The 55,364-nt window shown below is 60.7% G+C and carries 58 protein-coding genes, 1 tRNA gene and 2 pseudogenes (1 of these 61 running past the window's edge); 37 read left to right on the forward strand and 24 right to left on the reverse strand.

The annotated features are described in order from the left end of the window. Positions 1–38 precede the first annotated feature (38 nt). The 8 genes and pseudogenes from ASG68_RS27780 to ASG68_RS27815 all read left to right on the forward strand — a co-directional run bounded on the left by ASG68_RS27780 (position 39) and on the right by ASG68_RS27815 (position 7,753). Positions 39–911, forward strand: coding sequence for a carbohydrate ABC transporter permease (locus ASG68_RS27780; protein ID WP_062584969.1), 873 nt, complete (start codon positions 39–41; stop codon positions 909–911). A gap of 17 nt (positions 912–928) precedes the next feature. Continuing rightward, entirely contained in the window at positions 929–1,753 is an 825-nt protein-coding gene (locus tag ASG68_RS27785; protein WP_062584967.1) for a carbohydrate ABC transporter permease, read from the forward strand. Positions 1,754–1,856: 103 nt separating this feature from the next. Further along, positions 1,857–2,864: an ABC transporter ATP-binding protein gene (locus tag ASG68_RS27790; RefSeq protein WP_274534238.1), complete on the forward strand. Its 1,008-nt coding sequence runs from the start codon at positions 1,857–1,859 to the stop codon at positions 2,862–2,864. Continuing rightward, positions 2,761–3,126 (forward strand): annotated as a pseudogene (locus tag ASG68_RS27795) (TOBE domain-containing protein); the annotation flags it as partial. The gene ASG68_RS27790 and the pseudogene ASG68_RS27795, both read left to right, overlap by 104 nt. Continuing rightward, on the forward strand, positions 3,120–3,893 hold the full coding sequence (locus ASG68_RS27800) for an L-iditol 2-dehydrogenase (RefSeq protein WP_062576689.1): 774 nt from the start codon (positions 3,120–3,122) through the stop codon (positions 3,891–3,893). The pseudogene ASG68_RS27795 and the gene ASG68_RS27800, both read left to right, overlap by 7 nt. Before the next feature lie 24 nt (positions 3,894–3,917). Continuing rightward, entirely contained in the window at positions 3,918–5,402 is a 1,485-nt protein-coding gene (locus ASG68_RS27805) for a mannitol dehydrogenase family protein (protein ID WP_062577071.1), read from the forward strand. 81 nt (positions 5,403–5,483) lie between these two features. Then, positions 5,484–6,176 (forward strand): HAD family hydrolase, encoded by a 693-nt coding sequence (locus ASG68_RS27810; RefSeq protein WP_062577074.1) that lies wholly within the window; start codon positions 5,484–5,486, stop codon positions 6,174–6,176. Beyond that, the gene (locus ASG68_RS27815; protein WP_062576691.1) at positions 6,176–7,753 is read left to right on the forward strand and encodes an FGGY-family carbohydrate kinase; all 1,578 of its coding nucleotides are present in this window, start codon (positions 6,176–6,178) and stop codon (positions 7,751–7,753) included. The genes ASG68_RS27810 and ASG68_RS27815 overlap by 1 nt, the downstream gene beginning before the upstream one ends. 267 nt (positions 7,754–8,020) lie before the next feature. On the opposite strand, the gene ASG68_RS27820 is transcribed toward ASG68_RS27815, so the two are convergent. Continuing rightward, positions 8,021–9,040, reverse strand: coding sequence for a sensor histidine kinase (locus ASG68_RS27820; protein ID WP_244484353.1), 1,020 nt, complete (start codon positions 9,038–9,040; stop codon positions 8,021–8,023). A gap of 172 nt (positions 9,041–9,212) precedes the next feature. Beyond that, the gene (locus ASG68_RS27825; protein ID WP_062576693.1) at positions 9,213–10,007 is read right to left on the reverse strand and encodes a response regulator; all 795 of its coding nucleotides are present in this window, start codon (positions 10,005–10,007) and stop codon (positions 9,213–9,215) included. 141 nt (positions 10,008–10,148) lie between these two features. Between ASG68_RS27825 and ASG68_RS27830 the strand changes: the two genes are divergently transcribed. From ASG68_RS27830 to ASG68_RS27840, 3 genes are all read left to right on the forward strand, one after another. Beyond that, positions 10,149–10,352 carry a NepR family anti-sigma factor gene (locus tag ASG68_RS27830; RefSeq protein ID WP_062576694.1) on the forward strand — a complete coding sequence of 68 codons (204 nt, stop codon included), beginning with the start codon at positions 10,149–10,151 and terminating at the stop codon, positions 10,350–10,352. Beyond that, positions 10,349–10,915 (forward strand): RNA polymerase sigma factor, encoded by a 567-nt coding sequence (locus tag ASG68_RS27835; protein WP_062576696.1) that lies wholly within the window; start codon positions 10,349–10,351, stop codon positions 10,913–10,915. Before ASG68_RS27830 ends, ASG68_RS27835 begins: the two co-directional genes overlap by 4 nt. Before the next feature lie 148 nt (positions 10,916–11,063). Beyond that, complete coding sequence (locus ASG68_RS27840; RefSeq protein WP_062576698.1) at positions 11,064–12,563, forward strand: sensor histidine kinase; 1,500 nt, start codon at positions 11,064–11,066, stop codon at positions 12,561–12,563. Between the two features lie 13 nt (positions 12,564–12,576). On the opposite strand, the gene ASG68_RS27845 is transcribed toward ASG68_RS27840, so the two are convergent. From ASG68_RS27845 to hemP, 7 genes are all read right to left on the reverse strand, one after another. Further along, positions 12,577–13,008, reverse strand: coding sequence for a hypothetical protein (locus ASG68_RS27845; protein ID WP_062576700.1), 432 nt, complete (start codon positions 13,006–13,008; stop codon positions 12,577–12,579). Positions 13,009–13,102: 94 nt separating this feature from the next. Continuing rightward, entirely contained in the window at positions 13,103–13,489 is a 387-nt protein-coding gene (locus tag ASG68_RS27850; RefSeq protein ID WP_062576702.1) for a DUF883 family protein, read from the reverse strand. Between the two features lie 136 nt (positions 13,490–13,625). Continuing rightward, positions 13,626–14,414: a heme ABC transporter ATP-binding protein gene (locus ASG68_RS27855; protein ID WP_062576704.1), complete on the reverse strand. Its 789-nt coding sequence runs from the start codon at positions 14,412–14,414 to the stop codon at positions 13,626–13,628. A 2-nt stretch (positions 14,415–14,416) separates the two neighbouring features. After that, positions 14,417–15,541 (reverse strand): FecCD family ABC transporter permease, encoded by a 1,125-nt coding sequence (locus tag ASG68_RS27860; RefSeq protein WP_062576706.1) that lies wholly within the window; start codon positions 15,539–15,541, stop codon positions 14,417–14,419. Beyond that, positions 15,528–16,475 (reverse strand): heme/hemin ABC transporter substrate-binding protein, encoded by a 948-nt coding sequence (locus ASG68_RS27865; RefSeq protein WP_062576708.1) that lies wholly within the window; start codon positions 16,473–16,475, stop codon positions 15,528–15,530. The genes ASG68_RS27860 and ASG68_RS27865 overlap by 14 nt, the downstream gene beginning before the upstream one ends. 11 nt (positions 16,476–16,486) lie before the next feature. After that, positions 16,487–17,542 carry a hemin-degrading factor gene (locus ASG68_RS27870; RefSeq protein WP_062576710.1) on the reverse strand — a complete coding sequence of 352 codons (1,056 nt, stop codon included), beginning with the start codon at positions 17,540–17,542 and terminating at the stop codon, positions 16,487–16,489. An 8-nt stretch (positions 17,543–17,550) separates the two neighbouring features. Further along, positions 17,551–17,727 carry a hemin uptake protein HemP gene (gene hemP, locus ASG68_RS27875; protein ID WP_062576712.1) on the reverse strand — a complete coding sequence of 59 codons (177 nt, stop codon included), beginning with the start codon at positions 17,725–17,727 and terminating at the stop codon, positions 17,551–17,553. 215 nt (positions 17,728–17,942) lie between these two features. Between hemP and ASG68_RS27880 the strand changes: the two genes are divergently transcribed. From ASG68_RS27880 to ASG68_RS27900, 5 genes are all read left to right on the forward strand, one after another. Continuing rightward, a complete protein-coding gene (locus tag ASG68_RS27880; protein ID WP_062576713.1) occupies positions 17,943–18,374 on the forward strand; it encodes a hypothetical protein in 432 nt (143 codons plus the stop codon). A gap of 25 nt (positions 18,375–18,399) precedes the next feature. Continuing rightward, positions 18,400–19,347, forward strand: coding sequence for an energy transducer TonB (locus ASG68_RS27885; protein ID WP_062576715.1), 948 nt, complete (start codon positions 18,400–18,402; stop codon positions 19,345–19,347). A gap of 163 nt (positions 19,348–19,510) precedes the next feature. Next, the gene (locus tag ASG68_RS27890) at positions 19,511–19,927 is read left to right on the forward strand and encodes a DUF2325 domain-containing protein (protein WP_062576717.1); all 417 of its coding nucleotides are present in this window, start codon (positions 19,511–19,513) and stop codon (positions 19,925–19,927) included. 59 nt (positions 19,928–19,986) lie between these two features. Beyond that, positions 19,987–20,256 (forward strand): hypothetical protein, encoded by a 270-nt coding sequence (locus tag ASG68_RS27895; RefSeq protein ID WP_062577079.1) that lies wholly within the window; start codon positions 19,987–19,989, stop codon positions 20,254–20,256. Positions 20,257–20,266: 10 nt separating this feature from the next. Continuing rightward, a complete protein-coding gene (locus ASG68_RS27900; protein WP_062576719.1) occupies positions 20,267–20,581 on the forward strand; it encodes an antibiotic biosynthesis monooxygenase family protein in 315 nt (104 codons plus the stop codon). On the opposite strand, the gene ASG68_RS27905 is transcribed toward ASG68_RS27900, so the two are convergent. Next, positions 20,578–20,946 (reverse strand): DUF423 domain-containing protein, encoded by a 369-nt coding sequence (locus ASG68_RS27905; protein ID WP_062576721.1) that lies wholly within the window; start codon positions 20,944–20,946, stop codon positions 20,578–20,580. The two genes, ASG68_RS27900 and ASG68_RS27905, sit on opposite strands and share 4 nt — an antisense overlap. A 5-nt stretch (positions 20,947–20,951) precedes the next feature. Then, the gene (locus ASG68_RS27910; protein WP_062577082.1) at positions 20,952–21,347 is read right to left on the reverse strand and encodes a group II truncated hemoglobin; all 396 of its coding nucleotides are present in this window, start codon (positions 21,345–21,347) and stop codon (positions 20,952–20,954) included. Positions 21,348–21,500: 153 nt separating this feature from the next. On the opposite strand from ASG68_RS27910, the gene ASG68_RS27915 reads away from it, so the two are divergent. The 4 genes from ASG68_RS27915 to ASG68_RS27930 all read left to right on the forward strand — a co-directional run bounded on the left by ASG68_RS27915 (position 21,501) and on the right by ASG68_RS27930 (position 24,379). Next, the gene (locus tag ASG68_RS27915) at positions 21,501–22,061 is read left to right on the forward strand and encodes a TetR/AcrR family transcriptional regulator (RefSeq protein ID WP_062576723.1); all 561 of its coding nucleotides are present in this window, start codon (positions 21,501–21,503) and stop codon (positions 22,059–22,061) included. An 18-nt stretch (positions 22,062–22,079) separates the two neighbouring features. Further along, positions 22,080–22,421: a DMT family transporter gene (locus ASG68_RS27920; RefSeq protein WP_062576725.1), complete on the forward strand. Its 342-nt coding sequence runs from the start codon at positions 22,080–22,082 to the stop codon at positions 22,419–22,421. A gap of 120 nt (positions 22,422–22,541) precedes the next feature. Beyond that, a complete protein-coding gene (locus ASG68_RS27925; protein ID WP_062576727.1) occupies positions 22,542–23,327 on the forward strand; it encodes a ThuA domain-containing protein in 786 nt (261 codons plus the stop codon). Beyond that, on the forward strand, positions 23,327–24,379 hold the full coding sequence (locus ASG68_RS27930; RefSeq protein ID WP_062576728.1) for a Gfo/Idh/MocA family protein: 1,053 nt from the start codon (positions 23,327–23,329) through the stop codon (positions 24,377–24,379). The genes ASG68_RS27925 and ASG68_RS27930 overlap by 1 nt, the downstream gene beginning before the upstream one ends. Here the strand turns inward: ASG68_RS27930 and ASG68_RS27935 are convergent. Both ASG68_RS27935 and ASG68_RS27940 read right to left on the reverse strand, forming a co-directional pair. Continuing rightward, positions 24,376–25,395, reverse strand: coding sequence for a substrate-binding domain-containing protein (locus ASG68_RS27935; protein WP_062576730.1), 1,020 nt, complete (start codon positions 25,393–25,395; stop codon positions 24,376–24,378). The genes ASG68_RS27930 and ASG68_RS27935 overlap by 4 nt on opposite strands. A 40-nt stretch (positions 25,396–25,435) precedes the next feature. Continuing rightward, a complete protein-coding gene (locus tag ASG68_RS27940; RefSeq protein ID WP_062576732.1) occupies positions 25,436–26,479 on the reverse strand; it encodes a DUF4105 domain-containing protein in 1,044 nt (347 codons plus the stop codon). A 291-nt stretch (positions 26,480–26,770) separates the two neighbouring features. Between ASG68_RS27940 and ASG68_RS27945 the strand changes: the two genes are divergently transcribed. From ASG68_RS27945 to ASG68_RS27975, 7 genes are all read left to right on the forward strand, one after another. Continuing rightward, entirely contained in the window at positions 26,771–27,826 is a 1,056-nt protein-coding gene (locus ASG68_RS27945) for a dipeptidase (RefSeq protein WP_062576734.1), read from the forward strand. Positions 27,827–27,872: 46 nt separating this feature from the next. Then, positions 27,873–29,513 (forward strand): ABC transporter substrate-binding protein, encoded by a 1,641-nt coding sequence (locus tag ASG68_RS27950; RefSeq protein ID WP_062576736.1) that lies wholly within the window; start codon positions 27,873–27,875, stop codon positions 29,511–29,513. A gap of 20 nt (positions 29,514–29,533) precedes the next feature. Beyond that, entirely contained in the window at positions 29,534–30,601 is a 1,068-nt protein-coding gene (locus ASG68_RS27955) for an ABC transporter permease (protein WP_062576738.1), read from the forward strand. After that, positions 30,598–31,527, forward strand: coding sequence for an ABC transporter permease (locus tag ASG68_RS27960; protein ID WP_062576740.1), 930 nt, complete (start codon positions 30,598–30,600; stop codon positions 31,525–31,527). Before ASG68_RS27955 ends, ASG68_RS27960 begins: the two co-directional genes overlap by 4 nt. After that, positions 31,524–32,357, forward strand: a complete 834-nt coding sequence (locus tag ASG68_RS27965; RefSeq protein WP_062576742.1) for an ABC transporter ATP-binding protein — start codon at positions 31,524–31,526, stop codon at positions 32,355–32,357. The genes ASG68_RS27960 and ASG68_RS27965 overlap by 4 nt, the downstream gene beginning before the upstream one ends. After that, the gene (locus ASG68_RS27970) at positions 32,354–33,109 is read left to right on the forward strand and encodes an ABC transporter ATP-binding protein (RefSeq protein ID WP_062576744.1); all 756 of its coding nucleotides are present in this window, start codon (positions 32,354–32,356) and stop codon (positions 33,107–33,109) included. Before ASG68_RS27965 ends, ASG68_RS27970 begins: the two co-directional genes overlap by 4 nt. Before the next feature lie 174 nt (positions 33,110–33,283). Beyond that, complete coding sequence (locus tag ASG68_RS27975) at positions 33,284–34,387, forward strand: helix-turn-helix transcriptional regulator (protein WP_062576746.1); 1,104 nt, start codon at positions 33,284–33,286, stop codon at positions 34,385–34,387. Positions 34,388–34,421: 34 nt separating this feature from the next. Here ASG68_RS27975 and ASG68_RS27980 read toward each other — a convergent pair whose 3' ends face one another. From ASG68_RS27980 to xylF, 5 genes are all read right to left on the reverse strand, one after another. Continuing rightward, positions 34,422–34,727, reverse strand: a complete 306-nt coding sequence (locus ASG68_RS27980) for a hypothetical protein (RefSeq protein ID WP_156373934.1) — start codon at positions 34,725–34,727, stop codon at positions 34,422–34,424. A 106-nt stretch (positions 34,728–34,833) separates the two neighbouring features. Continuing rightward, a tRNA-Arg gene (locus ASG68_RS27985) sits at positions 34,834–34,910 on the reverse strand. A 273-nt stretch (positions 34,911–35,183) separates the two neighbouring features. Then, complete coding sequence (locus ASG68_RS27990; RefSeq protein ID WP_062576748.1) at positions 35,184–35,969, reverse strand: ATP-binding cassette domain-containing protein; 786 nt, start codon at positions 35,967–35,969, stop codon at positions 35,184–35,186. Between the two features lie 13 nt (positions 35,970–35,982). Further along, positions 35,983–37,296 (reverse strand): sugar ABC transporter permease, encoded by a 1,314-nt coding sequence (locus ASG68_RS27995; RefSeq protein WP_062576750.1) that lies wholly within the window; start codon positions 37,294–37,296, stop codon positions 35,983–35,985. A 213-nt stretch (positions 37,297–37,509) separates the two neighbouring features. Further along, on the reverse strand, positions 37,510–38,550 hold the full coding sequence (xylF, locus tag ASG68_RS28000) for a D-xylose ABC transporter substrate-binding protein (protein ID WP_062576752.1): 1,041 nt from the start codon (positions 38,548–38,550) through the stop codon (positions 37,510–37,512). A 231-nt stretch (positions 38,551–38,781) separates the two neighbouring features. On the opposite strand from xylF, the gene ASG68_RS28005 reads away from it, so the two are divergent. Next, positions 38,782–40,017, forward strand: coding sequence for an ROK family transcriptional regulator (locus tag ASG68_RS28005; protein ID WP_062576753.1), 1,236 nt, complete (start codon positions 38,782–38,784; stop codon positions 40,015–40,017). Between the two features lie 57 nt (positions 40,018–40,074). Here ASG68_RS28005 and iolG read toward each other — a convergent pair whose 3' ends face one another. Then, on the reverse strand, positions 40,075–41,070 hold the full coding sequence (gene iolG, locus ASG68_RS28010; RefSeq protein WP_062576755.1) for an inositol 2-dehydrogenase: 996 nt from the start codon (positions 41,068–41,070) through the stop codon (positions 40,075–40,077). Positions 41,071–41,438: 368 nt separating this feature from the next. Between iolG and ASG68_RS28015 the strand changes: the two genes are divergently transcribed. Continuing rightward, a complete protein-coding gene (locus tag ASG68_RS28015; protein WP_062577086.1) occupies positions 41,439–41,666 on the forward strand; it encodes a hypothetical protein in 228 nt (75 codons plus the stop codon). Positions 41,667–41,671: 5 nt separating this feature from the next. On the opposite strand, the gene ASG68_RS28020 is transcribed toward ASG68_RS28015, so the two are convergent. Both ASG68_RS28020 and ASG68_RS28025 read right to left on the reverse strand, forming a co-directional pair. Next, positions 41,672–42,142: a hypothetical protein gene (locus tag ASG68_RS28020; protein WP_062576757.1), complete on the reverse strand. Its 471-nt coding sequence runs from the start codon at positions 42,140–42,142 to the stop codon at positions 41,672–41,674. Positions 42,143–42,196: 54 nt separating this feature from the next. Next, positions 42,197–43,174, reverse strand: a complete 978-nt coding sequence (locus tag ASG68_RS28025; RefSeq protein ID WP_062576759.1) for a LysR family transcriptional regulator — start codon at positions 43,172–43,174, stop codon at positions 42,197–42,199. 297 nt (positions 43,175–43,471) lie between these two features. On the opposite strand from ASG68_RS28025, the gene chvE reads away from it, so the two are divergent. The 7 genes from chvE to ASG68_RS28060 all read left to right on the forward strand — a co-directional run bounded on the left by chvE (position 43,472) and on the right by ASG68_RS28060 (position 52,287). After that, the gene (gene chvE, locus ASG68_RS28030; RefSeq protein WP_062576761.1) at positions 43,472–44,542 is read left to right on the forward strand and encodes a multiple monosaccharide ABC transporter substrate-binding protein; all 1,071 of its coding nucleotides are present in this window, start codon (positions 43,472–43,474) and stop codon (positions 44,540–44,542) included. 120 nt (positions 44,543–44,662) lie between these two features. After that, the gene (gene mmsA, locus ASG68_RS28035) at positions 44,663–46,198 is read left to right on the forward strand and encodes a multiple monosaccharide ABC transporter ATP-binding protein (RefSeq protein ID WP_062576763.1); all 1,536 of its coding nucleotides are present in this window, start codon (positions 44,663–44,665) and stop codon (positions 46,196–46,198) included. Between the two features lie 2 nt (positions 46,199–46,200). After that, positions 46,201–47,400 (forward strand): multiple monosaccharide ABC transporter permease, encoded by a 1,200-nt coding sequence (gene mmsB, locus ASG68_RS28040; protein ID WP_062576765.1) that lies wholly within the window; start codon positions 46,201–46,203, stop codon positions 47,398–47,400. Between the two features lie 205 nt (positions 47,401–47,605). Beyond that, positions 47,606–48,598 (forward strand): AraD1 family protein, encoded by a 993-nt coding sequence (araD1, locus tag ASG68_RS28045; protein ID WP_062577088.1) that lies wholly within the window; start codon positions 47,606–47,608, stop codon positions 48,596–48,598. A 76-nt stretch (positions 48,599–48,674) separates the two neighbouring features. Continuing rightward, a complete protein-coding gene (locus ASG68_RS28050) occupies positions 48,675–50,108 on the forward strand; it encodes an aldehyde dehydrogenase family protein (RefSeq protein ID WP_062576767.1) in 1,434 nt (477 codons plus the stop codon). A gap of 55 nt (positions 50,109–50,163) precedes the next feature. Next, on the forward strand, positions 50,164–51,903 hold the full coding sequence (araD, locus tag ASG68_RS28055; protein ID WP_062576769.1) for an L-arabinonate dehydratase: 1,740 nt from the start codon (positions 50,164–50,166) through the stop codon (positions 51,901–51,903). A gap of 144 nt (positions 51,904–52,047) precedes the next feature. Further along, the gene (locus ASG68_RS28060) at positions 52,048–52,287 is read left to right on the forward strand and encodes a type II toxin-antitoxin system Phd/YefM family antitoxin (protein ID WP_062576771.1); all 240 of its coding nucleotides are present in this window, start codon (positions 52,048–52,050) and stop codon (positions 52,285–52,287) included. Between the two features lie 6 nt (positions 52,288–52,293). On the opposite strand, the gene ASG68_RS28065 is transcribed toward ASG68_RS28060, so the two are convergent. After that, positions 52,294–53,214: a DMT family transporter gene (locus ASG68_RS28065; protein ID WP_062610310.1), complete on the reverse strand. Its 921-nt coding sequence runs from the start codon at positions 53,212–53,214 to the stop codon at positions 52,294–52,296. Positions 53,215–53,385: 171 nt separating this feature from the next. On the opposite strand from ASG68_RS28065, the pseudogene ASG68_RS28070 reads away from it, so the two are divergent. Continuing rightward, a pseudogene (locus ASG68_RS28070) lies at positions 53,386–53,859 on the forward strand (nucleoside deaminase). A 36-nt stretch (positions 53,860–53,895) separates the two neighbouring features. On the opposite strand, the gene ASG68_RS28075 reads toward ASG68_RS28070, so the two are convergent. Together ASG68_RS28075 and ASG68_RS28080 are read right to left on the reverse strand one after the other, a co-directional pair. After that, complete coding sequence (locus ASG68_RS28075; protein ID WP_062576775.1) at positions 53,896–54,714, reverse strand: transglutaminase family protein; 819 nt, start codon at positions 54,712–54,714, stop codon at positions 53,896–53,898. Positions 54,715–54,735: 21 nt separating this feature from the next. Continuing rightward, on the reverse strand, positions 54,736–55,364 hold the 3' portion of the coding sequence (locus tag ASG68_RS28080; protein ID WP_062577090.1) for an alpha-E domain-containing protein. The gene runs 310 nt beyond the window's last position; only the last 629 of its 939 coding nucleotides appear in the window; its start codon lies off the right edge, out of view; the stop codon is at positions 54,736–54,738.

Here is a 55,364-nt window from a genome sequence, read left to right on the forward strand (position 1 = left end):
TCATGGCGACAACGAACACTCGTGGTCTGGCGCGATTCATGGCGACAACGAACACTCGTGGTCTGGCGCGATTGATGATGGCGCCGTCGGTTGGGTTGCTGTTGATCTGGATGATCGTGCCTTTGGCGATGACGTTGTGGTTCTCGTTCCAGAACTACAACCTGCTCAATCCGGGCAATGTCAGCTTTGCCGGGCTTTTCAACTATCAGTTCTTCTATTCGGATCCCGCCTTCTTCCAGTCGATCTGGAACACGCTGGTGATCGTCGTCGGCGTGCTTGCGATCACCGTGATCGGCGGCATCGGCATCGCCTTGATGCTCGACCAGCCGGTCTGGGGGCAGGGGCTGGTGCGCATCCTGGTGATTTCGCCCTTCTTCGTCATGCCGCCGGTGGCAGCACTCGTGTGGAAGAACATGATCATGCATCCGCAATATGGCGTCTTTGCCGATATTGCCCGCTTCTTCGGGGTCCAGCCGGTCGACTGGTTCGGCCAGTATCCGTTGTTCTCGATCATCGTCATCGTCGCCTGGCAGTGGCTGCCGTTCGCGACGCTCATCCTGCTCACCGCGCTTCAGTCGCTCGACGGCGAGCAGAAGGAAGCGGCCGAGATGGACGGCGCCGGCTTCGTGTCGCGCTTCATCTACCTGACGCTGCCGCATCTCGCCCGCTCGATCACCGTCGTCATCCTGATCCAGACGATCTTCCTGCTTGGCGTCTATGCCGAGATCCTCGTCACCACCAATGGCGGCCCGGGTTATGCATCGACCAACCTGCCGTTCCTGATCTACCGCACGGCACTGCTCGGCTATGACGTCGGCGGCGCATCCGCAGGCGGCATCATCGCCGTCATCCTCGCCAATATCGTCGCCTTCTTCCTGATGCGCGCCGTCGGCAAGAACCTCGACAAGTAAGAAGAAGGCAGGAAACCATGGCCAGAGCCGTTTCGACCCGCAGAACCGCATTCTTCACCGTCGCCGCCTGGATTGTCGCGCTGGTGATCTTCTTCCCGATCCTCTACACGATCATCACCTCGTTCAAGTCGGAGACCGAAGCCATCCAGGGCTTCAACCTGATCCCGTCGGGCACGATCGAGAGCTATGGCGCCGTGCAGGCGCAGAGCAACTACTTCAAGTTCTTCCTGAACTCGGTGGTGCTGTCGGTCGGCTCGACGCTGCTGGCGCTGTTGATCGCGGTCCCGTCCGCCTGGTCGATGGCCTTTGCGCCGACAACTAAGACCAAGGACATCCTGATGTGGATGCTCTCGACCAAGATGATGCCGGCCGTTGCCGTGCTGGTGCCGTTCTACCTGATGTTCCGCGACTTCGGCCTGCTCGATACCCGCATCGGCCTGCTCGTCATGCTGACGATGATCAACCTGCCGATCGTCATCTGGATGCTCTACACCTACTTTCGGGAAATCCCCGGCGAGATCCTCGAGGCCGCCCGCATGGATGGCGCATCGCTCTGGGGCGAGATCGTCTATGTGCTCACCCCGATGGCGGTTCCGGGCATTGCGTCCACCATGCTGCTCAACATCATCCTCGCCTGGAACGAAGCCTTCTGGACGATCCGGCTGACGACGACCAATGCAGCCCCGCTGACCGCCTTCATCGCCTCGTTCTCGTCACCGCAAGGCCTGTTCTGGGCCAAGCTTTCGGCGGCCTCGACGCTGGCGATCGCACCGATCCTGATCATGGGCTGGTTCTCACAGAAACAGCTGGTGCGCGGCCTGACGTTTGGCGCGGTGAAGTAAGAGCCGCCGCAACAGACGCGACGCAAACGACGACGAAAGACAATAACGACACAGGGACATCCCCGAAGCCGGGACGTCGCAGAAAAGACTTTGGGAGGCACGCATGGGCAATATCCAACTGAAGAAGGTCAACAAGAGCTTTGGCGCGACGCAGGTCATTCCGGGCATCGACCTGACGATCAACGAGGGCGAGTTCGTCGTCTTCGTCGGCCCCTCGGGCTGCGGCAAGTCGACATTGCTGCGCCTGATCGCAGGCCTCGAGGACACCACATCCGGCACGATCGAGATCGACGGCCGCGATGTCACCGGGGCGGCACCCGCCAAGCGCGGTCTTGCCATGGTGTTCCAGTCCTATGCGCTCTATCCGCACATGACCGTGCGCAACAACATCGCCTTCCCCCTGAAGATGGCCAAGCTCGACCAGGGCGCGATCGACAAGAAGGTGACGGAAGCCGCCCGCGTGCTGAACCTCACCAACTATCTCGACCGGCGGCCGGGCCAGCTCTCCGGCGGCCAGCGCCAGCGTGTGGCGATCGGCCGGGCCATCGTGCGCGAACCCTCGGCCTTCCTGTTCGACGAGCCGCTCTCCAACCTCGATGCGGCGCTGCGCGGCACGATGCGGCTCGAAATCTCCGAGCTGCATCACCAGCTGAAGACGACGATGATCTACGTCACCCATGACCAGGTCGAAGCCATGACCATGGCCGACAAGATCGTCGTGCTCAATGCCGGCAATATCGAACAGGTCGGCTCGCCGCTCGATCTCTACCACCGGCCCGACAATATCTTCGTCGCCGGCTTCATCGGCTCGCCGCGCATGAACTTCGCCACCGGCGCCTTTGCGGTTGGCGAGCGAATCACAACCATTCTCAAAATTTCCTGGATGGTTATTTGCCAGGCAGTGTTGATTGATGTGCTTCGTCGGATCGATGCCCGAGGCGATGAAGGCGGCGGCGATCGAGCGGATCTAACAGGTCGGCTCGCCGCTCGATCTCTACCACATCTAACAGGTCGGCTCGCCGCTCGATCTCTACCACCGGCCCGACAATATCTTCGTCGCCGGCTTCATCGGCTCGCCGCGCATGAACTTCGCCACCGGCGCCTTTGCTGAGCCCTACAATGCCCATACGATCGGCATCCGCCCGGAACACCTGAAACTGTCGACCACAACAGGCCCCTGGAAGGGTGTCGTCGGCGTCGCCGAACATCTCGGCTCCGACACCTTCCTCCACATCCATGTCGACGGCATCGGCCTTGTCACAGCCCGCGTCGGCGGCGACTTCCCCGTCAACCACGGTGACACCGTCTTCCTCACCCCAGACGAAGGAAGAGTCCACAGGTTCGATCAAGCAGGCAAGGCAATCAGATCATGAGGCTGGACGGGAAAAGCGCACTGATCACCGGATCGGCGCGCGGTATCGGACGGGCCTTCGCGGAAGCCTATATCCGCGAGGGGGCGACCGTTGCCATCGCCGACATCAATCTGGAGCGAGCCAAAACAACCGCATCGGAACTCGGCGCTTCAGCCTATGCCGTTGAAATGGACGTGACGAACCAGGCCTCCATCGATGCGGCGATCGCAGCTGTCGTCGAAAAGGCCGGCGGCCTGGACATCCTCGTCAACAATGCAGCCCTGTTCGATCTCGCGCCGATCGTCGAGATCACGCGGGAAAGCTTCGACAGACTTTTTACCATCAATGTCTCCGGGACGCTCTTTACCTTGCAGTCCGCTGCACGGCAGATGATCGCCCAGGGACGCGGCGGCAAGATCATCAACATGGCAAGCCAGGCGGGGCGTCGTGGGGAAGCTCTTGTCGCCGTTTATTGCGCCACCAAGGCGGCGGTCATCAGCCTGACCCAATCGGCCGGGCTGGACCTGATCAAGCATGGCATCAACGTCAATGCGATCGCGCCCGGCGTCGTCGATGGCGAACATTGGGACGGCGTCGATGCGCTGTTTGCCAAATATGAAAACCGCCCGCGCGGCGAAAAGAAGAGGCTGGTCGGCGCGGAAGTGCCGTTCGGCCGCATGGGCACGGCCGAGGACCTGACCGGCATGGCGGTCTTCCTTGCCTCGGCCGAAAGCAATTATGTCGTTTCGCAGACCTACAATGTCGACGGCGGCAACTGGATGAGCTGATCACGCTCGTCGAAAGGAATGAACATGACGACCAAACTTTCGCTCGCCAATCTCCCGGCCATCAAGGCGACGGCCGCGATCCCGGCTTATGACCGTTCGGCGTTGTCTGCCGGCATCGTCCATTTCGGTGTCGGCAATTTCCATCGCGCCCATCAGGCGATCTATCTCGATGACCTCTTCAACACCGGCAAGGATCTCGACTGGGCGATCGTCGGGGCAGGGGTTCTGCCGTCCGACGAAACGATGCAGGCGAAGCTCGCCGAACAGGATTTTTTGACAACCGTCGTCGAGCAGGACAACAACAAGAGTGCCGCGCGCGTCACCGCGCCGATGATCGATTATCTGCGACCTGGCAATGCGGCCGCAACGGTCGCGCAACTGGCCGATCCGGCGATCCGGATCGTCTCTTTGACAATCACAGAAGGTGGTTACTTCATCAATCCCGCTTCCGGCGTCTTCGATCCCAAGCATCCGGCCATCGTCGCCGACAGCCAGAACCCGAGCGATCCGAAGACGGTGTTCGGCCTGATCATCGCCGGCCTCAAGGCGCGCAAGGACAAGGGTCTTGTGCCCTTTACCGTCATGTCCTGCGACAACATCCCGGGCAATGGCGAAGTCACCCACGCCGCCATCTCCGGGCTCGCCCGCCTGTCCGATCCGGCACTCGCCGACTGGATCGACGCCAATGTCGCTTTCCCGAACGGCATGGTGGACCGCATCACGCCGGCCACCGGCCCGCGCGAAGTCGGCATTGCCGCCTCGGATTATGGCATCGACGACAACTGGCCGGTCTTCTGCGAAGAATTCAAGCAATGGGTGCTGGAGGATCATTTCCCGGCCGGACGCCCAGCGCTGGAAACGGTCGGCGTCCAGTTCGTGCCGGATGTCGCGCCCTACGAGCACATGAAAATCCGCATCCTCAACGGCGGTCACGCAGCGATTGCATATCCCGCAGCCCTGCTCGACATCCACTTTGTCCATGAGGCGATGGAGGACAAGACGGTTTGCGCCTTCCTCGACAAGCTGGAGCGGGACGAAATCATCCCGGTCATTCCGCCGGTGCCCAACACCGATCTCACGGCTTACTTCAAAAAGGTGGAATCGCGGCTGTTCAACCCAAAGATCGGCGACACCATTCCGCGCCTGGCGCAGGACGGCTCCAACCGCCAGCCGAAATTCATCCTGCCGACGACGGCCGACCGACTGCGCCGCGGAGAGGACGTCATCGGCCTCTCGCTGGTCTCGGCGCTCTGGTGCCGTTACCTCGCGGGCACGACCGACAGCGGCAAGGCGATCACCTTCAACGATGCCAGTGCCGATCGTTTGCACGCGGCCGCGGTGAAAGCCAAGGATGATCCACAGGCATTCCTTGCGCTTTCCGACATATTCGGTGATGTTGCGCAATCCTCACTGTTCCAGAAGCGGTTTGCACACGCACTGAAGACGCTCTGGGACAAGGGCACGCGGGCCACCCTCGAGCTCTATCTTGCCGGAAAACTTGGAGAATGACATCATGACGCCCAGCCCCTTGCGCACTGTCGCGGCCACAGCATGTGGCCGCTCTGCGATGCAAGGGGCGGTCTGATCGTCATGAGCGTTCATCCACCCAAGCTGGTGATCTTCGACTGTGACGGTGTTCTGGTCGATAGCGAGCCATTGTCGCTCGATGTGCTCGTCCGAGTTCTGCGTAATGCCGGCGTCGATATGGATGCCGAGGAGGCAACGGAGCGCTTTCTCGGCAAGAGCCTGAAGACCATGTCGGATATCCTGCACGAGGAATACGGGCTGGCGGTCGATGATCACTTTCTGGAAGAGATGAGGCTCGATCTCTACCAGCGGTTCCGTCGCGAACTGCAGCCGATCGCCGGAATTTCCCAGGCTCTGGACGAACTGGACATTGCGCGCTGCGTGGCGTCCTCGAGCCAGATGGAACGAATCCGGCTGTCGCTGACCATTACCGGCCTGATCGACAAGCTGGAGCCGCATCTTTTCAGCGCCTCCATGGTGGCGAACGGAAAGCCGGCACCAGATCTTTTTCTGCATGCGGCGGCCCAGATGCACACTGCGCCGGAAAACTGCATCGTCATCGAGGACAGTCCTGCCGGGATCGAGGCCGCACAAGCGGCCGGCATGCGCGTCTTTGCCTTTGCCGGTGCGTCCCATGCCAAATCCGAACGGCATCTCGCCACTTTGCGGCAACTGGAACCCGATGTCCTGTTTGACGACATGCGGGAATTGATCCATTTTGTCCGGAAAGAACAAAGGGACGGGAACGCTAGTTAATGCGCGATCTGATCGTTGCCGTCGATGTCGGAACCGGCAGCGCCCGCGCTGGAATTTTCGACAGGCATGGCAAGCAACTGGCCCGGGCGGACTATCCGATCCTGATGAACCGGCCCGAGGAAAATCACGCCGAGCATGATTCAGAAAACATCTGGGCGGCCGTCTGCATCGCCGTCAAGACAGCGCGTGCCAAGGCCGGTGTTCCCGCCGAGGCCGTTGCCGCCATCGGCTTCGATGCCACCTGTTCGCTGGTGGTTCGCGACAAAAATGGTGCGCCCCTGTCCGTCAATCGCAAGGGCGATCCTCGTTGGGATACGATCGTCTGGCTCGATCACCGCGCCCTGAAACAGGCTGATTTCTGCACTGCGACCGGCCATCCCGTGCTCAACCATTCGGGCCGCGTCATGTCGCCGGAAATGGAAATGCCGAAGCTGATGTGGTTGAAGCAGAACCTGCCGCAGCAATGGGAAAAGGCCGGATATTTCTTCGATCTCGCCGACTTTATGTCCTGGCGGGCGACTGGCAATCCGGCGCGCTCGCGCTGCACGCTGACATCGAAATGGAACTATCTGTCGCACGAGAACGGCTGGCAGGCGGCATTCCTCGAGGCGATCGGGCTGGAGGACCTGCGCGAGCGCGGTGGTCTGCCCGACGAGACAATGCCCGTCGGACAATCGGCCGGGCATCTGACGGCGATGGCGGCGGCCGAACTTGGCCTGCACGAAGGCTGCCAGGTGGCGACCGGGCTGATCGATGCCTATGCCGGCGCGATCGGCGTGCTCGGCGGCTTTGCCGGTGAACCCGAACGGTTGGAGCGGCAGCTGGCGCTGATTGCCGGAACGTCCAGCTGCATCGTCGCTTTTTCCAAGGACATGAAACCCGGCTTCGGCATGTGGGGTCCATATTTCGAGGCGGCGTTTCAGCAGAGCTGGCTGATCGAGGGCGGGCAGTCGGCCACCGGCGCGCTGCTTGATCATGTGGTGCGTAGCCACAGCGCCGGCGGTGAGCCGGATGCGGAAATTCATGCGCGCATCGTGCTGAGGATCCAGGAATTGCGGGCTGCCTATGGCAGCGAATTCGCTTCCCGCCTGCATGTCCTGCCGGATTTTCACGGCAACCGCTCGCCGCTGGCCGATCCGCACGCGCTGGGTGTCATCAGCGGCCTGACACTCGACAGTTCGTTCGATGCGCTCTGCCGGCTCTATTGGCGCACCTGCGTCGCCATTGCGCTCGGCATCCGCCACATTCTCGAAATGATGAAAGAGGCGGGCTACGATCTCGACACGCTGCACATCACCGGCGGTCACGTGCGCAATCCGCTGCTGATGGAGCTTTATTCGGATGTCACCGGCTGCACGGTGGTGGTGCCGGAAACCAATGATGCGGTTCTGCTCGGGACCGCCATGGTCGCCTCGGTGGCCGGCGGGCTCTATCCGGATCTGCGGATCGCTGGTCCCGCCATGTCGCCGGGTGGTCATGAGCGGCATCCGGATGCAGGCATGCGGGAAACCTATGACCGGGATTATCGCAAATTCCTCAGCCTTTACAGGCACAGGGCCGAGATCGAGGCGCTCTGACTGCCCGGGTTTAGGCCGCCGGAAATTTTTTTAAAAAAATACATGATGGGACTGGAACCTTTTTTTCGCCCGTCCGTTTCTTGGATGTCCGGACACTGGTTCGCATCGCCCCCAATGCGAACGCCCCAACACTGATCCGGCATTCCAGCTCACACGCCCCCTCGGTGAGTTGTCGATATCAGCCAGTGCCTCCCCCAGGCACTGGCTGTCTTTTTTCCAGGATGATTGTGAAATGTGCCGGCCGGAAGGGTGGCGTCGTGCGGCCGGCTATTCTGCGACGCGTGTAATGATCTCGTATTCTCGCAATGGGACCGTCAGGCGATATTCGATCCGGTCTGGCGATGTGAGATAGATCGCCTTTCCACCGACGGCGATCGGCACGACTCTTTCCAGTACGGTGCGCGCGAACGTCTGTTCGTCGGTTTCGCAGACCGTCAATGTCGGCGGCAGATGCTCGATCCAGGCAAGCTCGATCGCCTTTTCACCATCGCGGAATGTCTCAACGCAATCGATGGACAGCGAGTTCACGCCCGCGGAAATCGCACCGTGCGAGGCGGAATTGACGATGAGTTCGTGCAGGGCAAGGCCGATATGCAGGGCCGCGTTGGGGGACAGGTGCGCATCGATACCGCCCACGGAGATCCGGTTTTCGGAGTCCGGCCAGTAGGCGCTCAGCTGCCGTTCGGTGAGCGCAAAGAGATAGGCACCGCGCCAGCTGGAATCGGTGACGAGGTCCTGGGAATAGGCGAGCGACTGGATCCGTCCTCGAAACTTGGCGAGGAATGTATCGAGAGACAGCGCCTGGCGTGCGGTCTGGGTGGCGATGCCCTGGATGATGGCAAGCAGGTTTTTCGAGCGATGGCTGAGTTCACGCAGCAGGGTCTTGAGGATGCGCTCGCGATGCTGCGTTTCGGAAATATCGGTCATGACAAGCAGGATTCCGGCCATATCGCCATCCTCGATGCGCTCGATATCGATGCGATAGGTGAGGATGCCGGACGTACTGGACACTTCGATTTCGGTGGATGCGCCGGTCCCGCTGGATGTGACTTCCTTTTTCAGGAGATGCAGCCGCGCGCTTTCATCGGTTCCGAAAACTTCTTCGAAGGCTTGCGGCCTTTCCGATAGGCGTTGCAGGGCTTCGGGCAGGTTTCCGTAAAGCGAGGCGGTGAGATCGTCGGACTGATAAAGATAACCGGAACCCGATTTTTTCAGCACCAGTTCCATCAGACCCATGCTGACAGCAACATCGGTCCCGGAAGAGGCTGGACTGCCTGCATTGCCCACGCGACACGCCTTTCATTCTGTCGTTGGATTGCGTCTCGTTTCGCAAGGAGACCAAACCTTTGGGTGCGACTCGAACGGGGCCGGTTCGAGTGGAGAATGCTGCGCCGGGGCCATCATGTGCCCCGGGCGGCTGATTGATGATATGACCATCCATGTGCCGGGTGGTTGGATTTCAGGCGGCTGCCTTGGTGGATTCGTTGAAGAACAGCGCTTGGCTGATCAATGCCTTCACCATGTCCGGATTGAATGGCTTCGTGACTAGGAAGGTCGGTTCCGGCCGCTCGCCGGTCAGCAAGCGCTCCGGAAATGCGGTGATGAAGATGACCGGAATGGCCGTGTTCTTCAGGATGTCGTTGACGGCGTCGATGCCCGAGCTGCCGTCGGCAAGCTGGATATCCGCCAGTACCATGCTCGGTTGTGTCGATTTGAACAGGGCGACCGCCTCGTCGCGGGTGCGGGCAATACCGGTGACATTGTGGCCGAGGCTTTCGACCATCTGTTCGATATCGATCGCGATCAGCGGCTCATCCTCGATGATCATGATGTCGGTTGCGACCTGACGCGAGATTTCTTCGGATGCACGCTCCAGCAGCTGGTTCATGCCAGATTCGGTGGTGCCGAGAACTTCGGCGGCTTCGCTGGTGCGGAACCCTTCGACGGAGACGAGAAGGAAGGCTTGGCGGGCGAGCGGTGAGACCGATGCGAGATTGATCGACGCCCGTTTTTCCCACGCGAACGGCGAAACCGGCTCGGGAATGAGCACGGAGGAGGAGCCGAACAATTTTGTATACAGCTGGAACAGGGCAACCCTGTCATTGCTGGCTTCGGGGAAAATGGTGACGTCTGCGATCAGTGCTTCCAGAACGGCTGCGACATACGCGTCGCCCGATGTCTGCGATCCGGTCAATGCGCGCGAGTAGCGGCGCAGATAGGGCAGAAACGGAGCGATCCGGGTGGAAAGTGACATATATATACTCCCTCAATCTGGCCCGGGTATGGCCATGACAGGTTTGAAACGCAGCCATAAAAAAAAGGTTCCGCGCGGTGGAACAAATTTTTTCGCGGTGCATTATCCGCTCAGACGAACATCTGAAGGTATAGTGTGTTTATGACCTACAAAATTGGGGCGGGGCAGGGCGCTGAAAGATCAGGCCGGTCCGATAATCCAAACGCGCAGATCGCCACAAAGCTGCGCGCACTCTATCTCTCCGTACAGGAAGAGGCCATTCCGGATCGATTTCTCGATCTGCTTGAAAAACTGGATGCCGTTGAGCGCCAGTCCGTTCAATCTGTTGCGGATCTTGCAGAATGAGTGGTGCAAAGACGTCTGAGGAGCCGAGCTTCAAGCGCGAAATGCTCGCGGCGCTCCCGAGCCTTCGAGCCTTCGCCATGTCGCTGATCGGGCGGCACGACCGTGCTGACGATCTGGTGCAGGATACCATCATGAAAGCGTGGGCCAAGCAGGACCATTTCGAGATGGGCACGAACATGAAGGCTTGGCTCTTCACCATCCTGCGCAACGAACTTTACAGTCAGATGCGCAAGCGCGGCCGTGAGGTTCAGGACAGCGACGGCTATTTCACGGAGTCGCTGGCCCAGCATCCGGCGCAGTACGGTTCGCTGGATCTCCAAGATTTCAAGCGGGCGCTCGATACCCTGCCACCGGATCAACGGGAGGCCATCATTCTCGTCGGCGCATCCGGTTTTTCCTATGAAGAAGCAGCCGAGATTTGTGGTTGCGCGCTTGGAACGATCAAGAGCCGTGTCAACCGCGCGCGCCAGAGATTGCAGGATATCCTGCAGGTCAGCGGTGAAAATGAATATGGTCCCGACGCGACATCCGCGCCGATGACATCGCGCGCTTTCGTTTCCTGACATTCCGCATGTGATAGCGCTGTCAATGTCATGAAGGCGACATGATTGCTTCGCCGGGGATAATCGTGCGAGAACGATGACGACATTTCGCCGGACTGACCGGCGAATTTGAACTTCGACGGCGCCCTGGGGCTGGGTGTAGATATTGATGACCGAAAACAATCCTGACGAGCGCGCGAAGGTGGAGACCGTTCTGGCTTCGACCTCGCGGCTTGACGTGTTGCGTTCGGTCATTCCGGACATGGCGGAGCCGGACTCGGATTTCCAGGATCTTGCCGCTGTTGCAGCCGGTCTCTTCGAGGTGCCGGTCGCCTTGGTGACCCTGCTTGACGAGCGCGACCAGTGGTTCAAGGCGGCGGTGGGAATGGACGAAACGCATGCTCCGTCAGCCGATTCATTTTGCGCCCATACGATTGCCGAGGGCGAGGCTCTGCTCGTTGCCGACGCCCGGGCCGACCCGCGCTTTTCTAGCCAACCGCGCGTCGCAGGTGCCCCCTTCCTGCGCTTTTACGCCGGCGTGCCGCTGATCGTCGATGATCAGCCGATCGGAACCCTCTGCGTTTTCGACGTTGAGCCGCGCCGGGAGGTGGCGCCGGACCTCGTGGCGCAATTGCAGCGCCTGTCACGCGTTGCATCCTCCCTGTTCAAGCTGAAGCATGACGCCCGTCAACGCGCCCTGAAGGAAGCGGCTCTTTCGCGTGAGGAGCAGCGCCATGCCATGGCACTCGATGCCGCGAATGTCGGCAGTTGGCTATGGGATATCCGGTCCGGCAATGTTTCGTGCAATCGATCCATGGCGCGGATGTTCGGAATGTCCGACAGCCGAAATATCCAGGCGAAGGACATTTTCGCAGCCATTCATCAGGAGGATCGTGCCGGGACGCTCGCCAAGCTGCGTGCCGCAATGGCTGCGGACGAGGAATATGACGGAACCTTCCGGGTGGCGTCCAGCGGACGCTGGCTGCTGGGGCGCGGGCGTGTGCATGAGCGGGATTCATCCGGCAAGCCGACCCTGTTCCTCGGCATCAATATCGATGTGACGGAAGAGCATAGCTCGACCCAGCGCACCCGACTTCTGCTGCGTGAGCTCAATCACCGGGTGAAGAACACACTGGCAATGCTGCAGTCTCTTGCGCGCCAGACATTGCGACAGACCAGCGATCCGCAGCAGTTCATGACCGCCTTTGCCGGACGCCTGCAGGCGATTTCCGAAGCGCACGGCCTTCTGTCCGACCATGAATGGGGCGCGATCCGCCTCTCGGCGCTGCTTGCCAAGCAGTTGGCGCCGCATGTGCGAGATTATGAAAAGCAGATCGAGATCCACAAGGATGAGATTTTGCTGGGTCCGGATCAGGCCGTTGGCCTCGGGCTCGTTCTGCACGAACTGGCGACCAATGCCGCCAAATACGGCTCGCTATCCGTCCCGCGCGGCAAGGTCGTTCTGACAGCGCGCGGGCTTGAGGAGGATGGTGGTCGCGTTCTGCATATGACCTGGACGGAGGTCGGTGGCCCGCCGGTCGAGGAGCCTGGACGGCGCGGTTTCGGTTCGATCCTGATCGAGCGCAGTCTCGACAAGGTCATGGGAAGTTCCGTCAAGGTCGAATACCTGCCGGCCGGTTTGACGGCCATCGTCCGCCTACCCCTCTGACAAGTGCCTATCGTCAGGAAGGGTCGTTGTCAGAGGGCTTGCGCATGAGGCCCAACGTGGCGCCCACGCCAACGGCGATGGCGGCGGCCAGAAGCGGTTGCTTGCGAAAAAGCGTAAGGGCTGCTGCAACAGCAAGGGTTGTCTGCGTCTGAGATTGGCGGCGCTTTTCCTCGGCGATGCGCCGGTCCCTGGCGTTCAGTGTATACATGATGCCGATGATGACCAAGCCGATAACGAGGGAAATCATCCCAAGGGTGATCGCGGCAATCAAGGGCGTATAGAGGTTGCTGAGATAGATCGAACCTGCCACCAAGGCAAAGACATAGGCCGTGGCGATGAAGAGAGAAGCTGCAATCCACATGGCGCCGTTACGCTTGTAGCGCGACACCTTGCGGCTGACATCCGTCACCAAAAGACCCGAAAGCATGGCGACCAAAGGGTTCATCATTTTCTCCAGACGAGGGCGCTTGTACAGAACCGGCCGGCAAGACTGTTTTGCCGACCGTTTACCGGTATGGATGATGCCGGTCTCGACGAAACTAACTGCGAATAAGCGCCGCGACAAGAAGCCCGAGTGCGGCTGCCGCGCCGAGGGTAGCGACAGGGTGCTGGCGCACGGTATGGCGCACCTGTTTTTCCGTGCTGGCATAACGGCCGCGAAGTTCCGCAAACAACTGCTCGCCGTTTGCGATCAGGTCGTGCAAGCCTGCTTCGGCAGTGTCGCGAACATCATGGGCACGCGAGCGGACTTCCTTGGATGCACCGGAAGCTCTGGCTCTGGCGTCCTTGGCCGTATCGGCACCAATCTGCGACAGGACCTTCGCCAGCGAAGCGATCTCGTCGCGCAATTCGCTGACCTGATCTTCGAGCGGGGTCTCGAGGACGCGCTTTCTTGCGCTGGAACCAGAGAAGAGACCGTTGGCCATGGGAAAGCTCCTTCGTGCGATGGACACGGTTCAACCGGCCCGATGTGCAGCAGTACCGGCTGGTGTATTGATCACCCACCGGCGGTTCGTCACATCAACGCGCCAAGCCGCATTTTGTTCCGGTGCGAAGGGCGCCTTAGCCTGAGGCCGTGTGGGGCAGAACGAAGGGTATATTGCCGGTCGGCGTCACATTGACCCGCATGGGGCAGCCGAAAACCGTTTCCATGATCTCGTCTGTCATCACCGCGTTGGGATGTCCTGCTGCCGCGACACGTCCGGCCTTGATCATCACCATGCGATCCGCAAACATCGCCGTCAGATTGAGATCATGCATGATGGCAATGACGCCACCACCGCGTGCGCAAAAATCCTGCGCCAGCCGCATGATGGTCAACTGGTGGCGGATGTCGAGGCTCGAGACCGGCTCGTCGAGAAGCAGGAAAGACGGCTCGCCGTGCTGCAACGGATCCCAGATCTGGCAGAGCGCGCGGGCCAACTGGACGCGCTGCTGTTCGCCGCCCGAAAGCTCCTGGTAGAAACGGCCGGCAAAGCCCGAAAGATCGACCGCATCGAGCGCGTCTTTCGCGATCCGGTCGGTTTCACCGGCATCGCCTCTCGCGCCGACCGACAGGCCCATGCGGACGATTTCGCGCACGGTGAAGGGGAAGGAGATGACCGTGGACTGCGGCAGGACGGCGCGTTTCAGCGCAAGCTCCCACGGCTTCAGCGTGGAAATGTCATGCTCGTTGATGCTGACGGTGCCGCCATAGGACAATTCGCCGGCGATGGCCTTGAGGCTGGTGGTCTTGCCGGAGCCGTTCGGCCCGACAATGGCCGTCAGCTGGCCGGCCGGGGCTTCGATATCGACGCCCTGCAGAACCGGCTTGCCGGAGAGTTTGACGGTCAGGTTTTTTGCCTTGATCATGTCTAAAGCCCCATATGGGAGCGCCCGCGCAGCAGGATCCACAGGAAGAAGGGGGCGCCGACGAAGGCGGTGATGATGCCGATCGGCAGTTCCGCCGGTGGCACGATGGTGCGGGCGATCATGTCTGCGAAGATCAGCAGCGTGCCGCCGAGCAGGGCGGATGCCGGCAGCAGATAGCGGTGATCCGGGCCGATCATGAGCCGCAGGACATGCGGTACGACAATGCCGACAAAGCCGATGCCGCCACTGACCGCGACCGATGCGCCGGTGAGGGCAGCGACGCTGACAATGGCGATATTCTTCAGTCGCTGCACTGGAACGCCCATGTGGAAGGCGGTGGCTTCACCCAGCGTCAGTGCGTTTAACCCGCGCGCGAGGAAGGGCACGACGGCAAGGGCTGCGGCAATGATCGGTCCAGCCGACAGGATCTTCGTCCAGTTGGCGCCAGCCAGCGAGCCGAGGCCCCAGAAAGTCAGGTCGCGCAACTGCTTGTCATCGGCGATGAAGATGAGGACACCGGTGACGGCATTGGCAAGGGCGGCGAGCGCAATGCCGGCGAGCAGCATGGTCGCGACGGAGGTCTGGCCGCTGCGTGTGGCGATCCGGTAGAGCAGCAAGGTCGTGAGAAGACAGCCGAGGAATGCGGCCACCGGCAGCGCGTAGAAACCGAAGACGGCAAAAAGCGCGCCGAACAGCGAACTGCCGAGCACGATCGTCAGCACGGCACCGAGGCTGGCGCCGGATGAAATGCCGACAAGGGCCGGATCGGCCAGCGGATTGCGGAACAGGCCCTGCATGATCGTGCCGGAGACGGCAAGCGACGCGCCGACGAGCAGACCCATGACGGCGCGGGGCAGGCGGATATCGAGAATGATGATGCGATCGCGGGCGCTCAATGCCTGTTCCGCACCTTCCACACCGAGAAGCCATTGCAGGACATTGCCCAACGACGCGTTTGCTGCACCAGTCATGATCGAGGCTGCGAACATGGCGAAGGCGATGAAGACGAGCGCAACAATCAGAAGCCGGGCCAGCCGCGAACGATCGCCCGTCTGCCAATCGGACATCAGGCGGGAGACAAACGAGAGGTGCTGGCCATCATGCACTGCCATTTCACTGCGAGGCATTCGCTTTTCCGTAAACGGCCGCGTTCAGGTCGCGTACCATGCTTGCCGTACGAGGACCGAAGCCAAGCAGATGCAGGCCGTCCATGCGGATGACGGATTTGGTCTTGGCCGCCGGAGTGAGCGCCAGCGCGGGATAGGCGAACAGTTCGTCATCGCTCATCGCATGGCCGCCGCCGCGGGTCATCATCAAGACGACATCGGGCTTGGCTTCGATGATGGCTTCATCCGTCAGCGGCTTGTAGCCCGGGAAAGAACCGGTTGCATTGACGGCGCCGGACAGTGCGATGATGCCGTCTGCCGCCGTGTGGGCGCCGGCAGCCATGATCTTGCCACCCTGGGCGCTGAGGACGAAGAGAACCCGCTTGCGCTCGGTTTCCGGGCGTTTGGCGGCATCGGCTACAGCTGCATCGAGATCGGCCTTCACGGTGTCTGACAGCGCTGCCGCCTTGTCGGGAACGCCGAGGAAATCACCGACCGTCTTGATCTTTTGCAGGATGCCGTCGCGATTGTATGTGTCCGGAACGGTCTGGAAGGGAATCTTCGCTTCTTTGAGAACGTTCAGCGTTTCCGGCGGGCCGCTGCCGTCGATGGCGATGATCGCTGTCGGGTTGATGCCCATCACGCCTTCCGGCGACAATTGCCGCATGTAGCCGACATCCGGCAGTTTCATGGCTGCTTCCGGATAGACGCTGGTGGAATCGCGGCCGACGAGGCGGTTTTCCTCTCCGAGGGCATAGATGATTTCGGTGACGGCGCCGCCGACCGAGACCAGGCGCGACGTGTCTGCCTTCTGCATGTCCTGCGCCACGGCGGCGCGGACGAAGGACGGGCCATCCGGCAACGTGACCGGCAGGACGAACGGTGCGGATACGGCAAACAGCGCCAAGGCCAGTTCCCAGGAGCGGAGCCGGCGGAAGTCATGGGACGTTTTCATGGTCGGGTCCTTCAGGCTGCCGCGGTGATATCGAGCCGGGCGAGATTTTCCATGATGGTGCGCCAGTCGTCACGCTCGGCATTCCCTTCCTTGCGCTTGCCGAAGAACTGCACAACCATTTCGCCCTTGGCATCCAGCGCTTCCAGTGATGTCACATGGCCGTCGGTTGTCGGCTTGCGAACGGCCCAGACCTCGGCAAGATGGTCGGTGCGCAGGTGCATGTGGAAGGTCGGATCCATGACGTTCAGCCACGGCCCCATGGTCTGGATGTTGGCGACCGGACCGGAGTGGATCTGAATAACGCCGTGATTGCCGATGAAGCACATGATCGGCAGACCGACCTTGGCCGATTCCCGCATCATGTCTTCGACTGCGCTCGGCTGAAGTTTCCAGGCGAAATCCTCGCCGATGGCTTCCAGCGCCTGGCGGCGTTCGAGCTTGAGCTTGCGCAGCAGTACGTGGAACTGATGGGTGTCCGTCATCCTGCTCCACTCGTCGCGCAGGACGGCGACATCGACCGACGCGCTTTCGCCTTCGGAAATGCTTTCGACGGCTGCAACGGCGGCAAACTCCTGCGACTGGTCTTCCAGGCGGAAGGCTTCGACGATGCTGTTATAGGCATCGAGGTTGGAAGCGGCGCGCAGATGTATCTTGTGGACGGCAGTACCCTGCTTGTCGAAGAACTGCAGGCTGCGGCGAACGTCATCACCGTCGGTCTTCGTTACGGCAAAGCCATGCGCCCAGGCGCCGGGGAAAATGCGCAGGTCGATGTTTTCGCCCAGCACGATCGAGGCATGCTTGCCGGGCGTGATATTTTCGAACACGCCGATCTTCTCGTGCACGGCGCTCTCGTTGCGGGTCAGGGCCATGACTTCGCCGAGTTCGGCGGCGCGTTCCAGAAAGCGGTTGGCATCGCCATCGATGCGGATGGCCGTCAGCCCACATTCGGCGGCGACGAGAGCGGCTTCCGAAATATCCAGTTGCGCGGCGATATCGCGCTCGCGCAGCTTCGGGTTTGCCGCGCGGTAGGCGCGGATCTCGGCGGGTGTCGGGGACGTCTGGGTCATGTCTAGGCCTATTTGTTCAGAATAAGTTTGCCCTGGCGGGTAATTTTCATCCGGTAGATGGCGCCATCGTGCGAAATCAGAATTTCGTTGTCGCCACGAAAGAGTTCCCGGCTTTCGATCGTGCGGTGCGTCTGGTTGACCGGCGCGGGAACGGCCGGAGCAGCATCTTGGTCATTCGGTGTCACAGGTTTCTGGTCCTGATCCGGCGGCCGAAAACAGGGGATCGATCCCCTTTTGCGGTCGGGTCATTGCGATTAGTATCTTGACTTCATTACTCACCTTTTATTATGGACGCAATACAGGATTTTTAGAGTCAAGTTAATTGGCTGTGACGCGGTTGCGGCGATCCCAGGGCACGCTCCCCGAGCCTCGGATCGGTTACTTCAGGGATAGGTGGATCATGATGAAATTCGTTCGACTGTTGCCTCTGGCGCTGGCTTCCATCCTCACGTCCGGAGTAGGCGCTTTCGCTCAGGATGCGAGCGGAAACCTGACGGTCGAGATCAATGAACTGGCACCCTCCGAAAAAGGCTGCAAGCTCACCTTCGTTGCCGGTAACGGCCTTGCGCAGAAACTGACCAAGGTCTCCTTCGAATTCGTCCTGTTCGATGAAAAAGGCCTGGTCGAGCGCATGGCCGTTCTGGATTTCCGCGATCTGCCGGCGGGCAAGACCAAGGTTCGCCAGTTCGATCTTCCCGGCACCAAGTGTGAGTCGGTGAAGAGCCTGCTGATCAATGATGCACCGGTCTGCACCGGGGAAGGCGTCGCCAAGGATGCCTGCATGAAGGTCTTGAAGACCGGATCGAAGTCGTCTGTCGAATTGAAGGGCTGATGCGGCTTTCGCATCGGTATCTGGAATGAACAATACGATCAAATGGACCGGGGCCATTGTCCTCTCGCTGCTGGCGCATGCGGGAGCGACACGGCTGTTTGAGCCAAGCGAAAAACCGCCTGAATTGGCCATGGTCGAAGGCGGCGAGGAAATGGAAGTCGCTGTCCTCGGCAATGCGTTCGAGGAGACGATCCTTGCCGGCGATCCGGAACAGGAGATCGAACCGGATGAAATCCAGCCGGAAGAAGTGCAGCCGGAACCTGTCGAGGTAGCCGAAGTTCCGCCCATACAGTCGGAGATCACGTCGGAGACGCCGACGGATATCATTCCGACCGAGGCCGATGTCGTCCTTCCGGCGGACGAAATGCCACCCGTCGCGGCAGAACAGCCGGAGATCACGGCCACGGTCGCGCCGGCCGAAACCGTCATTCCGGAGGAAAAGCCGGAGCCGGAAGAGATCAAGCCGGAGCTGGAAGAGATCAAGCCGGAACCGGAAAAGAAACCGGAGCCGAAAAAGGAAAAGCCCGAAAAGGAAAAGCCCCAGAAGAAGCCGGTCAAGAAGAGGGCGGGCAACAAGGGGGACAAGGCGGAGGCGGCCAAGCAGGGGCAGACCGATGGGGTCGAGAATGCTGTCGCTAGTTCCAATTCAGGGAAAAAAGGCAAGGCATCCCAAGCCTTGGGCAACGCTGCCGAGAGCAATTACAAGGGTAAGGTCCGCTCGAAGGTACAGCGCCACTTCAAATACCCGAAGTCGGCCGACAGGGCGGGCGTGAAGGGTACGGTGACGGTGAGCTTTGTCGTGTCGGCGAGTGGTGGGGTTAGCGGCGTTCGGATCGTCAAGGGTTCCGGATCGCCTGTTCTCGATGAAGCGGCGATGAATGCCGTGCGCAGGGCCGAACCGTTGCCGAAGATTCCCGAAGGCGCAAATCGCAGCAGTTGGCCCTTTGTCTTGCCGCTGCAGTTCGGCCGTTAATCCTGAAGAGTTGACGGCGAACGCCGTCAACCGAGCGGATGGTCAGGGCCCTAAAAAACATGACAAAAACATTCACCTTTATACTTTACTCTTTTTATCAAGTTAAATAGGGTGCCGTCACGATCAGCAAACCGGGCGATTCCGGAAACGAGCGGAGAGTGACATGGGCGACAGACGGAACCAGCTGAAGCCGAAGCAGAGTAAATCAAAGGGCGGCGATCGCGATGGCGTTCAAGCCAGTGCGCAGCCTGCAAACAAGCTGGAGGGGCGCAGCTTCCTCTATGTCGGCGGCCGCGATTGCCAGGTGGCGCATCTGCGCCAGATCGCCAGCTCCCATGGCGCAGAACTCATCCATCACGATGGCGGCCTGCGCGAGGCGGTCTCGCGTATCGACAACATCCTGCCCTCCGTCGACTGCGTCTTCTGCCCCATCGACTGTATCAGCCATGACGCATGTTTGCGGGTGAAGACCGGTTGCAAGAAGTGGGGCAAGGCCTTCGTGCCCTTGCGCAACGGCAGCAAGTCCAGCCTCGAGCGCGCCTTCCTGGATTTGAAGACCAGCCGCAACAGCGCAAGCTGAGCAATTTACACAGACAGCTTTCCGGGCGCCTGATGCCCGGTTCTTTGGAGAAGAAGATGATGAGCAATGAGCGTCCCGATCAGTTCATGATGATCGGACTGCATAAGCTGGCCTCGCAATTCGGCGATGGTCTGGTTCCGGAATTGTACGAGCTTCTCTCGAACCGGGCGCGCATAATTGAAGAAAATCCGAATGTCACGGAGTTTCCGGCCCGGCAGTCGCGTCCGTCGGCACGCCCGCCGCTGGGGCTTGCGCCGGAGCCGCAGGACAATATCCTGTCATTCCCGACCGCAGCCGCCGTCGCGGCACCCAACAAGGGCCGGGCTTGAGGATATCAGCATGTATTTCGCCATGAACAGGTTCCGGATCGCGATCGGCTACGAAGCTGCGTTCGAGGATGTCTGGAAGAACCGGGATTCCAGCCTCGCCGAGGTTCCGGGCTTTCGCGAGTTTCGCCTGTTGCGGGGCGATACGGTGGCTGATGAGGGCTATACGCTGTTCGTCTCCAGCTCGATCTGGGACAGCCGCGAAGCCTTTTCCGACTGGACCAAGTCGGAGAATTTCCGCGCCGCCCATAAAAGCGCCGCCGACAATCGGGCCATGTATCTCGGGCCACCGAAGTTCGAGGGTTTTTCGGTCGTCGAGGGGGCTTAGGCGTCGTTACGCCTGAAAAAGGCGCCGGCCGTCACTGCAAGCCAGCCGGCCATCATCAGGACACCGCCCGTCGGAGCCGACATCGGGAAAAGTCCGTGCCCGAGGAAATGGCGAACCGTCAGATCAGCGGCAAAAAGGGCCGTGCCGACTGACAGGAGCAGGGCGGCAAGCGGTGCCGTCCGCAGAGACGCCCAACCGGCATAGAGCGCGATCAGGGCAGGGGCGTGGGCCAGGCACATGGCCGAGGCTCCGCCCAGTAGCCTCGGGTCTGCGCCATGCGAGGCTGCCGCCGCGCTGGCGACGCCATAGACGCCCATCAGGCCGGCAATGAAAAGGATTGCCGGTCGCAACTGCCCGTTTTGCATGGTGTCTATTCGTCCCTGTTCTGCATGTGATGGGCGAGCCGCGTCACGGGCTCGAGGATGATGGCCCGCAATTGCGGATGGGCGACGGTCTCTTCCAGAGCCCTGGAGAAGCACAGGAGCCATTCGTCGCGTTCCACCGCTCCGATCGATGCGCCGAAATGGCGGCTTCTCAAGCGGGGATGGCCGCGCTTGTCGGTATAGAGCGGCGGGCCGCCGAGCCAGCCGGTCAGATATTCATAGAACTTCTCTTCGCTGCCGGAGAGATCGGCGGGGTGAACCGCGCGACACCGAGCGGCTTCCGGCAGCGTGTCCATCAGTTCGTAAAAACGATGCGTCAGCGCGCGCACGGTGTCGGCGCCACCGATGGCATTGTAGAGGGTTTCGGTCTGCGCATCCGTCATCATCGTGTTCCAGATTTGTGTTTCTTTTATCGTGACCTGCCGCGCCAATTCAATGGTTTTGCGCCCCAAAATGAGGTTGCGGCGATTGACCGCGCCAATTGGCAGAATCGGAAAATTGCTTGACAAACCGTCCAGACGGTATCTTTATGGGATATGTCTATCGCGCACCACAGAAAAAAGCAGCCCGAACTCGTCCGCCAGCAGTTGCTGGAGGTCGCTGCACGCCTGTCGCTGGAGCAGGGCGCTGCCGGCGTCACGCTGGATGCCGTGTCGCAGGCAGCCGGTGTGAGCAAGGGCGGTCTGCTGCATCATTTTCCCAACAAGATGGCTCTGCTCGATGGACTGTTCGATGACCTGACCGGCAAGCTCGACCGGATGATCGAAGAGGAAATGCTGAACGACCCGATCGCACACGGCCGCTTCACTCGCGCCTATCTCTCCTGCGTGTTCCAGATGCAGGACGAGGCGGATGTGCAGGGCTGGCAGGTTCTGACCATCGCGCTTCTGTCGGAGCCGCAATTGCGGGCGCGTTGGAAGCTGTGGGTCTCGGATCGGGCGGATGCGTTCGTCGGAACGGATTCCTCGGCCGGCTGCCTTCTGGCAAGGTTTGCTGCCGATGGCCTGTGGCTCGCGGATATCCTCAAGAGTCACGACGTCGATCAGCAGACTCGGCAGGCAATGCGCACCCATCTCATCGCCCTTTCCCAGCAATAACAGTTTCCGGAGCCCAAGATGAACCCCACCATGCTCTACGGCGTGCTCGTGATCGCCATCATCTTCGAGGTGCTGGGAACCTCCGCCATGCAGGCTGCCCAGCATTTCACCAAGCTGGTGCCGACGCTGATCATGGTGGTCTGCTATGCGATCGCCTTCTATTTCCTGTCCTATACGCTGAAGGCTATTCCCGTCGGGATCGCCTATGCCGTCTGGAGCGGCCTCGGCATCGTGCTGATTTCGCTCGTGGGCTATTTCGGCTTTGGCCAGAAGCTCGATTTCGCAGCCATTGTCGGCCTCGGGCTGATCATTGCCGGGGTTGTCGTGCTCAACGTCTTCTCTAAATCCAGCTTTCACTAATCAATCCGGAGCGATGGATTTCCGCTTGCAAAAGCAGACGGCGGATTCTATCGCTTCAAATTGAAAGCGGTTTCAAATCAATCGGATCCCAAGTCGATGGAAAGAGGAGAAAGGTTGACCATGACCATCAAAGCGGTTGTCTGGGGTGAGAATATTCACGAACAGACCAACGAGATCGTCCGGAGCATTTACCCGAACGGCATGCACAACACGATTGCCGCGGCCCTGAACACGGACCCGGCGATCGAAGCGACGGCGGCGACGCTGCAGGAGCCTGAGCATGGCCTGAGCGTCGAGCGCCTGGCCAAGACGGATGTGCTTTTGTGGTGGGGACACAAGGATCATGGCGCGGTGTCCGACGAGATCGTCGAGCGTGTTGCAAAGCGCGTCTGGGAAGGCATGGGTCTGATCGTGCTGCATTCCGGACATTTCTCCAAGCCGTTCAAGCGGCTGATGGGAACGCCATGCGCGCTGAAATGGCGGGAGGCCGGCGAGCGCGAGCGGCTGTGGGTCATCAACCCGCGCCATCCGATCGCCGAGGGGCTCGACGAGAACTTCGTGCTCGAGAACGAGGAAATGTACGGCGAGCAGTTCTCCGTGCCAGAGCCGTTGGAAACCGTGTTCATCTCCTGGTTCGCCGGCGGCGAAGTGTTCCGCTCGGGCCTGACCTGGCGCCGCGGTGCCGGCAATATCTTCTATTTCCGCCCGGGCCACGAGACCTACCCGACCTATCACGACGCCAATGTCCACAAGGTCCTGCGCAACTCGGTGAAGTGGGCCTATAACCCGCAGGGCAGCTACACTCCGATCCATGATGCGCCGAACGTGCCGGTCGAAAAGGCGCTCGAGCCGATCGTCGAACGCGGCCCGCGCCTGCACCAGGCCGGCGAAGAAGGATACAAGTGATGCAGACCGTTCGTCTCCTGATCCTCGGCACCGGCGGTATGGCCAATACCCATGCCATGAACTTTGCCACCATTCCCGGCGTCGAACTGGTTGCTGCCGTCGATGTCGATCTGGTGCGCGTGCAGGCCTTTGCCGCGCGTCACAAGATCGAAAAGACCTTCACCTCGCTCGATGAGGCTATCGCGTGGGGCGGGTTCGATGCGGTCACCAACGTGACGCCGGACAAGATCCACTATCCGACGACGCTGAAGCTTCTCGCCGCCGGCAAGCATGTGCTCTGCGAAAAGCCGCTGGCCGAGGACTATGCCAAGGCCGACGAAATGGCGACCGCAGCGGAGAAATCCGGCCTGGTCACCATGGTCAACCTGACCTATCGCAATGTCGCGGAAATCCAGAAGGCGCGGCAGATGGTTCTGGCCGGCGAGATCGGCAAGGTCCGCCATATCGAGGCGTCCTATCTGCAGAGCTGGCTGGTTTCCAAGGCTTGGGGCGACTGGTCCACGGAATCGCAATGGCTGTGGCGTCTGTCCACCAAGCACGGCTCCAACGGCGTGCTCGGCGATGTCGGCATCCATATCCTGGATTTCGCCGGGTATGGCGCCGCGACCGATGTCGATCACGTCTTCGCCCGCCTCAAAACCTTCGACAAGGCGCCGGGCAACAAGATCGGCGAGTACGATCTCGACGCCAATGACAGCTTCACGATGACGGCGGAGTTTGCCAATGGCGCCATGGGCGTCGTTCATGCCAGCCGCTGGGCTGTCGGTCACCTCAACGAACTGCGCTTGCGCATGCATGGCGACAAAGGGGCGATCGAGGTCATCCATACGCCGGATGGATCGACTCTTCGGGCTTGCCTTGGCGAAGATATCGAGAAAGGTATCTGGAAGGATATCGACGCCGGAACGGTGCTGACCAACTACCAGCGCTTCATCGATGCGGTGCGCGCCGGCAAGACGGCCGAGCCGGGCTTCCGGCACGCGGCCGACCTGCAGAAGGTTCTTGACCTCGCCATGCTGACGGAGAAGGAGCGCCGCGAATTGGCGGTTTAACTTCTCTTCACCGCAGCCGTCGAATTGCGGATGACGAGTTCCACCGGCCAGACCTCGCGCAGCGTGTCGGCCGGTGTTCCCTGCAGAAGCTCCAGCACCATTTCCCCGATCCGCGCGCCCGCCGCGCGGATCGATGACCGCGTGGTCGACAGTGTCGGCACCAGATGGTCCGGGCTGATATAGGGGAAGACGTCGTCATGGGCGATCAGCGAGATATCCTCGCCGACCTTCATGCCGGCAATGCGGATCGCCCGCATGGCGCCCAGCGCTGACATCATCGACCCCGCCACCACGGCCGTCGGTTTGTCTTCCAGCTTCAGAAAACCCTGCATCAGGCGGAAGCCCATTTCATCGGTGAACTCGCCATGGCCGGCGAGCGCCGGGTCGATTGCGACGCCGCGCTCGGTGAGGGCCGTCTGGTAGCCTTCCTGACGGTGTTCGGCGAAAATGCGGCCGCGATAGCCGTTGAGGAAGGCGATGCGGCGATGGCCGAGGTCGAGCAGATGGCTGGTCGCCTGGCGCACCGCGCCGTAATTGTCGATGTCCAGCCAGCCGAAATTGCCATCGGTATTGGTTCGTCCATGGACGATGAAGGGCAGGCGGAGCGAATTGAGCAGCGCGATGCGCGGATCGTCGAGAAAGGGCGAGTGCAGGATGACGGCATCGACGCGCTTGCTGGCGGCGAGCCGGCGGTAGGTCGCAAGCTCGGCCTCCTGCGAATCGACGGTGGAGACGAGGATGTCGATCTCTTCCTGCTGCAGCCGTCCGCCAAGTCCACCCATGAACTCGCTGGTATGCGGCCCGAATTCGCCGCCGCCTTTCAAGACGATACCAATGGCGCCGACACGTCCGGTGGCAAGGCCGAGCGCACTGGTGTTCGGCCGGTATCCGTATTCCAGCGCAGCTTTCAGCACGCGTTCACGCGTTGCCTGCTTGACCTCCGGATATCCGCTCAAGGCACGGCTGACCGTCGTCTGTGATAGCTCGAGCCGGTTTGCGAACTCCTTGAGGTTCATCTGGAATATCCTGTTCTCTGCCGTCTCAGTTTAAGCTGCTTTACGGCCGGATCAAAGGGGCAATGCCGGGCAGGCCGTCGCGGATCCGGCTGGAGAAGTCCGGCGCCGTATCGGCAGCCTGCGCCCGACCGCTTATCGCGCCGCCATCCCGCAATTCATTGAGCGTGAAGCCCGGCATCAAGCCGTTGAGGTCGGCGATGGCGGCGGGCAGGGTGGACGCGATCCAGAGCCGGTAATCAAACGGCACGTCGGGCGCGATCCGGCTGACGAGTTCGGTGGTGATGCCGGTGTGGTCGGTCGTCAGCGTGTTGTAGAAACGCGGTGTCTCGGTGAGGCTGTTGACTTCATCGACATAGGCCATGAAGAGGGAGCGCATGGCGGGTTTCGGCATGTTGATGCGATAGAGGCGAACGGTCTGCCCCTGGATTTTGGTGCGCAGGCGGATGCTGTCGCGCTCATCAACAGCGATGATGGCGGCTTCATATTGCTTGAAGAGACCGCCAAGTTCTGAAGCACTTTCGTTTTTATCCCTGCGGATTTCTTTCGAGAATGTGACGTAGGTTGCGTTCTCGAAGCCGAACGAGATCAGCGGATGAGCGATCGCGGGCAGGGCCGCCTCCGGCAGGATCAAGTCAATAGAGGTCAGCTTGTCGAGATCATAGGTGCGCGTTTCCCAGCGTGGCGTGTAGTCCGTTGCCGTGCGCCAGTCGAAATTCCGCACATTGGCGAGGGTGACTTCCGAACCGTTGACGACGGCGGCCGTTGTCCGGGCCGCCTCGTCCGCCCAGTCACGGCTGTTGCTGGCCGGAATGCCGTCCCACCAGAAGAGCAGCGCTGCCATCATGGCGGGATAGGCGAGGACGATGACCCGCGACCTGCGGCGGATGTAGATGAGCAGGGCAGCCAGCGACAAGACCGCCCACAGCGCCGCCGCGATTGCGCGCAGCCAGAGGGCGGCGGGAAACTGGTAAAAGAGGGCGAGTGCACCCCAGATGCCGAAGCCGAGAATGACCAGCATGGAAAGCGCGCGCAGCAGGCTTCCAAGGAGATGGACACGCTCGCGCGGTTGCTGGTCGTTCGTCATGCTGGGTGTCCTCGCGTCGTTTCCGCCCTGCTTTGGCAGATTTAGCTTGGGCTGACATCCGCTTTTTCAGCGAAAGATGAATTTCGACTGTCATGGTCGCGTGCATCCGGCGCGGCCATCGCGCTTTGGGCGAACCGGCAAGTCGTTGTTCCCTAGCCATTTTTCGCGACAAGGAATTTCGTCACGACCGCATTGTTATTCGTCATACGATTGAATAGCATCGCATTCTTGACCATCCGGACAAAATTGGGCGCAGGCCCGAAAGCACATCAGGCAGGGCAGAATTTGACGATGCAGGCGGTTTTCGACGGGCACAACGATGTGTTGCTGCGGCTCTGGAGCAACGCGAAGAACGGTGCCGATCCCGTCCGTGAATTTTCCGAAGGAACGACGGAAGGTCACATTGACGGCCCGCGCGCCAAAAAGGGTGGGCTCGCTGGAGGCCTTTCGGCGATCTACATTCCCTCCGATCATCTCGTGCTGAAGACGCCGGATGAAAACGGCCATTACGCCACACCGCTGTCGGAGCCGCTGGAGCGCCAGCCGTCCCTCGATATCGCGCTGGAATTTGCCGCGATCGCGCTGAGGCTCGATCGGGCCGGTGCCTGGAAACTCTGCCGCTCGACCGCCGATATCCGGGCCGCGATCGCAGAGGGCATTTTCGCCTCCGTCCTGCATATGGAAGGGTGCGAGGCGATCGGTGCCGATCTTGCCGCGCTCGAAACCTTTTATGCTGCCGGCTTGCGGTCGCTCGGCCCGGTCTGGAGCCGCAACAATATCTTTGGCCACGGCGTGCCGTTTGCATTCCCGATGGACCCCGACACGGGGCCGGGGCTGACAGACGCCGGGTTCGAACTGGTCAGGCAGTGCAACCGCCTCGGCATCCTGATCGATCTCGCCCACATCACCGAGAAGGGTTTCTGGGACGTGGCGAAAACCTCCGACCAGCCTCTGATCGCCAGCCATTCCAACGCCCATTCGCTGACCACCGTCGCCCGCAACCTGACGGACCGGCAGATGGATGCCATCCGCGACACGAAGGGACTGGCCGGCCTCAATTACGCGACCACCATGCTGCGACCCGATGGGCTGGAGAATGCGCGGACGCCGCTCTCCGATATGGTGCGGCATGTCGATTACATGGTCGAGCGCATGGGCATCGACTGCGTAGCGCTCGGATCCGACTTTGACGGGGCGACCATTCCGGAAGAGATCACCGATGCGGCAGGCAACCAGAACCTAATTGCCGCCCTGCGGGACGCCGGATATGGTGACGCGGAACTCACTAAAATATGCCGGGAAAACTGGCTGCGCGTTTTGGCTCAAGCCTGGCACGAACCGGCTTGAGCTGAAAATAACGGCCCAAAACGGGCTCAAAAAAGGGAACGGAACGATGATGCATTCACTGAACAAGCATGTCCGAATGTTGACTGCAGGCGCCGCCATGTCGCTGATCCTGATGGCGGGCGCACCGGCTTTCGCCGAAACGCCGGCCGATACGCTGGTCGAGGGTTTCGCGATCGACGACATCATCACCATGGATCCGGGCGAAGCCTTCGAGCTTTCGACGGCCGAAGTGACGTCGAACACCTACAGCTATCTCGTTCGCCTCGACCTTAACGACACGTCCAAGATCGTCGGCGACCTCGCCGAAAGCTGGACCGTTTCGGATGACGGCCTGACCTATACGTTCAAGCTGAAGCCCGACCTTAAATTCGCCTCCGGCAATCCCGTGACGGCGGAAGACGTGGCCTATTCCTTCGAGCGTGTCATCAAGCTCGACAAGAGCCCGGCCTTCATCCTCAGCCAGTTCGGCCTGACCGGTGACAATGTTACCGAAAAGGCCAAGGCGACGGATGCATCCACCTTCACCTTCACGGTCGACAAGGCCTATGCGCCGAGCTTCGTGCTGAACTGCCTGACTGCAACGGTCGGCGCCGTCGTCGATAAGAAGCTCGTTCTGGAGCACGTAGCGACCGTCACGCCATCCGACGAATACAAATACGACAACGATTTCGGCAATGAATGGCTGAAGACCGGTTACGCCGGCTCGGGCGCCTTCAAGATGCGCGAATGGCGCGCCAACGAAGTCGTCGTGCTGGAGCGCAACGACAATTACTACGGCGAGAAGGTGCCGCTCGCCCGCGTTATCTATCGCCACATGAAGGAAAGCTCCGGCCAGCGCCTGGCGCTCGAAGCCGGTGATATTGATGTTGCCCGCAACCTGGAGCCCGGCGATCTCGACGCCGTCACCAAGAACGCCGATCTCGCGACGACTGCAGCGCCGAAGGGTACGGTCTATTATTTCAGCCTCAACCAGAAGAACCCGAACCTCGCCAAGCCCGAAGTCGCGGAAGCCTTCAAGTATCTCGTGGACTATGATGCGATCGGCTCGACGCTGATCAAGGGCATCGGCGATATCCACCAGACCTTCCTGCCGAAGGGCGTTCTGGGCGAACTGGATGAAAACCCCTACAAGCTCGACGTCGCCAAGGCGAAGGAACTGCTGGCCAAGGCCGGCCTCGCTGACGGCTTCAGCGTGACCATGGACGTGCGCAACACGCAGCCGGTCACCGGCATCGCCGAATCCGTGCAGCAGACGCTGGCGCAGGCCAATATCAAGATGGAAATCATCCCCGGCGACGGCAAGCAGACGCTGACCAAATACCGCGCCCGCACGCATGACATCTATATCGGCCAGTGGGGCCAGGATTACTTCGATCCGAATTCCAATGCCGAAACCTTCACGGTGAACCCGGACAACTCCGACGAAGGCAAGAACAAGACGCTCGCCTGGCGCAACACCTGGGACGTTCCGAAGGAATGGACCGAGGAAAGCAAGGCGGCGCTTCTCGAAAAGGACGCCACCAAGCGTGCCGAGATGTACAAGGACCTGCAGAAGAAGGTGCTTGAAAAGAGCCCGTTCGTGATCGTCTTCCAGCAGACGGAAGTGGCCGGCTACAGCGCGAAACTGAAGGGCTTCAAGCTCGGCCCGAGCTTCGACACCAACTACGTCTTCACGGTCTCCAAGTAGCCGTTGGCAGGGATCCTCCGGTGACCCTTCCAGAAGCAACGCAATCGGCCGGGCGCAAACGCGCCCGCGCCAAAGGCACTGCGGCAACCATTCTCCGTTTTCTGATCGTGATCGTCACGACCTATCTCGGGCTGCTTGCCGTGACCTTCTTCATCGGTCGTGTGATTCCAATCGATCCGGTTCTCGCCATTCTGGGTGACCGGGCGCCGTCGCATGTCGTCGAGCGAACGCGCGAACTGATGGGCTTCAACAAGCCGCTCTATGTGCAGTTCTACATCTATGTCCGCGATGCGCTGACCGGCAATTTCGGCACGTCTGTGTTGACCACAAACCCGGTCATGACCGACATCCGCCGCGTCTTTCCGGCGACGCTGGAACTGGCGACCGTCGGCACGATCATCGGCAGTCTTTTCGGCGTGCCGCTTGGCGTGCTCGCCGCCGTCAAGCGGGGCTCGATTGCCGACCAGATCGTCCGCGTCGTCGGCCTTGTCGGTTATTCCGTGCCGATTTTCTGGCTGGCGCTGCTGTCGCTTCTGCTGTTCTACGCCAAACTGCGCTGGGTCGCATTCCCCGGACGCATCGATATCGTCTACGAATACAGCTTCACGCCGGTCACCGGCCTGTTCCTGCTGGATTCGCTGTGGCAGGGGCAATGGGACGTGTTCCGCGACGTCTTCCGTCACATCATCCTGCCGGCATCGCTGCTCGGCTATTTCTCGCTCGCCTATATCAGCCGCATGACCCGCAGCTTCATGCTGAACGAGTTGAGCCAAGAATACATCGTCGCCGCCCGTGCCAAGGGCCTGTCGGAAACGCGCATCATCTGGGGCCACGCGTTGCGCAATGCCGCTGTGCCGCTGGTGACCGTCATCGCGCTCTCCTATGCCGGCCTGCTTGAAGGCTCAGTGCTGACGGAGACGGTGTTCGCCTGGCCGGGGCTCGGGCTCTACATCACCAATTCGCTGCAGAATGCCGACATGAACGCGGTCCTCGGCGGGACGATCGTCATCGGCTCCGTCTTCATCGCCATCAACATCCTGTCCGATCTTCTGTATCGGACGCTTGACCCGAGGACGCGCGCACGATGAGTGATATCCCGTCCACAACCCTGACCCGCCGCCAGTGGCTGATGTCCGACCGGCCGCAATCGCGGCTGCAGGCCCGGCTCGGCCGCGCCTACATGACCTGGCAGCGCTTCTCGGCCAACAAGCTCGCCGTGGCGGGTCTCGGCATCATTCTCCTGCTCATCCTCATCGCCATTTTTGCCGATGTGCTGGCGCCGCATTCGCCCGTGATCGGCGATCTCGGCGGCGCGCGCCTGCTGCCGCCGGGCAGCGAGGGCTATCTGCTCGGCACCGACGACCAAGGCCGGGATATCCTGTCGCGCCTGCTGCATGGATCGCGCCTGACCCTGCTGGTCATCGTGCTGGTGGCGATCATCGCGGCGCCGATCGGCCTGCTGGTCGGTGCCGTCTCCGGTTATGCCGGCGGTTGGGTCGATGCTGTGCTGATGCGGATCACCGACATCTTCCTCGCCTTTCCGAAGCTCGTGCTGGCGCTGGCCTTTGTCGCCGCCATGGGACCGGGCATCCAGAACGCCATCATCGCCATCGCCATCACCTCCTGGCCGCCCTATGCGCGCATCGCCCGGGCAGAAACACTGACGGTGCGCAATTCCGATTATATCGCCGCCGTCCGCCTGATGGGCGCGTCTCCCTTCCGCATCGTCCTGCGCCATGTCATGCCGATGTGCGTCTCGTCGCTGATCGTGCGCGTCACGCTGGATATGGCCGGCATCATCCTGACGGCGGCTGGCCTCGGCTTCCTCGGGCTCGGCGCGCAGCCGCCGCTGCCGGAATGGGGCGCGATGATCGCGTCGGGGCGTCGCTTCATTCTCGATCAGTGGTGGGTCGCGACCATGCCCGGCATTGCCATCCTGATCGTCAGCCTCGGCTTCAACCTGCTCGGTGACGGGCTGCGCGATGCGCTCGATCCGCGGGAGAGCGGCCAATGAGCACGATGCTTGATGTCGACGATCTCCGCGTTTCCTTCCCGACCCGCACCGGGACGATCGAGGCGGTGCGCGGGGTGTCCTTCACGCTCGGCCGCGAGCGCCTGGGCATCGTCGGCGAAAGCGGATCGGGCAAATCGCAGACGGGCAGGGCGATCATGGGGCTGACGCCGTCGCACGCCCGGATTTCGGCCAAGACCCTGAATTTCGACGGGATCGACCTGTTGACCGCGCCGCAGAAGGTTCGGCGCAACTTGCGCGGCAGCCGTATCGCCATGATCCTGCAGGATCCGAAATATTCGCTCAATCCGGTCATGAGCATCGGCCGCCAGATCGTCGAGACGCTGCGCACGCATGAGACTGTCAGCAAGAGCGAGGCGCGCGACCGGGCGATCGCCATGCTGGAGGCCGTGCAGATCCGCGATGCCGCCCGCGTCTTCGATCTGCATCCGCATGAAGTGTCGGGTGGCATGGGGCAGCGGGCGATGATTGCGATGATGCTGATCGCGGGGCCTGAGCTGCTGATCGCGGATGAGCCGACCTCGGCGCTGGATGTGACGGTTCAACTCGAAGTCCTTGGCATTCTCGACAAGCTGGTGGCAGAGCGCGGCATGGGGCTGATCTTCATCTCGCACGACCTGCGCCTCGTCTCGTCCTTCTGCGACCGCGTCATCGTCATGTATGCCGGCCGGATCGTCGAGGAACTGGCCGCGTCCGAACTCGGCAACGCCAAGCATCCCTATACGCAAGGCCTGCTCAACTGCATGCCGGTGCTCGGCACCGACCGGCATCCGCTCCCCGTGCTCGACCGCAAACCGGAGTGGGCGCTATGACGGCAGGCGTTTCGGTCGAAAACCTCACGGTCGCCTATGACGATTTCCTGGCGCTCGATGACGTCAGTATCGAGGTCGCGGCGGGCGAATCCTACGGGCTGGTCGGCGAATCCGGATCGGGCAAATCGACCTTGCTACGGGCCATCGCCGGATTGTCCCCGGTCGCCGGAGGACGAATCCTGCTCGATGGCAAGCCGCTGGATATCCGGCATCGCGACAAGGCCTTCTATCGCAAGGTCCAGATGGTCTTTCAGGATCCCTACGGCTCGCTGCATCCGCGCCAGACAGTCGATCGTCTGTTGCAGGAGCCCTTGGCGATCCACGGCATTGCGGATTCCGAGCGGCGCATCCTGCGGGCGCTCGACGAGGTCGGCCTCGGCTCCTCCTTCCGCTTCCGCTATTCGCATCAGCTCTCCGGCGGCCAGCGCCAGCGTATCGCGATTGCCCGGGCGCTGATCATCGAACCGCAGGTCATGCTGCTCGACGAGCCGACCTCGGCGCTCGATGCATCGGTGCAGGCCGAAGTCCTCAACTTGCTCGAACAGGTCCGCCGTGACCGCAAGCTGACCTATATCATGGTCAGCCACGACCTCGGCGTCGTCACCCATATGTGCGAGCGGCTGGCGGTGATGAAGAACGGCAAGGTCGTCGAGCGGCTGTCGTCGGCCGATCTGGTGGAAGGGCGGCTGCGCGAGGACTACACGAAGAACCTGATGGTCGCGAGCAAGGGTTTCGTGCGCGCTGAAGCGTAGGCTCAGTATTATTTAAGTAATTTCTAATCAACAAGATCGGCGCACGCCGCTGGTTTTGCTCGACAAGCGCACAGCATTTACTTTCTTCGATCTTTATAATTTATGGATACTTCCCGAACCCGTCGGCGTTAAGGTATAGTCAACCATAACGGCAAGCAGGTTTTACGTGACAGTATGCGCCTGAATTTGGAAAAACTTGATCAGGCGTTGGATCGCTCTGTGGAAGCGGCTCTCGATCCGGCATTGTGGCCGGATGTTCTGGACAGGGTCGTGTCGGCAACCGGCTCGTTTGGTGCCAATATCATTTCCACGATTTCCAGGTCCCCCGATACTGTTATCTCAACCGACAGCCTGAAGCCCGCTTTTGCCCAATATTTCGCGGATGGTTGGCATATCAATGACTATCGCTTGAACGGTGTTCCTCTGCTGCAACGGAAGGGAACGGCGCGCGAGCAGGAATATGCTCCGCGCGACGAATTCGAGCGGCATGATTTCTATCGATACCAAGCCAAGTACGGGATCGGCAAAAGCTGCCTCATCGGCCTTTCCGCGCCGGGTGAATTGGTTGCTCTGGCCCTGCACCGCAAGCTGGATTCGGATTTCTATAGCGATGAGGAAGCAGACATCCTCCAGCGGGTTGGCCAGCGCGTCGGAGCGTCCGTGGCGATCGCGCGGGCCATGTCGAACAGCAAGGTTAGCGGCATGGTCGAGGCGTTCACCATGGCCGGCGCTGCCGCCGTGTTCTTCGACAGGTTCTGCCGCGTGGCGGCCGTCACCGCCGCAGCCGAAAAGTGCTTCGGGAAAGAACTCGATGTCGCCGATGGACAGTTTCAGTCCCACATTCCCGGTATCCGGGCGGCGATCCAGAACCGGATGCAGGCCGTCATCGACAAGCGGTGGCTGGGGATGAAAGCCTTCTCAGGTCCTTTGGTGGTAAGGCGATTGAATGCAGGACCGCTCTCGGTCCATGTGCAGCGGCTTGGTGGCCACCTGCCCGATCTGTTCGCGCATTCGGTCGGAGTCTGCCTGATTGACGGCGGCGAACAGAAGCCCAAGCAGGCCCCGCAACATATCCGCAAACTCCTCGGTCTCACGGCCTCCGAGGCGGCCATCGCCGCATTGATTTCACAGGGCATGACGTTGCGGGAAATCGCCGACCGGAAGGGGATTGCTTACGAGACAGTCCGCGCGCACCTGCGTTCGATCTTCGGCAAGACAGGCACGAAACGTCAGGCAGAACTCGTGACACTGTTGAACCATCTCAATGTCATGCAATGAGGTGGGGCAAACTCTTCACCGGCGGGAAACTGCTTCACTCCGGAAGGCCTGACGCCTGCAATTCACGCTGAATGCGCTCCTGAAGCGCGTCCGCGACGGCCTGCAAAAATTCCTTTCGGCGGCTGTCGAGCGTCACCTCGGCATCATACTGCAACGGCTCGCGAATTCTTTCCATGAATCCCGTGTGGTCAAACCGATCGGAAGCAACGTTGACTTCGACTTCATTCGTGAAGTGAGCAACCAGAGGCTCCAGGGCGAGGTCAGCATCTTTCTGATACTGGATGGCCATATGCTGAGCGAGCTTGCGCATCTGGATGTATGGGCCAAATTCAGTGCTCACTCAACTCTCCTGTGAATTCGAAGCGTGGAACCCGTAAGTATATAGCCGATAGCGATGCCGCAAGGATGCAGGGGAAATGTCTTTTCAACGATTTGATCGAATTTAATGGCGCACCCGACAGGATTCGAACCTGTGACCTTTGGAATCGGAATCCAACACTCTATCCAGCTGAGCTACGGGTGCATCCGCGACGGGCAGGGCCGTCGAAGCAGGCTGTGACCGGTTCATAGCCCAGGTCGGGCAGCGCTTCAATGGTCAATGCGCATCCTGCAAAGGAAATTGCGGCATGCGGTTGTTTTTCCGAGGAGAACGGCAGGCGGACAGCGGAGGCGTCGCTTTCGGGAGGGAGGGGAAGGCGGTCGGTGTTCGCAGACAGCGTGCAGCAATGTGCATGGCCAACGAAAAATGCCGCGCCTTGAGAGCGCGGCATCGATGGCTTGTTGATGCCCGTTTGCGTCAGGCCGTCTGCATGGCGCCCGGGCCGGGGATGGCCTTGGGCGGCACCTTGCCGAGGATGATCATGCCGAGGACTTCGTCCTTGGTGACATCTTCGGTGCGGGCATGGCCGACGACCTGGCCGTTTTTCATCACCGAGACGCGGTCGGCGAGATCGAACACGTCGTGGATGTCGTGGCTGATCAGGAAGATGCCGATGCCTTCGCGCTTCAGCTGCTTGATCAGTTCGCCGACCTGTGCCGTTTCCTGCGGTCCCAATGCTGCCGTCGGCTCGTCCATGATCAGGATGCGGGCATCGAACAGGATGGCGCGGGCGATGGCCACCGACTGGCGCTGACCGCCTGAAAGCGCTTTCACCGGCTCCTTGAAGCGGCGGAAGTTCGGGTTGAGGCGCCCCATGACCTCGCGAGCCTTGGCTTCCATCGCGACGTCGTCCAGCGTTCCCCAGGAGGTACGCAGTTCGCGGCCAAGATAGAGGTTGGCGGCGGCATCGACATTGTCGGCGACGGCGAGCGTCTGATAGATGGTCTCGATGCCGTATTTCTTGGCGTCGCGCGGATTGCTGATCTGGACTTCCTCGCCATTGATCAGGATTTCGCCACCGTCGCGCTTGTAGGCGCCCGAGAGGATCTTGATCAGGGTCGACTTGCCGGCGCCGTTGTGGCCCAGCAGAGCCACGACTTCGCCCGGATAGAGATCGACCGAAGCGTTATCGACGGCGTGGATACCGCCGAAGGAGATGGAAATGTTCTTCATTTCCACCAGTGGAGTGCGTTTGTCCGTCATTGTTCGAACTCCTCTACTTGGCTCGGCCGCGGTACACGGTGTCCAGCCAGACGGCCATGACCAGTACGATGCCGATGACGATGCTTTGCAGCGGCGTGTCGATGCGCAACAGCACCATGCCCGACTGCAGCGACTGCATGACGATGGCGCCGAGAACCGCACCGTAGATCGTGCCCATGCCGCCGGCAAGCGACGTGCCGCCGATGACGGCCGCAGCGATCGTGTACAATTCGTCGAGCGTGCCTTGAGCGTTGGTTGCGGCATTGAGGCGGGCGGTCGAGATCGCCGCCGCGATGGCGCAGAGCGCACCCATCAGGGCGAAGATGCGAACCGTGACCCACCGGGTCTTGATGCCGGCCAGTTCTGCAGCCTCGGGGTTGCCGCCGATGGCGAAGACATAACGCCCGAAGCGGGTGCGGGTGGTGAGGAAGCTCATGGCAATGGCGATACCGACGGCCATCAGGACCGGGATGGCGATGCCGAGCGGGATCTGCAGTCCGCCCTCCGGCCATGGAATGTTATGCGCTTCGGCATATTTCTTGGCGAGGTTCACCGGCATGTAATAGCTGTTGAGCACCGCGACGGCGGCCAGAACCATGACGCAGCCGACGGCCGACAGGAAATATTCGGCCCACATCGGGCGCAGCGGAAAACCGAAGCGCTTGCGCTGCTTGCGCGAATTGATGATGGAGGCAACGATCACGAGGCAGGCGAGGACGCCGACGATCCAGCTTGCCGTTGCGCCGATCGAACCTTCAGCACCTCCACCCATCAGGCGGAATTTCGTGTCCATCGGTGCGACGGTCGCGCCGCTGATGACAAGGAACGCGCCGGCGCGCCAGATCAGCAGGCCGCCGAGGGTGACGATGAAGGCCGGGACGTTGAGAAATGCAATGATGAGCCCCTGAAACGCGCCGATCGCCGTGCCGAGCGCGATGCCGACGGCAAGCGCAATGATCCAGGTCGCCGGGTTGTCGAAGCCGATCAACGGCGGCAGGATCTTCACCTGGGTGATCGCCATGATCATGCCGACGAAGCCGAGGATGGAGCCGACCGACAGGTCGATATTGCGGGTGACGATGACCAGCACCATGCCGGTCGCCATGACGGATACCGATGCAGCCTGAACCGTGAGGTTCCACAGGTTGCGCGGCGTCAGGAAAAGGCCGTCGGTGGTAATTTGAAAGCCGATCCAGATGATCAGCAGGGCGCCGATCATGCCGAGAAGGCGCGTATCGATCTCGGTTGCCTGCAGGAAACGCTGCAGGGCAGAGCCGTGCGTCTTCAGCGTGCTGCTGGAAGGTGTGGCAATGGTGGTGTTTGCCATTTCCTGATTACTCCCCCTTTATTGCTGTCTTCTGCTGCGCCGCGCGCCGGATGCCGCGTCGGGGCTTCAGCAGATATTATCACTGTTCCGCTGGGCAATGCCTCCGGGATCGACACGGATCGGGAGGGTCGCTTCTCGCATCGGAGAAGCGCCGCAACGGTGGTCGTTGCGGCGCTCTCGACAGGACCTTAGATGCCCATGGTCAGGATCGGATCAGTTGCAAACAGCAACGGTTCCAGCCTTGACGCCCTGGCAGGTTTCTTCCTTGGAGATCCAGCCGGCGTCGATGACGACGTTCAGGTTGTCTTTGGTGATCGGCTGCGGAGCGATGAAGAACGAGTTCATTTCGACGCCCTTCGGGCCGCCGGAGAACTTGACCGTGCCTTCCACAGCGTCGAGCGCTGCGCCGCCGGCCAGAGCCACGGCGATTTCACCTGCCTTCTTGCCGAGTTCGCGCGAGTCCTTCCAGACCGAAACGGTCTGCGTGCCGAGCGCGACACGGTTGAGGGCAGCCTTGTCACCGTCCTGACCCGAAACCGGTACCGAGCCTGCAAGGCCCTGGGCTTCGAGAGCGGCGACAACACCGCCGGCCATGCCGTCGTTAGACGACACGACGCCGTCGACCTTGTTGTCGTTGGCGGTCAGGAACTGTTCCATGTTCTTCTGGGCAGCTTCAGGCTTCCAGCCATCCGTGTAGGCTTCGCCGACGTTCTTGATCTTGCCGGCGTCAATGGCTTCCTTCAGGACTTCCATCTGTCCGGAGAAGAGGAAGTCGGCGTTCGGATCGGTCGAAGCGCCCTTGATGAAGACATAGTTGCCTTCCGGCTTCACCTTGAACACTTCGCGGGCCTGCATGCGGCCGACTTCCTTGTTGTCGAAGGTGATGTAGTAGGCAGCCGGATTTTCGATCAGGCGGTCGTAGCCGACGACCGGGATACCTTCAGCAGCAGCCTTTTCAATGGCTGGGCCGATGGCTTCCGAATCCTGGGCGAGAACGATGATGGCGTTTGCCCCCTGGGCGATCAGCGACTCGATGTCGGTCAGCTGCTTGGCGGCGGATGCCTGTGCGTCAGCGGAGATGTACTTGTCGCCGGATGCTTCCAGCGCTGCCTTGATGGCGGCTTCGTCGGTTTTCCAGCGCTCTTCCTGGAAGTTCGACCAGGAAACGCCGACCACGAGGTCCTTGGCGTGCGCGACAGAGTGCAAGGATGCAATGATGGCAACGCCTGCCATCAGTTTCAAAACTGAATTCATGAAGTCCTCCCAAGTGACCGCTGGCCGTCCATGCGAACCTCCCGCACAGCCCCCGGCCAGCCAATGTGCTGTCGCGAAACCCAAATGAGTTTTTTCTCGACAGTCGAGAAAATAGATGTCAGAGTTTTAGAGGGCTGTCAACAAGGCTTTGAACAGGCACGTTGACACCCGGCAGATGCTTTGGGAGGAGCATGTGTTCGTGGGAATCATCGGCAGCAACAGGGATGCGCAATGCTGACAAAATCCAGCACCGAACTGGTGCGTCAGCAGAATAGCGCTTTGGTGCTTGCTACCCTCCGACGCATAGGATCGCTGTCTCATACCGACATTTCCGAACATACCGGCCTTGCGTCCGCGACCGTGTCGGCCATCACGGCGGACCTCGAGCGGATAGGCGTCATCGAGAAGGCGGAGCAGCAGGCGCATTCCGGCCGCGGTCGCCCGCGCGTGCTGTTCGCCCAGCGCCGGGAGAGTGGCTATCTCGTGGCCGTGCGGATTTCTTCTGACGCCGTTCAATATTCGCTGGTCGATTACGGCGGCCGGCTGATCGACCGTTTCGAGGAGCCGCGCAATCATGGCGTTGCCGGCACGACTCACTTCGCTGCCGGCTTCCTCGATGCGCTGGATCGGCTCGTGCATCGCTCCCGGTTGGAGCGATCGCAGGTGCTGGCCGTTTCGATCAGCAGCAAGGGGACGGTCGATCCGGACGGTAAACGTCTCCTGTGGTCGCCGGTCTTCGGCGGCGAGCAGATCGATTTCGTCGCATTGCTGGAGCCTGACTGGCGCGCGAAGGTGACCTTGAACAACGAGACGCTTCTTGTCGCTCAGGCCTTGGGGATGAAGGCGGATGCCGCTCAGGGGGGCGAATTTCGGGCGCTGGCGGCGCTGTCGCTCGGTCACAGCATCGGCCTTGGCGTCGCCCGCAAGGACCGGTTTGGGGAATTGGAGGTGACCGCGCCGAATTTCGGGCACATGCTGCATGCGGCCAATGGCTGTTTGTGCCGCTGTGGTTCCTTCGGATGCATCGAGGCGTCGGCGGGTTTCTACGGAATCCTGCGCACGGCCTTCGAAGTGCCGCCGGACACGATTCCCGCCAAGTTCGTTCCGCTTGCCGAGATGGACAAGATCGCGAACAGCGCGCGACAGGGCAACCGCATGGCTGCCTATGCCTTCCGGCAGGCCGGCATCGCGCTCGGCAATGGCCTGTCGCGTTTGCTCAGTCTTTATGACCGGATGCCGATCTCCATCACGGGGCCGGGGACGCGTTATTTCGATCTCCTGCAACGGGGCATCGATGAGGGATTGGAGCAATCGCACGAGGTTCGTCTGCAGGGGCGTCCGGAAATCTCGGTGATCTTCGATGAGCAGCGACTGGTGTTCGACGGCCATCTCGACAGGGCGCTGACCGATATGGATCACGATATCGCCGCTTTCCGGCCGTTGCCGCAGACTATCGATAGCCCTTGAAAAACAAAAAAAGCCGGATCGAAACCCGGCTTTCCTGATTGTCTGCTCAAGGCCCACTCAGGCTTCAACGCGGATCTGGCGCTTTTCGGCGACCGACTTGACGGCCGCATCGGCGAGTGCAAGGGCGGCGAGGCCGTCGGCGCCGGACGGCGTGATCTTCGTGCCCTTTTCGATCGCGGAGATGAAGCCGGCGATTTCGTTGGCATAGGCCTCGGTGTAACGGGTCATGAAGAAATCATGCAGCGGCGGACGGGTATAGCCGTCGCCATTGGCGATCTCGATCGAGACGGCGCGCTGGTTTTCAGCCGAGACGACACCCTTCGAGCCGTGCACTTCGATGCGCTGGTCATAGCCATAGGTGGCGCGGCGCGAGTTCGAGATGATCGCCTGCTTACCCGATGCGGTTTCCAGGATGACAGAGACACTGTCGAAGTCGCCGGCCTTGCCGATTTCAGGATCGACGAGCACGGCGGCATGGGCGGTGACGGCAATCGGCTCTTCGCCGAGCAGGAAGCGGGCCATGTCGAAGTCATGGATCGTCATGTCGCGGAAGATGCCGCCGGAGCGCTTGATGTAATCGACGGGCGGTGCGCCCGGGTCGCGGGACGTGATCGTGACCATTTCGACATCGCCGATCTTTCCGTCGTCGATTGCCTTGCGCACGGCCATGAAATGCGGGTCGAAGCGGCGGTTGAAGCCGACCATCAGTTTGCCCTTGGTTTCCTCGACGACCTTCATGCACTCGCGCACGCGGCCGACATCGAGATCGATCGGCTTTTCGCAGAAGATCGCCTTTCCGGCACGGGCGAAACGTTCGATCAGGTCGGCATGGGTGTCGGTCGGCGTGCAGATCACGACCGCATCGATATCGTCGGCCTTTTCGATGGCCTCGATCGTGCGGACGTCGCAGCCATACTGCTTGGCGATCGCGCTGGCGGCATCGGGAAACGCATCTGCCACGGCGACGAGAACCGAATCCGGGTTGCCGCTGACGGCCTTGGCGTGAACCTTGCCGATGCGGCCGGCGCCGAGAAGACCAAATCTGACAGTCATGTTACATCTCTTTTGTCGAGCGGCGGTCGCCGCGATGGGACGGGGTGATGACGCTCACTCCGGACAAGCGTTGTGGAATAGAGGTTGGGCTCGTCGCTTTTTTCAAGCCGTCGAACGCTTTGCTGCCGGCAAGCGCAATGGTCTCTCTCCCGATCCATCTTCATCCGATCCGGGTGCTCCTGACACCGGTTTGAATCGGAATGAAAAGTAGAAATTTGTTATTTTCGGAATATTTATTCCATTTCAGACGCTGTCGTCAAGCTGTTAAAACCGCGCTCCCCTTGCGGCGGGCATCTTTTTAGACATAAAGCTGTTGCCCTGACACCCGGCCGTGACGGACCGGTCTACACCGAGGATATTTCCGCATGATGATGAAGTTCATTGATCCGGACCACCCGTTCTACAAGCCGCTTTGGGTCCGGCTGCTGATCGTCATCTTCTGTTCTGCCTGGACGGCGGTTGAGTTCTATAATGGCGAGAACACCTGGGGCATGATCTTCCTCGCGGTCGCGGCCTATACGGCCTGTGTCCTGATCATCTTCTACAAGCCGAAGACAGAGACAGTCGAAGAGGTGAAACCCGACGATCCGGCCTGACGGGATCAGGCGACCCGGGCAATCCGCAGGCGCCGTAGGGCCTCGTCGATCAGCATGTTGGCGATCTTCATGCGCATCGTGGCATTGGCGCGGAAATCCGGATGGTGGCGATCGGGATGGTTGTCTGCTGCAAAGGTTCGGCGCTTGTCTGCGAGGCTTTGTAGAGTTTCGCCTTCCGCTATCCCCAGATCGGTGGCGATCTCGTCCGGGCGAACGCGCTTCAGATGATCCGGCATCACGGGAGCGGGCAGGGGTTTCGGCGGGGCGAGCATGTCGTCGCCCGCCATGTCGAAATAGGCGCGTTGGACCGCACTGCTGTCCGCCAACCCCGCCGACGGCGTGACATTGCCGACGAAGCCGGCATTGAGGCCGCGAATGGACGGGGACACTGCCTGCTCGTCGCGAGCAGCCTCTTCCTCATCTTCTTCCGCTTTCAATCGCTCCAGCACCGACTGGAACACCGACATACCGAACATGGCCGTCTCCGTTCTCGGTTGATGTCAGAGCATATCAAGGTTTTGCGGGCCTGATCATGCCGTGCTCTGCTTCAGGATCAGGTCGTAAAGCAGCTTGGCGCTGGGCGGTAGCGCGCGGCCGCGCGCGGTGATCAGGCTGTAGGGTCTGATCTTGATGTTGAAATCCGTGGGAAGAATGCGGATTTCACCTGACTGACCGCCCTTGCCGGCGACGAGGGCGGCGACATCGCGGGCGACGGGCGCGATCGCATTGGTGTTTCGGACGATGGAAATGGTCAGGATGATCGACGACGTGTTGATGATCGTCGCGGGCAGGGGCGTGCCGGCCGAAAGGAAACTGTCTTCGACCGCGCGCCGCAACAGCGTTCCCGAGGGCTGGAAAACCCAGTCGTAACCGGGCAGGTCGGCGGCGGTGACAATGCCTTTTTCAAGCAGCGGGTGACCTTCGCGCACGATCAGGCAGACGTCTTCTTCCCCGATCTCGATCAGGTTGAACTGTCGCGGATCCATGTCGTCCGGAATGCGGCCGATGACGAAGTCATGGCGGGCCGACTGCAGTTCGCGCACCAGCACATTGCTGTTTTCGATCTGGATACTGATCTCGATGCCGGGATAGGCGGTCGAGACCTGACGGATGGCCGGGACGGCGAGATTGATGGCCGGGCCCGTCACCGAACCCAGCGATACCGAGCCACCGCTTCCCGTTCTCAACTCGTTGATTTCGCGTGCTGTTTCCCGCAGTTCGAGAAAGACGGTGCGCGCCCGGCGGGCCAGCGCCCTGCCATATTGCGTCAGTTCCACACCGCGCGCGACGCGGGCGCAAAGTGGGGCCTTCAGGATGGCCTCGACTTCGCCAAGCATCCGCGAAGCGGCTGGCTGCGAAATGCTGAGCGACTCAGCGGCCGCGCTGATCTGGCCATGGTCCTCGATTGCGAGAATCAGCTGAAGGTGACTCATTTTTAAGCCTGATCGAAAAATTCCGCGCTCGGAATAATCCACAGGCACGGATGAAAGCAGTACCGGATCGTCCATATTTTACCCACCTTCCGAGAAAAATCAGCCGGTTTTCGGAAAAAATCACACTGTTACCCCATAATATACCGAAAATGTTATGAGGATACACCTATATTGTATTTGACAGTTATGATGTTTGATTCCAGTTTGCAGCCATGTGCGCCAGCGTGCTTGGGAGCGTGTAAGGCCTGGGAGGGCTTTCTTTCACCCCTTAAACCTCCGCCAAGCGATCTTCGGATCGTTTGGTAATGCGAAGCGCTGCACATATCGAGGCGAGCCGATCGCTTGTCTGGATCAACACTCAGGGAGAGATACATGAAATTGATTACTTCGCTTCTCGCCGCCGCAGCGCTCAGCGTGGCGTCGTTCGTCGTTCCGGCGTTTGCGCAGGACAAGGGCACCGTTGGCATCTCGATGCCGACCAAGACCTCGACCCGCTGGATTTCCGACGGCGAAACCATGGAAAAGCTGTTCAAGGAAGCCGGCTACACCCCGGACCTGCAGTTTGCTGACGACGACATTCCGAACCAGCTCGCCCAGATCGAAAACATGGTCACCAAGGGTGCCAAGGTTCTCATCATCGGCGCTATCGACGGCACGACGCTCTCCGACATCCTGGCCAAGGCTCACGAAGCCGGCGTCAAGGTCATCGCTTACGACCGTCTGATCCGCGATTCCGGCAATGTCGACTACTACGCAACGTTCGACAACTTCCAGGTCGGCGTTCTGCAGGCCACCAGCCTCGTTGACGGCCTGAAGAAGAACTTCGCCGGCGTCAAGCCGTGGAACGTTGAACTCTTCGGCGGTTCGCCGGACGATAACAACGCCTTCTTCTTCTACGATGGCGCGATGTCGGTTCTGCAGCCGCTGATCGACAGCGGCGACATCGTCGTCAAGTCCGGCCAGCAGGGCATGGACCAGGTTGGTACGCTGCGTTGGGACGGTGCCGTTGCACAGGCCCGCATGGAAAACCTGCTCTCCTCGACCTACACCGACGCACAGGTTAACGGCGTTCTGTCGCCTTACGATGGTTTGTCCATCGGTATCCTGTCGGCCCTCAAGGGCGTCGGCTACGGCTCGGGCGACCTGAAGACCCCGGTTGTCACCGGTCAGGACGCCGAACTGCCGTCCGTCAAGTCGATCCTCGCTGACGAACAGTATTCCTCGATCTTCAAGGATACCCGCGAACTGGCCAAGGTTGCCGTCACCATGACGGACGCCATCCTCGGCGGCAAGGAGCCGGAAGTAAACGACACCAAGACGTACGACAACGGCGTCAAGGTCATCCCGTCCTACCTGCTGAAGCCGGTTGCTGTCGACAAGACCAACGTCAAGGACGTTCTGGTCGGCGCCGGTTACTACACGGAAGACCAGATCAACAACTGATCCCTTCCACTCCAATCGGGGTCCGCGAGTTGATCGCGGACCCTTTCGCATGATGAGGAAGCTTGCACTTACGGTCGGTCTGGCCTCATCATTCACGGACTGCCGCAGGATTACCTGACCATGGACAAAATCATTCTCGAAATGCGGGGCATCACCAAGACGTTTCCGGGCGTAAAGGCTCTGGACAACGTCAATCTCAAGGTACGCGAGGGTGAAATCCACGCACTTGTCGGCGAAAACGGCGCTGGAAAATCAACCCTCATGAAGGTGTTGAGCGGCGTTTACCCCGCCGGCAGCTATGATGGCGAGATCCATTACGACGGCGAACTTCGCCAGTTTTCGACGATCTCCGACAGCGAACATATCGGCATCATCATCATTCACCAGGAACTTGCGCTTGTTCCGCTGCTCTCGATCGCGGAAAACATCTTCCTCGGCAACGAGATCGCGACGAACGGCGTCATCAACTGGAAAGAGACGTTCGCCCGCACGCAGGAACTCCTGAACAAGGTGGGCCTCAAGGAATCCCCGCCGACCCTGATCACCGATATCGGCGTCGGCAAGCAGCAGCTCGTCGAAATCGCCAAGGCGCTGTCGAAGAAGGTTCGCCTTCTCATTCTCGACGAGCCGACCGCTTCGCTTAACGAGACAGATTCCGATGCGCTCCTGAAGCTGCTGATGGAGTTCCGCAAGCAGGGCATGACCTCGATCATCATTTCGCACAAGCTGAACGAGATCAAGAAGGTCGCCGACAAGATCACCATCCTGCGCGACGGCGGTACGGTTGAAACGCTCGACTGTCACCACGAGGACATCAGCGAAGACCGTATCATCAAGGGTATGGTCGGCCGTGACATGGAAGACCGCTATCCGCCGCGCGAGCCGAAGATCGGCGAAACGCTGCTCGAGGTGAAGAATTGGAATGTCTTCCACCAGCAGCACCGCGACCGCCAGTTCCTGCATGACATCAATTTCAACGTCCGGGCCGGCGAAGTCGTCGGCATCGCGGGCCTGATGGGTGCCGGCCGTACCGAAACCGCGATGAGCATCTTCGGAAAGTCCTGGGGTCACAAGATCACCGGTGATGTTTCGATCCGCGGCAAACAGGTCGATGTCAGCACGATCCCGAAGGCAATCGATGCCGGCCTTGCCTATGTGACGGAAGACCGCAAGCATCTCGGTCTGGTCCTGATCGACAACATCCTGCACAACACGACGCTCTCGAACCTCGAAGCCGTGTCCTCCGCGGGGGTGATCAACGACCACGAGGAGCGCCGCGTCGCCTCCGATTATCGTCAAAAGCTGCGCATCCGTTCGCATTCGATCTATCAGGAAACGATTAACCTCTCGGGCGGTAACCAGCAGAAGGTCGTTCTGTCCAAGTGGCTGTTCACCAATCCGGAAGTCCTGATCCTCGATGAGCCGACGCGCGGTATCGACGTCGGCGCGAAATATGAAATCTACACCATCATCAACCAGCTTGCCGCAGAGGGCAAAGGCATTCTCATGATCTCGTCGGAGATGCCCGAACTTCTCGGAACTTGCGACCGTATCTACGTCATGAACGAGGGACGCATCGTGGCCGAGCTTTCCAAGGCTGAAGCCAGCCAGGAGTCAATCATGCGCGCCATCATGCGTTCCGGGGAGAAACACTAATCATGGTCACCGAAACCAAAACAACCCAATCCGTCGGCGACTACCTGCGAGCCAATATCCGTGAATACGGCCTGCTGGTCGCGCTCGTCGTCATCATGGTCTTCTTCCAGGCGCTGACAGGCGGCGTTCTCTTCCGTCCGGTCAACATCACCAACCTGATCCTGCAGAACTCCTTCATCGTCATCATGGCGCTGGGCATGCTGCTGATCATCGTCGCGGGGCATATCGACCTGTCGGTCGGTTCGATCGTCGCCTTTACCGGCGGTCTGTCGGCGATCATGCTGGTCAAATGGGGTATTCATTACTCCCTCGTCGTGCCGCTCTGCCTGATCCTGGGTGGCCTCGTCGGTGCCGCGCAGGGATACTGGGTCGCCTATCAGAAAATCCCGGCGTTCATCGTGACGCTTGCTGGCATGCTCGTGTTCCGCGGCCTGACCTACCTGATCCTGCAGAACCGCCCGATCGGCCCGTTCCCGAAGGATTTCCAGTCGCTTTCGACCGGCTTCATCCCTGATTTCCTTTACTTCCTGAACCCTGTTCCGGGCGTGATCACCAATTTCGCCGCACTCGTCGTCGTTCTGGTCCTTGTCGGTCTTGCCATTTACTACGGCCTGAAGAACCGCAAGCTGAACGACAAGCATGGCACTGAAAACGAGCCTTTCGCCTTCTTTGCGGTGCAGATGGGTATCATTGCCGTGGTTGCGATCTTCCTCGGTTATCAGCTCTCGACCTACAAGGGCTTCCCGAACGTCCTGGTCGTCATGGGCCTGCTGATCGCGCTTTACACGTTCATTACCACCCGCTCGACCATCGGCCGCCGCATCTATGCAATGGGCGGTAACGAGAAGGCTGCAAAGCTCTCCGGTATCAACACCGAGCGCCTGACTTTCTACACCTTCGTCAACATGGGTGTTCTCGCCGCTCTCGCCGGCATGATCATCGCCGCCCGCCTCAACTCGGCAACGCCGAAGGCCGGCGTCGGCTTCGAACTCGACGTCATCGCGGCCTGCTTCATCGGCGGCGCCTCGGCGTCCGGCGGCGTCGGCAAGATCACCGGCGCGGTTATCGGCGCGTTCATCATGGGCGTCATGAACAACGGCATGTCGATCATGGGCCTCGGCATCGACTACCAGCAGCTCGTCAAGGGCCTGGTTCTGCTCGCGGCCGTCTTCTTCGACGTCTACAACAAGAACAAGGGCTGAGCCCTGTCATTGCTGCCCGCGCGGTTTAGGCTGCGCGGGCGGAGCCAATTGGCGTGCGTTTCGCAGTGAGATGTACGTTCATCAGAATGCCTTGAACGTGGCGATCCGATCGCCCAATTGAGAGGGCCAGGCCCTCCCGTGGATGTACCGCATTGCCGGCCAGAACGCCGCCCGGACGTCCGACTTTATAGAAGAGGACAGAATTGTGCTGATTTCCCAGGTGAAGAACGCCGATGGCTCCATCACGGTCGCGGTGCGCGAGACCGGTGGCGAGGCGCGTGCCGTCAAGGGCGCGGCAAGCGTCTACGCGCTTGCGATGGAAGCCGCCAATTCCGGCAAGAGCCTGAAGGCCGTCATCGAAGCCAAGGGCTTTGGCGATGTTGTTGATCTGCAGGATGCCTATGCCACGAGCCTTTTCCTGCCGCCGATCACGCATGCCGATCCGGGCCACCTTCACCTGACCGGCACGGGCCTTACCCATCTCGGCTCCGCCGCGACGCGCGATGCCATGCACGCTGCCGTCTCGAAGGTGGAGGAGGGCGCCACCGACACGATGAAGATGTTCAAGATGGGCCTCGAAGGCGGCAAGCCGAAGCCGGGCGAAAAGGGTGTTCAGCCCGAATGGTTCTACAAGGGTAACGGCACCCAGTCGGTCGCCCCGGGTGGCGAACTCGTTTCCCCTTCCTTTGCTGAAGACGGCGGCGAAGAGCCGGAAATGGCCGGCATCTATGTCATCTCCGACAAGGGTGCTCCCTTCCGCATCGGCTTTGCCGTTGCCAATGAATTCTCCGACCACGTTACCGAGCGCGTGAACTACCTCTATCTTGCGCATTCGAAGCTGCGCCCGGCAAGCTTCGGTCCGGAAATCCGCGTCGGCGAAGCGCCGGCCGATATCCGTGGCGCATCGCGCATCATTCGAGACGGCAAGGTCGTCTGGGAAAAGCCGTTCCTGTCCGGCGAAACCAACATGTCGCACACCTTCGCCAATCTCGAATACCACCACTTCAAGTACGGCATCTTCCGCGAGCCGGGTGATGTCCACGTCCACATGTTCGGCACGGCGACGCTGTCCTTCGGCGACGGCTTCAAGACGCAGGCCGGCGATATCTTCGAGATCGAAGCCGGCGAGTTCGGCCTCCCGCTTCGCAACACGCTGGCCATTGCCGGCGAAGACGAGATCGTGATCGGCCAGCTCTGAGCGGCCGCTTTTCAAAAAGGCGGCGTGCCGCTCCCAAGGGCGCCCGCACAAAGGAAACCAAGGAGGCTTTGAGCCCATGACATTGCATCACAACCTGATTGCCGGCGAATGGGTCGGCAGCAACGGCGTCGAGAACATCAACCCGTCGAACACCAACGAAGTCGTCGGCCTCTACGCCAGCGCTTCCGCCGACGACACCAAGACCGCGATTGCGGCGGCCAAGGCTGCGTTTCCGGCCTGGTCGCGCTCGGGCATCCTCGAGCGCCATGCGATCCTGAAGAAGACGTCGGACGAGATTCTTGCGCGCAAGGATGAACTGGGCCGCCTGCTCGCCCGCGAAGAGGGCAAGACGCTGCCCGAAGCGATCGGCGAAACCATCCGCGCCGCCCAGATCTTCGATTTCTTTGCAGGCGAGGCGCTGCGTCTGGCTGGCGAAGTGCTGCCGTCGGTCCGCCCGAACATTGGCGTCGAGATCACCCGCGAGCCGATTGGTGTCATCGGCATCATCACCCCTTGGAACTTCCCGATCGCCATTCCGGCCTGGAAGATCGCGCCGGCGCTCTGCTACGGCAACACCGTCGTCTTCAAGCCGGCCGAACTGGTTCCGGGCTGCTCCTGGGCCATCGTCGATATTCTGCACCGCGCCGGCCTGCCGAAGGGCGTCTTGAACCTCGTCATGGGCAAGGGCTCGGTCGTCGGCCAGGCCATGCTCGACAGCCCGGATCTCGCCGGCATCACCTTTACCGGCTCGACCGGCACCGGCAAGCGCGTCGCGGCCGCCTCGATCGAACATAACCGCAAGTTCCAGCTGGAAATGGGCGGCAAGAACCCGATGGTCGTTCTCGATGACGCGGACCTGACCGTTGCCGTCGAAGCGGCTGCCAATTCCGGCTTCTTCTCGACCGGCCAGCGCTGCACGGCGTCCTCGCGCCTGATTGTCACCGAAGGCATCCACGACAAGTTCGTCGCAGCGCTTACCGAGAAACTGAAGACGCTGGTGGTGGACGATCCGCTCAAGGCCGGCACCCATATCGGCCCTGTCGTCGATGAGCGTCAGCTTGCGACCGACACCGACTACATCGAGATCGGCAAAAAGGAGGGCGCCAAGCTCGCCTTCGGCGGCGAGACGATTGCCCGCGAAAATCCCGGCTTCTTCCTGCAGCCGACGCTGTTTACCGAAGCCACCAACCAGATGCGCATCAGCCGCGAGGAAATCTTCGGCCCGGTCGCAGCGGTCATCCGGGTCAAGGATTACGAAGAAGCACTGGCTGTCGCCAATGACACGCCGTTCGGCCTCTCCGCCGGCATCGCCACGACGAGCCTGAAGCACGCGACGCACTTCAAGCGCAATTCGGAAGCCGGCATGGTGATGGTCAACCTGCCGACGGCGGGCGTTGACTTCCACGTTCCGTTCGGCGGCCGCAAGGCTTCTTCCTTCGGCTCGCGCGAGCAGGGCAAGTACGCCGCCGAATTCTTCACTGTCGTCAAGACAGCGTACACGCTGGCGTAATCGCATTTTTCGCCGGATCGGCTCTGTCGATCCGGCATGTCAAAGGACAAGGGTAATGTTCAAGAAAGCACAATGGCCGCGGCAGCTGCGGTCGCAGCATTGGTACGGCGGCACCAGCCGTGACGTGATCTACCACCGCGGCTGGATGAAGAACCAGGGTTATCCGCACGATCTGTTCGATGGCCGCCCGGTCATCGGTATTCTCAACACCTGGTCGGACATGACGCCCTGCAACGGCCACCTGCGCGAACTCGCGGAAAAGGTGAAGGCCGGCATCTGGGAGGCCGGTGGTTTCCCGATGGAAGTGCCGGTGTTCTCGGCTTCTGAAAACACCTTCCGCCCGACGGCGATGATGTACCGCAACTTGGCGGCACTCTCGATCGAGGAAACCATTCGCGGCCAACCGATGGACGGCTGCGTGCTGATGGTCGGCTGTGACAAGACCACGCCATCGCTGCTGATGGCGGCTGCATCGGTCGATCTGCCGTCGATCGTCGTCACTGGCGGTCCGATGCTGAATGGCTATTTCCGCGGCGAGCGCGTCGGTTCCGGTACGCATCTGTGGAAGTTCTCCGAGATGGTGAAAGCCGGCGAGATGACGCAGGACGAATTCCTCGAGGCGGAAGCTTCGATGAGCCGTTCGTCCGGCACCTGCAATACGATGGGCACCGCGTCCACCATGGCTTCCATGGCTGAAGCCCTCGGCATGGCTCTGTCAGGCAATGCTGCGATCCCGGGCGTCGATAGCCGCCGCAAGGTGATGGCGCAGCTGACCGGCCGCCGCATCGTGCAGATGGTCAAGGATGACCTGAAGCCCTCCGACATCATGACCAAGCAGGCCTTCGAAAACGCCATCCGCACGAATGCGGCCATCGGCGGTTCGACCAATGCGGTCATCCATCTGCTCGCCATGGCCGGCCGCGCCGGTATCGACCTGACGCTGGATGATTGGGATCGCTGTGGCCGCGACGTTCCGACGATCGTCAACCTGATGCCGTCGGGAAAATACCTGATGGAAGAGTTCTTCTACGCTGGCGGTCTGCCGGTCGTGCTGAAGCGTCTCGGCGAAGCCGGTCTTCTGCACAAGGATGCGCTCACCGTTTCCGGCGAAAGCGTCTGGGATGAAGTCAAGGACGTCGTCAACTGGAACGAAGACGTCATCCTGCCGGCCGAGAAGGCGCTGACCCAGTCGGGCGGTATCGTTGTCGTTCGCGGCAACCTGGCTCCGAAGGGTGCTGTCCTGAAGCCGTCGGCTGCTTCGCCGCATCTCCTCACGCATCGTGGCCGCGCTGTCGTGTTCGAGGATATCGACGACTACAAGGCCAAGATCAACGACGACAATCTCGACATCGACGAGACCTGCGTCATGGTCATGAAGAACTGTGGTCCGAAGGGCTATCCGGGCATGGCCGAAGTTGGCAACATGGGCCTTCCGCCCAAGGTGCTGAAGAAGGGTATCACCGACATGGTGCGCATCTCCGATGCCCGCATGTCCGGCACGGCCTACGGTACCGTCGTCCTGCACACTTCGCCGGAAGCTGCCGTCGGTGGTCCGCTCGCTGTCATCAAGAATGGTGACATGATCGAGCTGGACGTTCCGAACCGTCGCCTGCATGTCGATATTTCCGACGAGGAAATGGCGCGTCGCCTGGCCGAGTGGAAGCCGAGCCATGAACTGCCGACCTCCGGCTACGCCTGGCTGCACCAGCAGCACGTCCAGGGTGCAGATACCGGCGCAGACCTCGACTTCCTCAAGGGATGTCGTGGTAGCGCAGTCGGCAAGGACAGCCATTGATCGGTTACTTGCAGGCTTGAGTTTGAGAGAAAGGCGGGGTGTGAATCTCGCCTTTCTCATCTGGAGACCTAGCCGCTCTGATATTTTTCTCAATGTATTTTGCGTCTATGGTACTGCAATGACGATGCGGGGGAGGGCGTTCATATGAAAACCATCAATGCCGCGACGCTTGAAGCCAATTGCCTGGAACTCATCGATATGATGTCTGACGACGGCCAACCGATCGTTGTGACACGTGATGGAGTGCCTATTGCAATGATTTCACCAATCGATGTGCAGGCTAAGCGCGGCAGTATTATCGGAGCCATGAAACATGGCGTCTTTGGTTATGAAGATCCGTTCTCGCCAGCTGTCAACCCGCTTGAATGGGATGCCAACCGCTGATTTTGCCTACAAGCTGATCAATGCCGTGCCGCAGACGGCTATGATCGCGCCGAGCCAGGCGGTCTTGGGCGGGGCGACGCCGGTGCGGAGCCAGACCATCGGCAGGATGACGACGGGCGTCATCGATGACAGCGTCGAGACGATGCCGACATTGCCGCTGGCGAGGGCCGCCATCAGCAGCGACATGCCGAGTCCCGTCCCGAAGAAGGCCGATCCCCATGCCAGCAGATGTGTTTTGGGCGCCACCGGTGAACGGTCCCTGAGAGCGGCGATCGGGAGCAGTGTCGCGGCAAGGAAGATGATCGCTGCGAAGCCGGCGCGCACGGCCATGGCCGTGAAAGGCTCGACGCCGGCAGCCATGGCGGGCCGGGCGCAGAGGCTGCCCAGCGCTTGTCCAATCGCGGTGATGACCCCGAAGCCGATGCCCATCCAAGGAATGCCTGTTGATGCCGATCGCGGCTGCGACGATGTCGGTATACCGATGGCAAACACGATGCCGGTCAGAACGAGAACGACGCCAAGGCTTTGCTGGATGCTGACCGTTTCCCCGAGGACGAGGTAGCCGAGCAGCAGCGCAAACGGCGAGGTGAGCGAGAAGAGCAGCGCCGTGTTGCGGGCGCCAGCCGTGTAGATCGCCGCGAAATAGGTGGTGCTGGCTATGACGATGCCAAAACCGCTGGAGATCACCAGATAACCGAGTTGCCAGCCTTCCAGCGTGCGCCAGCCGCCAACGACAAGCGAAGCCGTCGCCGTCATCAGGAAGGAGGCCACCATCTGCCAGCGGGCCAGCCGGAACACGTTCACCCGACCCCGGAGTTCACCGATAAGCATGCTGCTTGTCGCGATACAGGTGGCTGCGGCGATGGCAAGGATTTCGGAAAGATACATGAGCAGGCCAATGTAGATGACAACGGCGTCATGCCACAAGCAGGGCTGCAACCCCAGTGAAATCACGAGCCGGAGAGGAGTTTTCGGAGAGGGCGAATGGCCGGTCTTTCGCTACTGCTACTATCATGGATCGCGCCCGGTTTTTGTCTCTTAGAAATCTCCTCGTTTCAAGCCAAGATCACCTCGCTCTAGTTTCTTGGGGAGACTCTGATGGAAAGCCATGAGCCTTTTTTGCGCGAGGCGATCGCGCTTTCGAAGTCTGCAGTGAATAACGGCGACGAACCGTTCGGTTCGGTACTGGTGAATAATGGCGAGGTCATCCTGCGGGCAGAGAACAGCGTTTTCACCGGTCACGACATGACGAACCATGCAGAGATGAATCTCGTCAAGCTCGCGGCAAAGCAGTATGACACCGCGTTCCTCGGAGACTGCACGCTCTATACCAGCACGGAGCCCTGCGCGATGTGCTCAGGGGCGATCTACTGGTCGGGAATCGGGCGGATGGTCTATGCCTGTTCAGAGACACGGCTTGGCTAAATTGCCGGGATCGGGCTGGATGTGCCGAGCCGGTCGGTGCTTCAGACCGGCGCGCGCAAGGTCGAGGTCGTCGGTCCGACCGATCTTGAAGAGGAAGCCGCCAAGGTTCATCAGGAGTTCTGGCCGAAACATCTCGGCAAGGCATAGAACAAGGGCATGATTGTTTGGCGCGAGTTGACGCGATCAACTCTGAGTCTGACTTTGTCCCTGCTGCTCGACCGTGACAGCGACCTTCAGCGCTTCTGTCGCAGAACCATGGATCAGGCCTGAGATCGGGGCGGCGTCGCGGTAGTCAAGCCCGCAGGCGATCCGGACATATCGATCATCCGGGCACATCTTGTTGGCGGCATCGAAGCCGACCCAACCGAGGCCGTTGAGGTGGACTTCGGCCCAGGCATGGCTTGCCGTCTGCTCCGATTGATCTTCGATCATCAGGTATCCGGAGACATAGCGGGCGGGCAGGCCGAGCGTGCGGGCGGCTGCGATCATGATATGGGCATGATCCTGGCAGACGCCGCTCTTTTGCAGCAGCGCCTGCTCGGCCGTCGTTTCCGTCCCGGTCTCGCCCTGTCGGTATTCCACCGTTTCGGCAATCGTGCCCATCAGGGCATGCATCTTGGCAAGATCCGTGTCTCCGGCCATGGCCTTGGCAAGATTGCGGATCGGCTTCGTCATCTTGGTCAACGGCGTTTCGCGCAGGTAGAGCCAGAGCGGGGCATAGGACTGGTGGGCGCCATAGACGCCGGCGCGATCCTCGGTCTCCACCTCACCGGTCGCGACGATGCGGATGGCCGTCTGGTCGCCATTGACGCTGACAAGGCTCACGCGATTGCCGAAGTGGTCGTCATAACCCACTTCCAGCTTGGCACCCTCGACGGATGTTTCCCAGCTGATGACCGTTTGCCCGGGCTGCGTCAGTGGCGTCAGGCGCAGGCGCTGCAGCGAATATTGCACCGGCTCGTCATAGGTATATTCGGTGGTGTGGCTGATCTTCAGACGCATTGGTTTCTCCCCATCCGAATCTCAGTAGAAGCGATAGCCGTCGGAGATTTCCTGTCCCAGACGGTTGTTATGACTGATGAAATTCTCGATATATTCGTGCAGCCCCTGGTCCATCACGTCCTTGATCGAGTGGCTGCGCAGTGACGACAACGTTTCTTCCGCCGTCACCTGCGCCGCATGGGTTTCGCCATACTCCCGGGCGAGATAACCAAGATTGCTCACGATCTTCTCATAGCAATAGGCAAGCGAGCGCGGCATGCGTCCGTTGAGGATCAGGAAGTCGGCGATGTTGGACGGCTTGTATTCCGCCTCGTAGACCCAGCCGTACGACCTGTGCGCCGAGACGGAGCGCAGGATCGATTCCCACTGGACGTTGTCGATCGAGGAACCAACCTGCGACACCGCCGGCAACAGCACGTAATATTTCACGTCGAGGATGCGGGCCGTATTGTCGGCCCGTTCTATGAAGGTGCCTATGCGCGAGAAATTGAAAATCTCGTTGCGCAGCATCGTCCCGTGGAAGGCGCCGCGGATCAGTCCAGCTCTGCGCTTGATGCCATCAATGACCTCGGGCAGTTCTGCCGCCTTGATACGGCGCGCCAGCATGTTCTTCAGATCCAGATAGCACTCATTGGTTGCTTCCCAGGTCT

This window comes from Rhizobium sp. Leaf453 (assembly GCF_001425605.1).
Classification (GTDB): Bacteria; Pseudomonadota; Alphaproteobacteria; order Rhizobiales; family Rhizobiaceae; genus Pararhizobium.

What these genes read in the sequence shown, in the direction of transcription:
- ASG68_RS27835 (WP_062576696.1), top strand. Translation starts at nt 10,349, where the DNA reads ATGAGTGGTGCAAAGACGTCTGAGGAGCCGAGCTTCAAGCGCGAAATG.
- ASG68_RS27940 (WP_062576732.1), bottom strand. Translation starts at nt 26,479, where the DNA reads ATGACGAACGACCAGCAACCGCGCGAGCGTGTCCATCTCCTTGGAAGC.
- ASG68_RS27925 (WP_062576727.1), top strand. Translation starts at nt 22,542, where the DNA reads ATGACCATCAAAGCGGTTGTCTGGGGTGAGAATATTCACGAACAGACC.
- ASG68_RS27830 (WP_062576694.1), top strand. Translation starts at nt 10,149, where the DNA reads ATGACCTACAAAATTGGGGCGGGGCAGGGCGCTGAAAGATCAGGCCGG.
- ASG68_RS27920 (WP_062576725.1), top strand. Translation starts at nt 22,080, where the DNA reads ATGAACCCCACCATGCTCTACGGCGTGCTCGTGATCGCCATCATCTTC.
- mmsB (WP_062576765.1), top strand. Translation starts at nt 46,201, where the DNA reads ATGGTCACCGAAACCAAAACAACCCAATCCGTCGGCGACTACCTGCGA.
- ASG68_RS27805 (WP_062577071.1), top strand. Translation starts at nt 3,918, where the DNA reads ATGACGACCAAACTTTCGCTCGCCAATCTCCCGGCCATCAAGGCGACG.
- ASG68_RS27870 (WP_062576710.1), bottom strand. Translation starts at nt 17,542, where the DNA reads ATGACCCAGACGTCCCCGACACCCGCCGAGATCCGCGCCTACCGCGCG.
- ASG68_RS27865 (WP_062576708.1), bottom strand. Translation starts at nt 16,475, where the DNA reads ATGAAAACGTCCCATGACTTCCGCCGGCTCCGCTCCTGGGAACTGGCC.
- ASG68_RS27880 (WP_062576713.1), top strand. Translation starts at nt 17,943, where the DNA reads ATGATGAAATTCGTTCGACTGTTGCCTCTGGCGCTGGCTTCCATCCTC.
- ASG68_RS27860 (WP_062576706.1), bottom strand. Translation starts at nt 15,541, where the DNA reads ATGCCTCGCAGTGAAATGGCAGTGCATGATGGCCAGCACCTCTCGTTT.
- ASG68_RS28060 (WP_062576771.1), top strand. Translation starts at nt 52,048, where the DNA reads ATGAAAACCATCAATGCCGCGACGCTTGAAGCCAATTGCCTGGAACTC.
- ASG68_RS27815 (WP_062576691.1), top strand. Translation starts at nt 6,176, where the DNA reads ATGCGCGATCTGATCGTTGCCGTCGATGTCGGAACCGGCAGCGCCCGC.
- ASG68_RS27915 (WP_062576723.1), top strand. Translation starts at nt 21,501, where the DNA reads ATGTCTATCGCGCACCACAGAAAAAAGCAGCCCGAACTCGTCCGCCAG.
- ASG68_RS28005 (WP_062576753.1), top strand. Translation starts at nt 38,782, where the DNA reads ATGCTGACAAAATCCAGCACCGAACTGGTGCGTCAGCAGAATAGCGCT.
- ASG68_RS28020 (WP_062576757.1), bottom strand. Translation starts at nt 42,142, where the DNA reads ATGTTCGGTATGTCGGTGTTCCAGTCGGTGCTGGAGCGATTGAAAGCG.
- ASG68_RS27785 (WP_062584967.1), top strand. Translation starts at nt 929, where the DNA reads ATGGCCAGAGCCGTTTCGACCCGCAGAACCGCATTCTTCACCGTCGCC.
- ASG68_RS27930 (WP_062576728.1), top strand. Translation starts at nt 23,327, where the DNA reads ATGCAGACCGTTCGTCTCCTGATCCTCGGCACCGGCGGTATGGCCAAT.
- iolG (WP_062576755.1), bottom strand. Translation starts at nt 41,070, where the DNA reads ATGACTGTCAGATTTGGTCTTCTCGGCGCCGGCCGCATCGGCAAGGTT.
- ASG68_RS28075 (WP_062576775.1), bottom strand. Translation starts at nt 54,714, where the DNA reads ATGCGTCTGAAGATCAGCCACACCACCGAATATACCTATGACGAGCCG.
- ASG68_RS27855 (WP_062576704.1), bottom strand. Translation starts at nt 14,414, where the DNA reads ATGATCAAGGCAAAAAACCTGACCGTCAAACTCTCCGGCAAGCCGGTT.
- ASG68_RS27935 (WP_062576730.1), bottom strand. Translation starts at nt 25,395, where the DNA reads ATGAACCTCAAGGAGTTCGCAAACCGGCTCGAGCTATCACAGACGACG.
- araD (WP_062576769.1), top strand. Translation starts at nt 50,164, where the DNA reads ATGTTCAAGAAAGCACAATGGCCGCGGCAGCTGCGGTCGCAGCATTGG.
- ASG68_RS27780 (WP_062584969.1), top strand. Translation starts at nt 39, where the DNA reads ATGGCGACAACGAACACTCGTGGTCTGGCGCGATTGATGATGGCGCCG.
- ASG68_RS27945 (WP_062576734.1), top strand. Translation starts at nt 26,771, where the DNA reads ATGCAGGCGGTTTTCGACGGGCACAACGATGTGTTGCTGCGGCTCTGG.
- ASG68_RS27810 (WP_062577074.1), top strand. Translation starts at nt 5,484, where the DNA reads ATGAGCGTTCATCCACCCAAGCTGGTGATCTTCGACTGTGACGGTGTT.
- ASG68_RS27975 (WP_062576746.1), top strand. Translation starts at nt 33,284, where the DNA reads ATGCGCCTGAATTTGGAAAAACTTGATCAGGCGTTGGATCGCTCTGTG.
- ASG68_RS28025 (WP_062576759.1), bottom strand. Translation starts at nt 43,174, where the DNA reads ATGGACGATCCGGTACTGCTTTCATCCGTGCCTGTGGATTATTCCGAG.
- ASG68_RS27890 (WP_062576717.1), top strand. Translation starts at nt 19,511, where the DNA reads ATGGGCGACAGACGGAACCAGCTGAAGCCGAAGCAGAGTAAATCAAAG.
- ASG68_RS27900 (WP_062576719.1), top strand. Translation starts at nt 20,267, where the DNA reads ATGTATTTCGCCATGAACAGGTTCCGGATCGCGATCGGCTACGAAGCT.
- ASG68_RS27845 (WP_062576700.1), bottom strand. Translation starts at nt 13,008, where the DNA reads ATGAACCCTTTGGTCGCCATGCTTTCGGGTCTTTTGGTGACGGATGTC.
- ASG68_RS27850 (WP_062576702.1), bottom strand. Translation starts at nt 13,489, where the DNA reads ATGGCCAACGGTCTCTTCTCTGGTTCCAGCGCAAGAAAGCGCGTCCTC.
- ASG68_RS28015 (WP_062577086.1), top strand. Translation starts at nt 41,439, where the DNA reads ATGATGAAGTTCATTGATCCGGACCACCCGTTCTACAAGCCGCTTTGG.
- ASG68_RS27790 (WP_274534238.1), top strand. Translation starts at nt 1,857, where the DNA reads ATGGGCAATATCCAACTGAAGAAGGTCAACAAGAGCTTTGGCGCGACG.
- ASG68_RS27950 (WP_062576736.1), top strand. Translation starts at nt 27,873, where the DNA reads ATGATGCATTCACTGAACAAGCATGTCCGAATGTTGACTGCAGGCGCC.
- xylF (WP_062576752.1), bottom strand. Translation starts at nt 38,550, where the DNA reads ATGAATTCAGTTTTGAAACTGATGGCAGGCGTTGCCATCATTGCATCC.
- ASG68_RS27990 (WP_062576748.1), bottom strand. Translation starts at nt 35,969, where the DNA reads ATGACGGACAAACGCACTCCACTGGTGGAAATGAAGAACATTTCCATC.
- ASG68_RS27905 (WP_062576721.1), bottom strand. Translation starts at nt 20,946, where the DNA reads ATGCAAAACGGGCAGTTGCGACCGGCAATCCTTTTCATTGCCGGCCTG.
- ASG68_RS28050 (WP_062576767.1), top strand. Translation starts at nt 48,675, where the DNA reads ATGACATTGCATCACAACCTGATTGCCGGCGAATGGGTCGGCAGCAAC.
- ASG68_RS27840 (WP_062576698.1), top strand. Translation starts at nt 11,064, where the DNA reads ATGACCGAAAACAATCCTGACGAGCGCGCGAAGGTGGAGACCGTTCTG.
- ASG68_RS27995 (WP_062576750.1), bottom strand. Translation starts at nt 37,296, where the DNA reads ATGGCAAACACCACCATTGCCACACCTTCCAGCAGCACGCTGAAGACG.
- ASG68_RS27885 (WP_062576715.1), top strand. Translation starts at nt 18,400, where the DNA reads ATGAACAATACGATCAAATGGACCGGGGCCATTGTCCTCTCGCTGCTG.
- ASG68_RS27960 (WP_062576740.1), top strand. Translation starts at nt 30,598, where the DNA reads ATGAGTGATATCCCGTCCACAACCCTGACCCGCCGCCAGTGGCTGATG.
- chvE (WP_062576761.1), top strand. Translation starts at nt 43,472, where the DNA reads ATGAAATTGATTACTTCGCTTCTCGCCGCCGCAGCGCTCAGCGTGGCG.
- ASG68_RS27895 (WP_062577079.1), top strand. Translation starts at nt 19,987, where the DNA reads ATGAGCAATGAGCGTCCCGATCAGTTCATGATGATCGGACTGCATAAG.
- mmsA (WP_062576763.1), top strand. Translation starts at nt 44,663, where the DNA reads ATGGACAAAATCATTCTCGAAATGCGGGGCATCACCAAGACGTTTCCG.
- ASG68_RS27910 (WP_062577082.1), bottom strand. Translation starts at nt 21,347, where the DNA reads ATGACGGATGCGCAGACCGAAACCCTCTACAATGCCATCGGTGGCGCC.
- ASG68_RS27970 (WP_062576744.1), top strand. Translation starts at nt 32,354, where the DNA reads ATGACGGCAGGCGTTTCGGTCGAAAACCTCACGGTCGCCTATGACGAT.
- ASG68_RS27965 (WP_062576742.1), top strand. Translation starts at nt 31,524, where the DNA reads ATGAGCACGATGCTTGATGTCGACGATCTCCGCGTTTCCTTCCCGACC.
- ASG68_RS27825 (WP_062576693.1), bottom strand. Translation starts at nt 10,007, where the DNA reads ATGTCACTTTCCACCCGGATCGCTCCGTTTCTGCCCTATCTGCGCCGC.